The sequence below is a fragment of the Leclercia sp. LSNIH3 genome, from assembly GCF_002935105.1.
Taxonomy (GTDB): Bacteria; Pseudomonadota; Gammaproteobacteria; order Enterobacterales; family Enterobacteriaceae; genus Enterobacter; species Enterobacter adecarboxylatus.
In genome coordinates this window covers 1318535-1374514 of sequence record NZ_CP026387.1, presented here as the reverse complement: position 1 = coordinate 1374514, position 55980 = coordinate 1318535, and the positions used below count along the sequence as shown (strand labels likewise).

Annotated in this window: 55 protein-coding genes and 1 other RNA gene (1 of these 56 running past the window's edge); 31 read left to right on the top strand and 25 right to left on the bottom strand. The window is 55.2% G+C overall.

Features of this window, described 5'->3' with window-relative positions:
* Nucleotides 1-95 precede the first annotated feature (95 nt).
* The gene (locus tag C3F35_RS06690; RefSeq protein WP_032616811.1) at nt 96-635 is read right to left on the bottom strand and encodes a DUF3251 domain-containing protein; all 540 of its coding nucleotides are present in this window, start codon (nt 633-635) and stop codon (nt 96-98) included.
* 153 nt (nt 636-788) lie between these two features.
* Here C3F35_RS06690 and nrdR point away from each other — a divergent pair, with 153 nt between their 5' ends.
* From nrdR to thiL, 5 genes are all read left to right on the top strand, one after another.
* Nucleotides 789-1238 (top strand): transcriptional regulator NrdR, encoded by a 450-nt coding sequence (gene nrdR, locus C3F35_RS06685; RefSeq protein ID WP_032616812.1) that lies wholly within the window; start codon nt 789-791, stop codon nt 1236-1238.
* A 4-nt stretch (nt 1239-1242) separates the two neighbouring features.
* Nucleotides 1243-2346 carry a bifunctional diaminohydroxyphosphoribosylaminopyrimidine deaminase/5-amino-6-(5-phosphoribosylamino)uracil reductase RibD gene (gene ribD, locus C3F35_RS06680; RefSeq protein WP_103791830.1) on the top strand — a complete coding sequence of 368 codons (1104 nt, stop codon included), beginning with the start codon at nt 1243-1245 and terminating at the stop codon, nt 2344-2346.
* A 90-nt stretch (nt 2347-2436) separates the two neighbouring features.
* Nucleotides 2437-2907 (top strand): 6,7-dimethyl-8-ribityllumazine synthase, encoded by a 471-nt coding sequence (gene ribH, locus C3F35_RS06675; protein WP_014882758.1) that lies wholly within the window; start codon nt 2437-2439, stop codon nt 2905-2907.
* A 21-nt stretch (nt 2908-2928) separates the two neighbouring features.
* Nucleotides 2929-3348: a transcription antitermination factor NusB gene (gene nusB, locus C3F35_RS06670; protein ID WP_032616814.1), complete on the top strand. Its 420-nt coding sequence runs from the start codon at nt 2929-2931 to the stop codon at nt 3346-3348.
* 78 nt (nt 3349-3426) lie between these two features.
* Nucleotides 3427-4398, top strand: a complete 972-nt coding sequence (gene thiL / locus C3F35_RS06665) for a thiamine-phosphate kinase (protein WP_032616815.1) — start codon at nt 3427-3429, stop codon at nt 4396-4398.
* Between the two features lie 96 nt (nt 4399-4494).
* Here thiL and C3F35_RS06660 read toward each other — a convergent pair whose 3' ends face one another.
* The 4 genes from C3F35_RS06660 to xseB form a co-directional block, all read right to left on the bottom strand.
* On the bottom strand, nt 4495-5469 hold the full coding sequence (locus C3F35_RS06660; RefSeq protein WP_032616816.1) for an aldo/keto reductase: 975 nt from the start codon (nt 5467-5469) through the stop codon (nt 4495-4497).
* Between the two features lie 65 nt (nt 5470-5534).
* Nucleotides 5535-7397, bottom strand: coding sequence for a 1-deoxy-D-xylulose-5-phosphate synthase (gene dxs / locus C3F35_RS06655; RefSeq protein WP_077226999.1), 1863 nt, complete (start codon nt 7395-7397; stop codon nt 5535-5537).
* 24 nt (nt 7398-7421) lie between these two features.
* Nucleotides 7422-8321: a (2E,6E)-farnesyl diphosphate synthase gene (gene ispA, locus C3F35_RS06650; RefSeq protein ID WP_103791831.1), complete on the bottom strand. Its 900-nt coding sequence runs from the start codon at nt 8319-8321 to the stop codon at nt 7422-7424.
* A complete protein-coding gene (gene xseB, locus C3F35_RS06645; protein ID WP_032616819.1) occupies nt 8322-8564 on the bottom strand; it encodes an exodeoxyribonuclease VII small subunit in 243 nt (80 codons plus the stop codon).
* Between the two features lie 192 nt (nt 8565-8756).
* Here xseB and thiI point away from each other — a divergent pair, with 192 nt between their 5' ends.
* Complete coding sequence (thiI, locus tag C3F35_RS06640) at nt 8757-10205, top strand: tRNA uracil 4-sulfurtransferase ThiI (RefSeq protein WP_032616820.1); 1449 nt, start codon at nt 8757-8759, stop codon at nt 10203-10205.
* 132 nt (nt 10206-10337) lie between these two features.
* Here thiI and yajL read toward each other — a convergent pair whose 3' ends face one another.
* Nucleotides 10338-10931: a protein deglycase YajL gene (gene yajL / locus C3F35_RS06635; RefSeq protein ID WP_032616821.1), complete on the bottom strand. Its 594-nt coding sequence runs from the start codon at nt 10929-10931 to the stop codon at nt 10338-10340.
* Nucleotides 10894-11805 carry a 2-dehydropantoate 2-reductase gene (panE, locus tag C3F35_RS06630; protein WP_059308614.1) on the bottom strand — a complete coding sequence of 304 codons (912 nt, stop codon included), beginning with the start codon at nt 11803-11805 and terminating at the stop codon, nt 10894-10896. The genes yajL and panE overlap by 38 nt, the downstream gene beginning before the upstream one ends.
* Nucleotides 11806-11933: 128 nt before the next feature.
* Here panE and C3F35_RS06625 point away from each other — a divergent pair, with 128 nt between their 5' ends.
* On the top strand, nt 11934-12425 hold the full coding sequence (locus tag C3F35_RS06625) for a YajQ family cyclic di-GMP-binding protein (RefSeq protein ID WP_032616823.1): 492 nt from the start codon (nt 11934-11936) through the stop codon (nt 12423-12425).
* 233 nt (nt 12426-12658) lie between these two features.
* Here the strand turns inward: C3F35_RS06625 and C3F35_RS06620 are convergent, their stop codons facing one another.
* The 8 genes from C3F35_RS06620 to C3F35_RS06585 all read right to left on the bottom strand — a co-directional run bounded on the left by C3F35_RS06620 (nt 12659) and on the right by C3F35_RS06585 (nt 21542).
* The gene (locus tag C3F35_RS06620; protein ID WP_032616824.1) at nt 12659-14032 is read right to left on the bottom strand and encodes an MFS transporter; all 1374 of its coding nucleotides are present in this window, start codon (nt 14030-14032) and stop codon (nt 12659-12661) included.
* Nucleotides 14033-14180: 148 nt separating this feature from the next.
* Nucleotides 14181-15068, bottom strand: coding sequence for a heme o synthase (gene cyoE / locus C3F35_RS06615; protein WP_032616825.1), 888 nt, complete (start codon nt 15066-15068; stop codon nt 14181-14183).
* An 11-nt stretch (nt 15069-15079) separates the two neighbouring features.
* Nucleotides 15080-15406: a cytochrome o ubiquinol oxidase subunit IV gene (locus C3F35_RS06610; protein WP_032616827.1), complete on the bottom strand. Its 327-nt coding sequence runs from the start codon at nt 15404-15406 to the stop codon at nt 15080-15082.
* A complete protein-coding gene (locus C3F35_RS06605; protein WP_032616828.1) occupies nt 15406-16020 on the bottom strand; it encodes a cytochrome o ubiquinol oxidase subunit III in 615 nt (204 codons plus the stop codon). The genes C3F35_RS06610 and C3F35_RS06605 overlap by 1 nt, the downstream gene beginning before the upstream one ends.
* Entirely contained in the window at nt 16010-18001 is a 1992-nt protein-coding gene (cyoB, locus tag C3F35_RS06600) for a cytochrome o ubiquinol oxidase subunit I (protein WP_032616829.1), read from the bottom strand. Before cyoB ends, C3F35_RS06605 begins: the two co-directional genes overlap by 11 nt.
* A 16-nt stretch (nt 18002-18017) precedes the next feature.
* The gene (gene cyoA / locus C3F35_RS06595) at nt 18018-18965 is read right to left on the bottom strand and encodes a cytochrome o ubiquinol oxidase subunit II (protein ID WP_032616830.1); all 948 of its coding nucleotides are present in this window, start codon (nt 18963-18965) and stop codon (nt 18018-18020) included.
* Nucleotides 18966-19442: 477 nt separating this feature from the next.
* A complete protein-coding gene (ampG, locus tag C3F35_RS06590) occupies nt 19443-20918 on the bottom strand; it encodes a muropeptide MFS transporter AmpG (RefSeq protein ID WP_059308612.1) in 1476 nt (491 codons plus the stop codon).
* Nucleotides 20919-20963: 45 nt separating this feature from the next.
* The gene (locus C3F35_RS06585; RefSeq protein ID WP_032616832.1) at nt 20964-21542 is read right to left on the bottom strand and encodes a lipoprotein; all 579 of its coding nucleotides are present in this window, start codon (nt 21540-21542) and stop codon (nt 20964-20966) included.
* Nucleotides 21543-21846: 304 nt separating this feature from the next.
* Between C3F35_RS06585 and bolA the strand changes: the two genes are divergently transcribed.
* From bolA to C3F35_RS06540, 9 genes are all read left to right on the top strand, one after another.
* Nucleotides 21847-22164 (top strand): transcriptional regulator BolA, encoded by a 318-nt coding sequence (gene bolA, locus C3F35_RS06580; protein WP_032616833.1) that lies wholly within the window; start codon nt 21847-21849, stop codon nt 22162-22164.
* A gap of 331 nt (nt 22165-22495) precedes the next feature.
* Nucleotides 22496-23794: a trigger factor gene (tig, locus tag C3F35_RS06575; RefSeq protein ID WP_032616834.1), complete on the top strand. Its 1299-nt coding sequence runs from the start codon at nt 22496-22498 to the stop codon at nt 23792-23794.
* Between the two features lie 262 nt (nt 23795-24056).
* Nucleotides 24057-24680, top strand: coding sequence for an ATP-dependent Clp endopeptidase proteolytic subunit ClpP (gene clpP / locus C3F35_RS06570; protein WP_032616835.1), 624 nt, complete (start codon nt 24057-24059; stop codon nt 24678-24680).
* A 127-nt stretch (nt 24681-24807) separates the two neighbouring features.
* The gene (gene clpX, locus C3F35_RS06565) at nt 24808-26082 is read left to right on the top strand and encodes an ATP-dependent protease ATP-binding subunit ClpX (protein WP_032616836.1); all 1275 of its coding nucleotides are present in this window, start codon (nt 24808-24810) and stop codon (nt 26080-26082) included.
* Nucleotides 26083-26266: 184 nt separating this feature from the next.
* Nucleotides 26267-28621: an endopeptidase La gene (lon, locus tag C3F35_RS06560; RefSeq protein ID WP_059308611.1), complete on the top strand. Its 2355-nt coding sequence runs from the start codon at nt 26267-26269 to the stop codon at nt 28619-28621.
* A 210-nt stretch (nt 28622-28831) separates the two neighbouring features.
* Complete coding sequence (gene hupB / locus C3F35_RS06555) at nt 28832-29104, top strand: nucleoid-associated protein HU-beta (RefSeq protein WP_002444653.1); 273 nt, start codon at nt 28832-28834, stop codon at nt 29102-29104.
* Nucleotides 29105-29315: 211 nt separating this feature from the next.
* Nucleotides 29316-31187 (top strand): peptidylprolyl isomerase, encoded by a 1872-nt coding sequence (ppiD, locus tag C3F35_RS06550; protein ID WP_103791832.1) that lies wholly within the window; start codon nt 29316-29318, stop codon nt 31185-31187.
* A 148-nt stretch (nt 31188-31335) separates the two neighbouring features.
* Complete coding sequence (locus tag C3F35_RS06545) at nt 31336-31704, top strand: helix-hairpin-helix domain-containing protein (RefSeq protein ID WP_059308609.1); 369 nt, start codon at nt 31336-31338, stop codon at nt 31702-31704.
* A gap of 96 nt (nt 31705-31800) precedes the next feature.
* Nucleotides 31801-32199, top strand: coding sequence for a YbgC/FadM family acyl-CoA thioesterase (locus tag C3F35_RS06540; RefSeq protein ID WP_032616841.1), 399 nt, complete (start codon nt 31801-31803; stop codon nt 32197-32199).
* Between the two features lie 53 nt (nt 32200-32252).
* On the opposite strand, the gene queC is transcribed toward C3F35_RS06540, so the two are convergent.
* Nucleotides 32253-32948, bottom strand: a complete 696-nt coding sequence (gene queC / locus C3F35_RS06535) for a 7-cyano-7-deazaguanine synthase QueC (RefSeq protein WP_103791833.1) — start codon at nt 32946-32948, stop codon at nt 32253-32255.
* Nucleotides 32949-33014: 66 nt separating this feature from the next.
* Nucleotides 33015-34715 carry an SgrR family transcriptional regulator gene (locus C3F35_RS06530; RefSeq protein ID WP_103791834.1) on the bottom strand — a complete coding sequence of 567 codons (1701 nt, stop codon included), beginning with the start codon at nt 34713-34715 and terminating at the stop codon, nt 33015-33017.
* Between the two features lie 101 nt (nt 34716-34816).
* Between C3F35_RS06530 and cof the strand changes: the two genes are divergently transcribed.
* On the top strand, nt 34817-35635 hold the full coding sequence (gene cof, locus C3F35_RS06525; protein WP_103791835.1) for an HMP-PP phosphatase: 819 nt from the start codon (nt 34817-34819) through the stop codon (nt 35633-35635).
* Between the two features lie 40 nt (nt 35636-35675).
* Here the strand turns inward: cof and C3F35_RS06520 are convergent, their stop codons facing one another.
* Nucleotides 35676-36725 carry a PLP-dependent cysteine synthase family protein gene (locus tag C3F35_RS06520; protein ID WP_220123977.1) on the bottom strand — a complete coding sequence of 350 codons (1050 nt, stop codon included), beginning with the start codon at nt 36723-36725 and terminating at the stop codon, nt 35676-35678.
* A 113-nt stretch (nt 36726-36838) separates the two neighbouring features.
* Here C3F35_RS06520 and C3F35_RS06510 point away from each other — a divergent pair, with 113 nt between their 5' ends.
* The 5 genes from C3F35_RS06510 to amtB all read left to right on the top strand — a co-directional run bounded on the left by C3F35_RS06510 (nt 36839) and on the right by amtB (nt 42738).
* A complete protein-coding gene (locus C3F35_RS06510; protein ID WP_032616846.1) occupies nt 36839-37297 on the top strand; it encodes an Lrp/AsnC family transcriptional regulator in 459 nt (152 codons plus the stop codon).
* A 42-nt stretch (nt 37298-37339) separates the two neighbouring features.
* Nucleotides 37340-39112 carry a SmdA family multidrug ABC transporter permease/ATP-binding protein gene (locus C3F35_RS06505; RefSeq protein WP_103791836.1) on the top strand — a complete coding sequence of 591 codons (1773 nt, stop codon included), beginning with the start codon at nt 37340-37342 and terminating at the stop codon, nt 39110-39112.
* Nucleotides 39105-40883, top strand: coding sequence for a SmdB family multidrug efflux ABC transporter permease/ATP-binding protein (locus tag C3F35_RS06500; protein ID WP_032616848.1), 1779 nt, complete (start codon nt 39105-39107; stop codon nt 40881-40883). Before C3F35_RS06505 ends, C3F35_RS06500 begins: the two co-directional genes overlap by 8 nt.
* Before the next feature lie 196 nt (nt 40884-41079).
* On the top strand, nt 41080-41418 hold the full coding sequence (gene glnK / locus C3F35_RS06495) for a P-II family nitrogen regulator (protein WP_032616849.1): 339 nt from the start codon (nt 41080-41082) through the stop codon (nt 41416-41418).
* Between the two features lie 33 nt (nt 41419-41451).
* Complete coding sequence (amtB, locus tag C3F35_RS06490) at nt 41452-42738, top strand: ammonium transporter AmtB (protein WP_032616850.1); 1287 nt, start codon at nt 41452-41454, stop codon at nt 42736-42738.
* A gap of 88 nt (nt 42739-42826) precedes the next feature.
* Here the strand turns inward: amtB and tesB are convergent, their stop codons facing one another.
* Nucleotides 42827-43687, bottom strand: a complete 861-nt coding sequence (gene tesB / locus C3F35_RS06485) for an acyl-CoA thioesterase II (RefSeq protein WP_032616851.1) — start codon at nt 43685-43687, stop codon at nt 42827-42829.
* 208 nt (nt 43688-43895) lie between these two features.
* On the opposite strand from tesB, the gene C3F35_RS06480 reads away from it, so the two are divergent.
* On the top strand, nt 43896-44465 hold the full coding sequence (locus C3F35_RS06480; RefSeq protein ID WP_032616852.1) for a YbaY family lipoprotein: 570 nt from the start codon (nt 43896-43898) through the stop codon (nt 44463-44465).
* Between the two features lie 33 nt (nt 44466-44498).
* Here the strand turns inward: C3F35_RS06480 and C3F35_RS06475 are convergent, their stop codons facing one another.
* Nucleotides 44499-44810, bottom strand: coding sequence for an MGMT family protein (locus tag C3F35_RS06475; protein WP_032616853.1), 312 nt, complete (start codon nt 44808-44810; stop codon nt 44499-44501).
* Nucleotides 44811-44989: 179 nt separating this feature from the next.
* Here C3F35_RS06475 and ffs point away from each other — a divergent pair.
* From ffs to C3F35_RS06460, 3 genes are all read left to right on the top strand, one after another.
* Nucleotides 44990-45086: signal recognition particle sRNA small type (gene ffs, locus C3F35_RS06470), an RNA gene on the top strand.
* A 302-nt stretch (nt 45087-45388) separates the two neighbouring features.
* Nucleotides 45389-45640: a hypothetical protein gene (locus C3F35_RS06465; protein ID WP_032616854.1), complete on the top strand. Its 252-nt coding sequence runs from the start codon at nt 45389-45391 to the stop codon at nt 45638-45640.
* The gene (locus tag C3F35_RS06460) at nt 45637-45855 is read left to right on the top strand and encodes a hypothetical protein (RefSeq protein WP_032616855.1); all 219 of its coding nucleotides are present in this window, start codon (nt 45637-45639) and stop codon (nt 45853-45855) included. Before C3F35_RS06465 ends, C3F35_RS06460 begins: the two co-directional genes overlap by 4 nt.
* A gap of 127 nt (nt 45856-45982) precedes the next feature.
* Here the strand turns inward: C3F35_RS06460 and yczR are convergent, their stop codons facing one another.
* Nucleotides 45983-47404 carry a MocR-like transcription factor YczR gene (gene yczR / locus C3F35_RS06455; protein WP_103791837.1) on the bottom strand — a complete coding sequence of 474 codons (1422 nt, stop codon included), beginning with the start codon at nt 47402-47404 and terminating at the stop codon, nt 45983-45985.
* A gap of 84 nt (nt 47405-47488) precedes the next feature.
* Between yczR and yczE the strand changes: the two genes are divergently transcribed.
* The 4 genes from yczE (at nt 47489) to C3F35_RS06435 (ending at nt 52853) form a co-directional block, all read left to right on the top strand.
* Complete coding sequence (gene yczE, locus C3F35_RS06450; RefSeq protein ID WP_032616857.1) at nt 47489-48097, top strand: membrane protein YczE; 609 nt, start codon at nt 47489-47491, stop codon at nt 48095-48097.
* A 76-nt stretch (nt 48098-48173) separates the two neighbouring features.
* Nucleotides 48174-49247 (top strand): LacI family DNA-binding transcriptional regulator, encoded by a 1074-nt coding sequence (locus C3F35_RS06445; RefSeq protein ID WP_103791838.1) that lies wholly within the window; start codon nt 48174-48176, stop codon nt 49245-49247.
* 106 nt (nt 49248-49353) lie between these two features.
* The gene (locus C3F35_RS06440; RefSeq protein WP_103791839.1) at nt 49354-52440 is read left to right on the top strand and encodes a beta-galactosidase; all 3087 of its coding nucleotides are present in this window, start codon (nt 49354-49356) and stop codon (nt 52438-52440) included.
* A 59-nt stretch (nt 52441-52499) separates the two neighbouring features.
* Nucleotides 52500-52853, top strand: a complete 354-nt coding sequence (locus tag C3F35_RS06435) for a DUF1428 domain-containing protein (RefSeq protein WP_059308601.1) — start codon at nt 52500-52502, stop codon at nt 52851-52853.
* A 32-nt stretch (nt 52854-52885) separates the two neighbouring features.
* Here C3F35_RS06435 and C3F35_RS06430 read toward each other — a convergent pair whose 3' ends face one another.
* Nucleotides 52886-54454: an EAL domain-containing protein gene (locus C3F35_RS06430; protein WP_103791840.1), complete on the bottom strand. Its 1569-nt coding sequence runs from the start codon at nt 54452-54454 to the stop codon at nt 52886-52888.
* Nucleotides 54455-54719: 265 nt separating this feature from the next.
* Here C3F35_RS06430 and ykgO point away from each other — a divergent pair, with 265 nt between their 5' ends.
* A complete protein-coding gene (ykgO, locus tag C3F35_RS06425) occupies nt 54720-54860 on the top strand; it encodes a type B 50S ribosomal protein L36 (RefSeq protein ID WP_103791841.1) in 141 nt (46 codons plus the stop codon).
* Between the two features lie 59 nt (nt 54861-54919).
* Here the strand turns inward: ykgO and C3F35_RS06420 are convergent, their stop codons facing one another.
* The 3 genes from C3F35_RS06420 to tomB form a co-directional block, all read right to left on the bottom strand.
* The gene (locus C3F35_RS06420) at nt 54920-55384 is read right to left on the bottom strand and encodes a YlaC family protein (RefSeq protein WP_032616863.1); all 465 of its coding nucleotides are present in this window, start codon (nt 55382-55384) and stop codon (nt 54920-54922) included.
* 271 nt (nt 55385-55655) lie between these two features.
* Entirely contained in the window at nt 55656-55874 is a 219-nt protein-coding gene (locus tag C3F35_RS06415; protein ID WP_032616864.1) for an HHA domain-containing protein, read from the bottom strand.
* Nucleotides 55875-55882: 8 nt separating this feature from the next.
* Nucleotides 55883-55980: the 3' portion of an Hha toxicity modulator TomB gene (gene tomB, locus C3F35_RS06410; protein WP_032616865.1), read on the bottom strand. The gene runs 295 nt beyond the window's last position; the window shows 98 of its 393 coding nt (coding positions 296-393); its start codon lies off the right edge, out of view; its stop codon occupies nt 55883-55885.

The following is a 55980-nucleotide window of genomic DNA, read 5'->3' as shown; positions in this document are numbered from 1 at the left end:
TTTTAAACGGAGCGGATTGTAATAGCAAACATTTCTGTTGCCAATGTTTGTAACCAAAGAGGGGGGCGGAACGTGATCCACGTTCCGCCGGGGGATTATTGCGCGACGGGCTGGATATCGTGGATGCGGATAAAACCGAGTTGATCGGGCGTCAGGCCATTAAGCTGCAACGGAATGTCGACATCGCTGGGTGCCAGAATGCTGGCCGGTGCATTAATCAGCTGGGTCTGGACGTTCAGCTCCTGGAAGCTATCGGTAGTGCCCTGGATCTGGCCCCACTCAACGGTGGCGCTGAATGCCGGCAGGGGATCGTTTGATTCCCCCTGAATGCGCAGCGTGGCACGGGTGCCATCGGCGTTTGGCGCGACGTTCACCAGCGACATGCGTAGTGTGCCGATCTGGCTGTTCAGCCTGGCTGGCGTATTCGATCCCGGCAGCAGATAGACGCCGCTGGTCGATTTCGCGTTCAGCGCATTCTGCTGGGTGATCTTGACGGTTTCCTGGTTAAGCTTATTCATGGTCGTATTCAATGAACTGATGCTTTGGTTCATCTGGCGCACTTCGCTTTGCTGCGCACAGGCGCTGAGGCTAAAAAGGCTTCCCAGCAGCAGAACATGTAGGTAACGTCTTGTCATGGCAATTATTTCCCTGAAATAACGGATTCTGCTAAGGGTAGTCAACGACGCGGCCCTGCGTATAGATCCTTTATCTCAAAAACGCTCCTTCTTTGTTGTCAGCCCAGTTCGGGGTAAAATGGAGTTCAGTCAACCCGATAGCCAGGACACCGTATGCATTGCCCATTCTGTCTCGCCGTGGATACTAAAGTAATCGACTCCCGTCTCGTGGGAGAAGGCTCATCCGTACGCCGCCGCCGTCAGTGCCTGGTATGTAACGAACGCTTCACCACTTTTGAAGTGGCGGAGCTGGTGATGCCGCGCGTCGTCAAAAGTAACGACGTTCGCGAACCCTTCAATGAAGAGAAGCTGCGCAGTGGAATGCTAAAAGCGCTGGAGAAGCGGCCAGTGAGCGCAGATGACGTCGAAATGGCGCTTAACCATATCAAAACTCAGCTGCGCGCCACCGGCGAGCGCGAGGTGCCGAGCAAAATGATCGGCAATCTGGTCATGGAACAGCTCAAGAAGCTCGATAAAGTCGCCTATATCCGTTTTGCCTCTGTTTACCGCAGTTTTGAAGATATCAAAGAGTTCGGTGAAGAGATCGCCCGCCTACAGGACTAAGCACATGCAGGATGAGATTTACATGGCGCGAGCGCTGAAGCTGGCGCAACGCGGGCGGTTTACCACCCACCCCAATCCGAACGTGGGTTGCGTTATCGTGAAAGATGGCGAGATCGTCGGGGAAGGTTTTCACTATCGTGCCGGTGAGCCGCATGCCGAAGTGCATGCTTTGCGCATGGCCGGCGAGAAGGCGCGCGGTGCGACGGCCTACGTGACGCTGGAACCTTGCAGCCATCACGGTCGCACGCCGCCGTGCTGCGATGCCCTTATTGCTGCGGGCGTTTCACGGGTCGTCGCGGCGATGCAGGATCCTAATCCTCAGGTTGCTGGTCGCGGCCTGTATCGCCTGCAGCAGGCGGGCATTGAAGTCAGTCATGGCCTAATGATGAGTGAGGCCGAACGCCTGAACAAAGGCTTCCTCAAGCGGATGCGAACCGGTTTTCCCTATATCCAACTGAAGCTGGGTGCCTCGCTGGATGGCCGCACGGCAATGGCCAGCGGCGAAAGCCAGTGGATAACCTCCCCGCAAGCAAGGCGCGATGTGCAACGTCTGCGCGCGCAAAGCCATGCTATCCTCACCAGCCATGCCACCGTTTTGGCCGACGATCCTGCTTTGACGGTGCGCTGGGATGAGCTGAATGCCGACACGCAGACGCTGTATCCGCAACAAAATTTACGCCAGCCGCTGCGCATCGTGGTTGACCGGCAGAACAGCGTGACGCCTGAGCACCGCATTGTGCAGCAGCCGGGCGAAACCTGGTTTGCCCGTACGCAGGAAGATGAGCGCAGCTGGCCGGAAGGCGTTCGCAGCATCCTGGTGCCGGAGCATAACGGGCACGTGGATTTAGTGGTGCTGATGATGTTGCTGGGTAAACAGCAGATCAACAGTATCTGGGTAGAAGCCGGTCCGACGCTGGCCGGTGCGCTGTTGCAGGCCGGGCTGGTAGACGAGCTGATCGTCTATCTGGCGCCTAAACTGTTAGGCAGCGACGCGCGTGGTCTGTGCGTGTTACCTGGGCTGGAAAAACTGGCGGATGCTCCGGCATTTAAATTTAGCGAGATACGCCCGGTTGGGCCGGATCTGTGTCTCCACCTGACCACCGCGTAAGGCTTGCCTAAATAGGGAAGCAGTGCGCAAAATATTATGATAAAATCCGCCCCCCTGCGGGGCCACCAAATGAACCCGTTAAGGAAGAGTATGAACATTATTGAAGCAGCCGTTGCTACCCCGGACGCTCGCGTCGCCATCACCATTGCGCGTTTCAACAACTTCATCAACGACAGCCTGCTGGAGGGTGCCATTGACGCCCTGAAACGTATCGGCCAGGTGAAAGACGAAAACATTACCGTTGTCTGGGTTCCGGGTGCTTACGAACTGCCACTGGCAGCGGGCGCACTGGCGAAAACCGGTAAGTATGATGCAGTTATCGCACTGGGTACGGTAATTCGTGGCGGCACCGCGCATTTTGAATATGTTGCGGGTGGCGCAAGCAACGGTCTGGCGCACGTGGCACAGGATGCAGAAATTCCTGTCGCTTTCGGCGTACTCACCACTGAAAGTATTGAACAAGCCATCGAACGTGCTGGCACCAAAGCCGGTAACAAAGGTGCAGAAGCTGCACTGACCGCGCTTGAAATGATCAATGTATTGAAAGCCATCAAGGCCTGATTTTTTTGTAAGGGGAATTCCGTGAAACCTGCTGCTCGTCGCCGCGCCCGTGAATGTGCCGTTCAGGCACTTTACTCCTGGCAGTTGTCCCAGAACGACATCGCTGATGTTGAATACCAGTTCCTGGCGGAACAAGACGTCAAAGACGTTGACGTCGTGTACTTCCGTGAACTGCTGTCGGGAGTGGCGACTAATAGCGCGTATCTCGACGGTCTGATGAAGCCGTACCTGTCCCGTCTGCTCGAAGAGCTGGGCCAGGTTGAAAAAGCTGTGCTGCGTATCGCACTGTTTGAGCTGTCGAAGCGTGATGATGTGCCGTACAAAGTGGCCATCAACGAAGCGATCGAACTGGCGAAAACCTTCGGTGCTGAAGACAGCCACAAATTTGTGAATGGCGTGCTGGATAAAGCCGCACCTGCGATCCGTCCCCGTAAAAAGTGATCCGCAAGCCGGAGTATCGTGTCGCCTTTGGGCGGTGCGTGCTCCGGTTTTTTTATTTTCTTTGCTGAGGCATAACGTATGGCATGTGGCGAATTTTCCCTGATTGCCCGTTATTTTGACCGAGTCAGAAGCTCGCGTCTCGATGTGGAAACCGGCATCGGCGACGACTGTGCACTTCTCAATATCCCCGAAAAACAGACGCTGGCCATCAGCACCGACACCTTAGTGTGTGGTCATCATTTTCTGCCGGATATCGATCCTGCCGATCTGGCGTATAAAGCGCTGGCGGTGAACGTGAGCGATTTGGCGGCGATGGGGGCCGATCCGGCGTGGTTAACCCTGGCGCTGACCCTGCCTGAAGTTGATGAAAGCTGGCTTGAGGCCTTTAGCGACGCGCTGTTTGAACAGCTTAACTATTACGATATGCAGCTGATTGGCGGCGATACTACCGCCGGTCCGCTGTCGATGACCCTGGCGATCCACGGCTATGTGCCGGCTGGGCGGGCGTTAAAACGTTCTGGAGCGAAACCGGGCGACTGGATTTACGTCACCGGCACGCCGGGTGACAGCGCGGCAGGGCTGGCCATATTGCAGAAGCAGTTAACCGTGCCGGACGCGAATGATGAGGCGTACTTTGTGCGACGCCATCTGCGCCCGACGCCGCGCATTCTGCACGGCCAGGCGCTGCGGGATCGCGCCAGCTCTGCTATCGATCTCTCGGATGGCCTGATCTCCGATCTGGGTCATATTCTGAAAGCCAGCGGCGTAGGCGCGCGGATCGACCTGGATCTGTTCCCGCTCTCTGAGGCGATGCGCAGGCACGTGGAGCCAGATCAGGCGTTGCGCTGGGCGCTCTCCGGCGGCGAAGATTATGAGCTGTGCTTTACCGTTCCTGAGCTGAACCGCGGCACGCTGGATGTGGCGTTAGCTAATCTGGGGGCTGGGTTTACCTGTATCGGCCAGATTATGCCGGAAAGCGAAGGATTGCAGTTTGTGCAGAACGGTTCGCCGGTAACGCTCGACTGGAAAGGGTACGATCACTTCGCATAGTTCTGTGCGGCGTGTATTGCCGGGTGGCAGCTTCGCCTTACCCGGCTTACAGATACTTTGAAAAGCCCGGTACGCGTGAAGCGCCACCGGGCTTTTTTATTTGAACCCTACGACCGGATGCTGCTTGTACGGCGTCTCCAGCTCAGCGATCTGTTCCGGGGTCAGGGTGATATCTACGGCATTGATCAGCTCGTCCAACTGCTCTTCGCGCGATGCGCCGATAATGGGCGCTGCCACTCCCCGCTTACTCAACACCCATGCCAGTGCCACCTGGGCGCGCGTTACGCCGAGATCCTCGGCAACCCTTGTTAAACGTTCGGCTATCTGCGCGTTATTGGCTTCGGTTTCGTCATACAGCGTTTTGCCAAACTCATCCGATACCGAGCGGGCAGTGGTTTCACCCCACGGACGGGTTAACCGCCCGCGCGCCAGCGGACTCCACGGGATCACCGCCACGCCGTGCTGATAGCACAGGGGCAACATCTCGCGCTCTTCTTCGCGGTAGATCAGGTTATAGTGATCCTGCATGGTGACAAAGGGCGCCCAGCCGTGCTGTTCCTGAAGTGCCAGCGCCTGGGCAAACTGGGCGGCGTGCATCGACGAGGCGCCGATATAGCGCGCTTTTCCCGCCCTGACCACGTCATTCAGCGCCTCGAGCGTCTCTTCAATCGGGGTATTATAATCCCAGCGGTGGATCTGCAGCAGATCGACATATTCCATGTTCAGGCGTCGCAGGCTGTCATCAATGGAGCGAAGGATCTGCGCCCGGGAGAGGCCTTCTGCCAGATCACCCACCTGATGGTACACTTTGGTGGCGACCACCACTTCCTCGCGGCGAGCGAAGTCGCGCAGCGCCTGGCCGACGATCTCTTCGCTGCTGCCATCGGAGTAGCTGTTGGCGGTATCAAAGAAGTTAATGCCGCCCTCGAGAGCGTGTTTGATGATCGGACGGCTGCTCTCTTCCGGCAGCGTCCAGGCGTGCTTACCCCGGTCCGGCTCGCCAAACGTCATGCAGCCCAGACAAAGACGAGAAACCTTAAGATCTGTTTTTCCTAATATATTGTATTGCATGGTTCCACTCCTGCTGATTACTTAAAACGTAACGTTAAGCATAGCAGGAGCGGAAAGGGGAGGGATTATGCCAGCCAGGCGTTGATGCGGGCTTCGATACCCGCGGCATCCAGACCAATGTCGGCGCGCGCTTCGTCCTGCGTACCCTGGGGGATAAAGTGATCCGGCAGACCCAGGTTCAGCACGGGTACAGGTTTACGATTCGCCATCAGCACTTCGTTCACGCCGCTGCCAGCTCCCCCCATAATCGCATTCTCTTCCAGGGTGACCAGCGCCTCGTGACGTGATGCCATGTCCAGAATCAGGGCCTCATCGAGCGGCTTCACAAAGCGCATGTCGACCAGAGTCGCGTTAAGGGACTCTGCCACTTTTGCCGCTTCTGGCATCAACGTACCAAAGTTCAGGATCGCCAGCTTTTCACCGCGACGTTTAACGACACCTTTGCCGATTGGCAGTTTTGCCAGCGGCTCCAGGGTGACGCCCACGGCGTTACCGCGCGGATAACGCACGGCCGTTGGGCCATCCTGGTAGTGATAGCCGGTGAACAGCATCTGGCGACATTCGTTTTCGTCGCTTGGGGTCATCACCACCATATCCGGGATACAGCGTAAAAAAGAGAGATCGAACGCGCCCTGGTGCGTCTGGCCGTCGGCCCCGACAATGCCTGCGCGGTCAATGGCGAACAGCACGGGCAGCTTCTGGATCGCGACATCGTGGATCACCTGGTCATAGGCGCGCTGCAGGAAGGTGGAGTAGATCGCCACGACCGGTTTGTAACCGCCTATCGCCAGACCTGCGGCAAAGGTCACGGCATGTTGCTCGGCGATGGCGACATCAAAATATTGCGTCGGGTATTTGCGGGAAAACTCGACCATCCCGGAACCTTCGCGCATTGCCGGGGTAACGGCCATCAGCTTGCTGTCTTTGGCGGCGGTTTCGCACAGCCAGTCACCGAAAATTTTAGAATAGCTCGGCATCCCACCGCTGCTTTTCGGCAGGCAGCCGCTGGTGTGGTCGAACTTGGGTACCGCGTGGAAGGTGATCGGATCTTTTTCCGCCGGTTCGTAGCCCCGACCTTTTTTGGTCATGATGTGCAGGAACTGCGGGCCTTTCAGGTCACGCATGTTTTTCAGCGTGGAGACCAGCCCCAGCACGTCGTGTCCATCCACAGGACCAATGTAGTTAAAGCCCAGCTCTTCAAACAGCGTGCCAGGCACGACCATGCCTTTGATGTGCTCTTCGGTGCGTTTCAGCAGCTCTTTGATCGGGGGTACGCCAGAGAAGACTTTTTTGCCGCCTTCGCGCAGGCTGGAGTAGAGCTTACCGGAGAGCAGGTTCGCCAGGTGGTTGTTCAGCGCCCCGACGTTTTCGGAAATCGACATCTCGTTGTCATTGAGCACCACCAGCATGTCTGGTTTGATATCGCCCGCATGATTCATCGCCTCAAAGGCCATCCCGGCGGTAATCGCGCCATCGCCAATGACGCAGACGGTGCGGCGCTGTTTGTTCTCTTTGGCAGCCGCGACGGCTACCCCGATCCCGGCTGAAATAGAGGTGGAAGAGTGACCGACGCTCAGCACGTCGTATTCGCTCTCGCCACGCCATGGGAACGGATGCAGGCCGCCTTTCTGGCGAATGGTGCCAATTTTATCGCGACGGCCAGTAAGAATTTTGTGCGGATAAGCCTGATGACCCACGTCCCAGATCAGCTGATCGAATGGCGTGTTATAGACATAATGCAGCGCCACGGTGAGTTCCACCGTGCCAAGCCCGGAGGCGAAATGACCGCTGGAGCGGCTGACGCTGTCGAGCAGGTAGCGACGCAGCTCGTCGCACAGCTTCGGCAGGCTCTCTTTCGGCAACAGACGTAACTCCTGGGTGGAGTCAACCAACGCCAGTGTCGGGTATTTGGCAATATCAAAACTCATCAGAGACTCATCGTGGTGTTTTCGTTATTTATCACGCTGGATTATATAGTCCGCTAGCGCTTCCAGTGCCGAGGTATCCAGTGACTGCGCGGCCAGTTGTTCAAGCGACTGGCGGGCATCTGCAATCAGGTCCCGGGCTTTTTGTTGGGCTTGCTCAAGGCCCAGAAGGGCGGGATAGGTACTTTTGCCAAGCTGCTGATCGGCACCCTGACGTTTACCTAATGTTGCAGTATCGCCCACGACATCCAGAATGTCATCCTGAACCTGGAACGCTAAACCGATACTTTCTGCGTAGCGATCCAGAACAGGCAGGGCGTTGCGACCTTGCTCACCCGCGCTCAATGCGCCCAGACGAACGGCTGCACGAATCAATGCGCCGGTCTTGTGGCGATGAATACGTTCCAGCTGTTCCAGATTAACCTGACGTCCTTCTGCTTCGAGATCCAGCGCCTGACCGCCGCACATACCGGCTACGCCGCTGGCCGTTGCCAGCTCGGAGACCATCGCCAGACGGTCGCGATCCGCCACTTCCACCATTGGGGCATCGCTCAGAATTGAGAATGCCAGGGTTTGCAGGGCATCGCCTGCCAGAATGGCGTTCGCTTCACCAAATTTAATGTGGCAGGTCGGCTGGCCGCGGCGCAGGTCGTCGTCGTCCATCGCCGGCAGATCGTCGTGAATCAGCGAGTAAGCGTGAATACACTCCACCGCGGCGGCAGGCGCATCCAGCGTATCGGCACTGATCCCGAACATTCCGCCGGTGGCATACACCAGAAAAGGACGCAGGCGTTTACCGCCTAACAGTGCGCCATAATGCATGGCCTCAACCAGTGGAGTGTTCTGAAAAGGCTGGGGAGCGATAAAACGGCGCAATGCGTCGTCAGCACGTCCGACGCAAGCCTGAAGCTGGTTCGAAAAGTCCATCTACTCGGCATCCGGTGTGAAGGGGGTCGTGGCAGCATCTTCGTTATCGGAGAGCAAGATCTGCACGCGTTGTTCCGCCTGTTGCAGTTTAACCTGGCCCTGGCGCGCCAGCTGCACGCCGCGTTCGAATTCATTAAGCGCCTCTTCCAACGGCAGGTCGCCGCTTTCCAGACGGGTAACGATTTGCTCCAGTTCACTCAGCGCAGTTTCGAAACTGGCGGGTGCATCGTTTTTCTTCGGCATAGTGAATGTCTGACTCTCAGTTTTTTATCCCTGATATGGTATCGGACTCAGGGTAATTATCAAATAACGCGCAATGTGCACAGGAGCCACGTGATGGTGGTATACTTCTGCGCCTGGATGCAGCCCTGGAAATGTGGGCTGCTGTACTTTTCCATTACAAGCTTAACTGCTTGCCTAAGAAACATTGCCGCCATGAAGTTTATCATTAAATTGTTCCCGGAAATCACCATCAAAAGCCAATCTGTGCGTTTGCGCTTTATTAAAATTTTAACCGGGAACATTCGTAACGTTCTGAAGCATTACGACGAGACGCTGGCCGTCGTGCGTCACTGGGATCATGTCGAAGTCCGCGCTAAAGATGAAAACAAGCGCCTGGACATTCGAGAAGCCTTAACCCGTATTCCGGGGATCCACCATATTCTGGAAGTGGAAGATGTTCCATTCACTTCCCTGCACGACATCTTCGAAAAAGCGCTGGCGCAGTATCGCGATCAGATCGAAGGCAAAACCTTCTGCGTGCGCGCCAAGCGTCGCGGCAAACATGAGTTTAGCTCCATTGAAGTCGAACGCTATGTGGGCGGCGGATTGAATCAGCACGTTGAATCTGCGCGTGTGCGTCTGACCAACCCGGAAGTGACCGTTAATCTGGAAATTGAGAACGACCGCCTGCTGCTGGTAAAAGGCCGCTACGAAGGTATTGGCGGCTTCCCAATCGGTACTCAGGAAGATGTGCTGTCGCTGATTTCCGGCGGTTTCGACTCCGGTGTTTCCAGCTATATGCTGATGCGCCGCGGCTGCCGTGTGCACTACTGCTTCTTTAACCTCGGCGGCGCGGCGCATGAAATTGGCGTACGTCAGGTGGCCCATTATCTGTGGAACCGCTTCGGCAGCTCTCACCGCGTGCGTTTTGTGGCGATCAACTTTGAACCGGTGGTGGGCGAAATCCTCGAGAAAGTGGACGACGGCCAGATGGGCGTGGTGCTGAAGCGCATGATGGTGCGTGCGGCCTCGAAAGTGGCTGAGCGTTATGGCGTGCAGGCGCTGGTGACCGGCGAAGCGCTGGGCCAGGTCTCCAGCCAGACCCTGACCAACCTGCGTCTGATCGACAACGTGTCGGATACCCTGATCCTGCGTCCGCTGATTTCACACGACAAAGAACACATCATCGATCTGGCGCGTGAGATCGGTACTGAAGACTTCGCCCGTACCATGCCGGAATACTGCGGTGTGATCTCAAAAAGCCCGACCGTGAAAGCGGTAAAAGCGAAGATCGAAGCGGAAGAAGAAAACTTCGATTTCAGCATCCTTGAGAAAGTGGTGGCCGAAGCCTCTAACATTGATATTCGCGAAATCGCCCAGCAGACCGAGCAGGACGTGGTGGAAGTTGAGACCGTGAACGGTTTCGGTCCTGACGACGTGCTGCTGGATATCCGCTCTGTGGACGAGCAGGATGCGAAGCCGTTTGAGCCGGAAGGTGTGGAAGTGGCCTCGCTGCCGTTCTACAAGCTGAGCACCAAATTTGGCGATCTGGATAAGAGCAAAACCTATCTGCTGTGGTGCGAGCGCGGGGTGATGAGCCGTCTGCAGGCGCTCTATCTGCGCGAGCAGGGCTTTACGAATGTGAAGGTGTATCGCCCGTAGTTCATTGCAGGAGAGTGCGGCCTGATGCCCTCACCCCGACCCTCTCCCACGAGGAGAGGGCGCAAACATAAAAAACGGCAACCTTTGGTTGCCGTTTTGCTTTTACCTCGCGCCACCCGGCTTTTTTATGCATTACGCTTCGTAATAGTTATAAATTCCCGCCGCCATCACTAACGATGATGCCACTTCATACGCTTTTGCGCGCCCGACCAGCAGCTCGATAATCTTCAGCGCAAAATCAATCGAGGTACCCGGCCCCTGGCTGGTTAACAGGTTTACGCGCGGATCCCAGACCATACGCTTATCCACCCACTGCTCTTCGGGTATTTTATCCTTCAGCGTCGGGAAGCCGGTCATATTGCCAATCGGGAAGATATTGTGCGGCACCAGCACCGTGGCCGCAGCTGCGCAGATGGCGGCGACGATGCGCCCGGAATGGTGGAACTGCCTGACCGTCTCAACCAGCAGCGGGCTGTCGCGGAAACATTCCGCGCCTTTAATACCACCCGGCAGCACGATGACGTCGTAATCACCGTCGGCGACCTCTACCAGTGGGGCATCAGCCACAAGCTTGACCCCACGCGAGCAGGTGATGATCAGATTGCCATCGCTGGCGACGCTCGCGGTCGTGACCTTAATCCCGGCGCGAACCAGCAGGTCGATAGTGGTGACCGCTTCGGTCTCTTCGCTACCAGGGGCGAGGCATACCAGTGCCGACGCGCTCATACTCACTCTCCTTACGTTTAACCTGTTCATACAGACGGATATTTTCCGGCACGCTGATACCGTGCGCGCGGGCGCGTTTTAACAGGTAACCGGTAATGTAGTCAATTTCGGTATGACGTAACCCACGGATATCTTGCAACATCGAAGAGATGTTCTGGGCGGTACTCTCGATGACCTGTTCAACGTAATAGCGAATATCATCAACCGAGGTGTGAATGCCCTCGCGCTCCACGACGGCTGCGACCTCAGCGCATAAGGTTGCTACTTCCTGCGGGTGATTTTTAAGCTCACCATTCGGGCAATCCAGCAGGGCGGTCAGGGGATTAATCACGCAGTTCACCGCCAGCTTGCGCCACATCTGCGGGCGAATGTTATTGTGCCAGGCGACATCCGGTAGCACCTGCTGGAAGCGATCCGCCAGATAACTGTAATCTCCCTCCTGCGCTCTGGCTGGGCCGATGTGGGTCATCCCGCTGGCGACATGAACAATCACGTTGCCGTCGCGGCGGGCCGCATGGGTGGTGATGGCCATTAACAGCGGCTGGGGAACGCTTTTCAGCTCTTCAATGGTCCCCATCCCGTTATGGAGCAACATAATCGGGGAAGTAGGGGGAAGCGTGGACGCCAGTGAGCGTACAGCATCAGAGACCTGCCAGGCTTTCAGGGTGACCAGTAACAGCTCGCTTTGCGCCAGGAAATCAGGGTCGTTGGCGATAAGAGATTCGTTAAAGATACTCCCGTCTTCTTCAATCAGGTTTACACTGCAATAGGGTTGTGGCACGCGCATCCAGCCCTGGACTTCATGTCCCTGTTTGCAAAGCGCGGCGAGCCAGAGTTGTCCCAGTGCCCCGCATCCGAGCACGGTAATTTTCATTGTTCCTCCTCACCTGCAACTGGCCAGGTGTTACAACATGTAGTATAGCGTCGACAACTAAGCTTCTGTTGAGTTATGCCTCGTTGCGGGTATTATGCAACGCAACAAAAGTGAAGGGAGAAGAAAAGATGCCATCTTTCGATATTGTTTCTGAAGTTGATATCCAGGAAGTACGTAACGGCGTGGACAACGCCAGCCGCGAAGTTGAGTCACGCTTCGATTTTCGTGGCGTTGAGGCCAGTTTTGAGCTGAACGACGCGAATAAGACCATTAAGGTACTGAGCGAGTCGGATTTCCAGGTCACACAGTTGCTGGACATTCTGCGCGCCAAGCTGTTGAAGCGCGGCATTGAAGGGACCTCCCTCGACGTGCCGGAAACCTTCGTTCACAGCGGTAAAACCTGGTTTGTTGAAGCCAAACTGAAACAGGGCATTGAGAGCGCGACGCAGAAAAAGATCGTTAAGCTCATCAAAGACAGCAAGCTGAAGGTACAGGCGCAAATCCAGGGCGAAGAGATTCGTGTTACCGGCAAATCCCGCGACGATCTGCAGGGTGTGATGGCGCTGGTGCGTGGCGGCGATCTGGGTCAACCTTTCCAGTTTAAAAACTTCCGCGATTAATCATGTCGGATAAATAAAAAAGAGCCGTGCAAAACGGCTCTTTTTTTTAATTTGCGCTCATCATCTTTAAGCGATCAAAAATACATTAGCCTGTTTGTTATTTGCGTCCAGATTTAAATTAAGCCGCTGATGTCTCTGTCTTTTTAGAGGGTATGAGGGGGTCGTTAAATACCGTAATGGTATGAATATGCACGGTATTTAATAAAGCCCCTAAGAAGGGGCTCAAGAAAAAATTAGCACGCCGGCGATTCGCGCAGCGCCTGCTCGACTTCAAAACGGTTAGTCACTTTGCTGTCAATTTTGACGTAAGCACTGCGTTCGTCCGGGACAATCAATACTTCACTTACCCCTTTCGTTGTTTGCAGGCGCGCTTTTAATACGTCATTAATCTCGACATCTTCTGGAATTTCTACCCGCAAGCTGCTGACGTAGCGCGGTTCTTTCATGGTACTGGCAACCAGGAGCCAGACCATCGCTAATAACGCCCCCGCCAGGAAAACAGTTTGGGAGTCGAATAAACCGTCCACCCAGCCGCCGAGCGCGCCGCCGATCGCCACACCGAGAAACTGGCTGGTGGAGTAAATGCCCATCGCAGTGCCTTTGTATCCCGCCGGGGACTCTTTACTGATCAGCGACGGCAGCAGGGCTTCCATCAGGTTGAACGCCAGGAAGAAAAGCTGTACACCGGCGATCAGCTCCCAGAAATGCGGGCCAGACCCCCACAGCACAATTTCGGCAATCAGCAGTAACGCCACGCAACCCACGAAGACGCGTTTCATCTTGCGCTTCACTTCGGCATAAATAATAAAAGGCACCACAGAAACAAAGGAGATCAGCATGGTCACCAGATAAATTTTCCAGTGCTCAGCAGCAGGAAAGCCCGATGCGGCAAGCTGCCCGGGCAGGGCGACAAAGGTCGACATCAGCAAAATGTGCAGACACATAATGCCGAAGTTCAGTTTTAACAGGCGCGGCTCAACGAGAACTTTGCTGAAGCAGCCTTTTACCATCCCGGATTCACGGTTCAGAACGTGATGTTTACTGTCGGGTACGACCCATAGCGTGAGCGCGATTCCGATGGTCGCCAGCACGGCAATCATCCAGAACAGGGCGTGCAGGCCGAGCGAATGGGTAATGATCGGGCCAAGCACCATGGCGATAGCAAAGGTTACGCCAAAGCTGACGCCGATAAACGCCATCGCTTTGGTACGGTTCTGTTCGCGAGTGAGATCTGACAGCAAAGCCATGACGGCGGCGGCAATTGCACCCGAACCCTGTAGGGCACGGCCAAGAATAATTCCCCAGATGGAGTGGGAGAGGGCGGCGATAACACTGCCAAGGACAAAGATCAGCAGCCCGCCGACAATCAGGGGCTTGCGGCCTACACGGTCCGAAAGCAGGCCAAACGGAATCTGAAAGATCGCCTGCGCTAAGCCATAAATACCAATTGCAAGGCCAATCAGCGCCTCGCTGGCTCCTTGCAGCGCCATACCGTACGTGGTCAGAACAGGCAGGACCATAAACATGCCAAGCATCCGCAGCGAGAAAACAGTCCCTAAGCCCCAGGTGGCGCGTAACTCACCTGGCGTCATTTTATAATCGTTCATTACCACCTCAATTCAAAAGCAGGCCATAGTGTAGTGCGGGGAAGGGGCGGGGTAAACAAGGGGTTATTTAACAAATGCTACAGACTTAATTAATAGATTTGGGGAATAAAAAAGGGTGCCGAAGCACCCCTTTATTTACCGGTGTGAATTACCACACGTAAGTCAGCAGGCTTTGTGAGTCCGGCACCATAAAGTCGACGGACATCATTACGCTCAGCGCGGTAATGGCGATGATGGAGAAGCCGAACAGCTTGCGCGCCCAGACTTTGTCATCTTCGACTTTATAACCGCGTAGCGCCATTCCCAACCACCAGACGCTCACTGCGGCCGCCACGACCAGATATTTATATCCGGCATAGCCGCCCAGGGAGAGCATCAGCGTAGCAATGGCAAAGGCAATGATGTACAGCGTGATATGGTTCTTCGCCACTGAAATGCCTTTCACCACCGGCAGAACCGGAATGTTCGCTGCCTGATAATCCTTAAAGCGGAAAATCGCAATGGCGTAGGAGTGCGGCATCTGCCACAGGCTAAAGATAGCCAGCAGGATGAACGCACCACTGTCGAACTCGTTGGTGACAGCACAGTAGCCAATCACCGGCGGCGCAGCGCCGGAGAGAGAACCAATCAGCGTACCGTAGACGGAGTGACGTTTCATATACAGGCTGTAGACGCCTACATACACCACGAAACCCATCACCCCCAGCCAGCAGGCCAGAGGGTTAGCGCCGAACCACAGCAGCATAAAGCCAGCAATACCCAGCAAGGTGGCGTACACCAGCGAGACGGCAGGAGACATCAGGCCTTTTACCAGCACCCGATTTTTAGTCCTTTCCATCTTCCTGTCGATATCCATGTCGATGTAGTTATTAAATACACAACCGGACGCGACAACCAGTGACACCCCAACCAGCGTGTAGATAAAGAGGGTGTAGTCGATGCTGCCTTTCGAGGCCAGCAGGAACCCTCCGATCACCGAGATCAGGTTGCCAAAGATGATGCCAGGTTTTGTGACTTGCAGGTATTGCTTAAACATACTCGCCGCTCTTAGTGAACCATCATGTTGTAGTTGAGGTTCCACATGATCCAGATGGAGCCGACTACCAGGATTGCGATGATAATCACGGTAAAGATGAATGCCGTCATGTTCCAGCCTTCATCAGATTTGGTGTTCATGTGCAGGAAGCAAACCAGATGCACCAGAATCTGCACTACCGCGGTAACCAGGACGGTGCCCAGGATTGCCGCGTGAGAAGCAGTACCGCTCATCACCATCCAGAACGGGATCACCGTCAGGATGATCGACAGGATAAAACCTGTCATGTAGGTTTTTACGCTACCGTGGGAAGCGCCATGATCGTTTGAATGACTCATTACATCGCCCCCATCAGATACACAACAGAGAACACACAGATCCACACCACATCCAGGAAGTGCCAGAACAGGCTCAGGCACATGATACGGGTGCGGTTAGTGCTGGTCAGGCCGCGACGGGATACCTGGAACATCAGTACCGCCATCCAGATCAGACCGGAGGTCACGTGCAGACCGTGGGTACCAACCAGCGCGAAGAACGCTGACAGGAAACCACTGCGATCCGGGCCGAAGCCTTCAGCAATCAGGTGATGGAATTCATAGATTTCCATCCCGATAAAGCCAGCACCAAACAGCCAGGTCAACGCCAGCCAGGAGACAACCTGGCTTTTGTTGTTCTTATACATGGCAATTGCGGCCATGCCGTAGGTGATGGAGCTGAATAACAGCAGTGCGGTTTCAACCAGAACGAACGGCAGCTCGAAAATGTCCTTACCGGTCGGGCCGCCCGCTGTGCCGTTCACCAGAACGGCATAGGTTGCGAACAGACAGCAGAACAGAATGCAGTCGCTCATCAGGTAGATCCAGAAACCGAAGACTTTCATCGGCCCTGTATCATGGTGCCCGTGTTCATGCGCATGGGCAGTCGCGTGGGTTAAAGTATCAGTTGCCATTTTTCAGCCCCGCTTTAGCAATCTCGTCGAAATGCTGTTTTTCCAGGATTTCAACTTCACGGACTGGTACGTAGTAGTCCACGTCCTCATCAAAGCTCTTCACAATCCAGCTGATCACGATGCCAGCAAAGCCGACAATCGCAAGCCACCAGATGTGCCAGATCATGGCGAAACCAAATACCGTAGCGAAGGCGGCGATAACCATACCCGCAGCGCTGTTTTTCGGCATGTGGATCTCTTCGTAATGCGCTGGCTGTTTGTACGCTTCGCCTTTCTCTTTCATTTCCCAGAATGCGTCACGCTCATGAATGTGCGGCACAACGGCAAAGTTATAGAACGGCGGTGGAGAAGAGGTTGCCCACTCCAGCGTACGGCCACCCCATGGGTCACCGGTCAGGTCACGGTTCTGCTCACGGTCACGAATAGAGACGTAGAACATAATCAGCTGAGACGCGATACCACAGGCAATCAGCGCTGCACCGACAGCTGCAACAACCAGCATTGGGTGGAACTGCGGATCGATCTGCTGGCTCAGACGACGGGTCATACCCATGAAGCCCAGCACGTACAGCGGCATAAATGCTACGAAGAAGCCGATGATCCAGAACCAGAACGCGCGTTTACCCCATTTTTCATTCAGCGTGAAGCCGAACGCTTTTGGCCACCAGTAGGTTACGCCAGCGAAGCAGCCGAAGACGACGCCGCCGATGATAACGTTATGGAAGTGCGCAATCAGGAACAGGCTGTTGTGCAGAACGAAGTCAGCACCCGGTACGGCCAGCAGTACACCGGTCATCCCACCAACGGAGAAGGTGACGATGAAGCCGATAGTCCACAGCATTGCTGAGTGGAACTGGATACGGCCCTGGTACATGGTGAACAGCCAGTTGAAGATCTTAACCCCGGTTGGGATCGCGATAATCATGGTGGTAATACCGAAGAAGGCGTTTACGTTCGCGCCCGCACCCATGGTGAAGAAGTGGTGCAGCCAAACGATGAACGACAGAACGGTAATACATACGGTTGCCCACACCAGCGAGGTGTAACCAAACAGACGCTTACGTGAGAAGGTCGCTGCGATTTCGGAGAAAACACCGAAGACCGGCAGAACCAGGATATACACTTCAGGGTGACCCCATGCCCAAATCAGGTTGATGTACATCATCATGTTGCCGCCCATATCATTGGTAAAGAAATGGGTGCCCAGATAGCGATCCAGGGTCAGCAGCGCGACGGTAACAGTCAGAATTGGGAAGGAAGCGATAATCAGGATGTTGGCGCACAGAGATGCCCAGGTAAATACTGGCATCTTGAACATCGTCATACCTGGTGCACGCATCTTCAGGATGGTCACGAAGAAGTTAATACCGGTCAGGGTAGTACCGACACCGGAGAGCTGCAGCGCCCAAATCCAGTAATCAACACCTACGCCTGGACTGTATTCAATCCCTGACAGCGGCGGATAAGCCAGCCAACCGGTCTGCGCGAACTCACCTACGCCCAGAGAAAGGTTAACCAGAATCACACCGACAACCGTGAACCAGAAGCTCAGGTTGTTCAGGAACGGGAACGCAACGTCGCGCGCGCCGATTTGCAGCGGCACAACCACGTTCATCAGACCGATAACCAGCGGCATGGCCACGAAGAAGATCATAATCACGCCGTGCGCGGTAAAGATCTGGTCGTAGTGGTGCGGTGGCAGGAAGCCTGCTTCACCCGCAGACGCAAGAGCCTGCTGGCTACGCATCATGATTGCATCGGCAAAGCCACGAATTAACATGACGATACCGACGACGCAGTACATGATACCGAGTTTTTTGTGGTCAACCGAAGTCAGCCACTCATTCCACAAGTAGCTCCACTTACCGAAGTAAGTGATCAAGCCCAGTAAGGCTGCGCCACCGATGACAATGGCAGCAATCGTAACCATGATAATCGGCTCATGGTACGGCACTGCATCCAGTGTTAATTTTCCGAACATTTTCTTCCTCGGCCCCTTAGTGAGAGGTTTCCGCGTGGCTCATGTCCATGCCTTCCATCCCTTCGTGCTTGCTATGCTCGCCTTCAGGTTGGGTCAGGTCCATGCTCTTGCCGTGGTCCATAAATTTGCCAATAACGTCTTTGAACAAATTCGGTTTCACGTTAGAGAAGTACTCCACCTTGTTGTATTCGCTAGGTGTTGCCACTTTGTCGAACGTAGCCATGTCAGACATGGTGTTCGGAGACTGTTTCGCTTTAGCAACCCACTGGTCGAAAGCGGCACGGTCCGGCGTGGCAATGGCTTTGAACTTCATACCAGAGAAGCCCGGGCCACTGTAGCTGGCGGAGATACCATCATAGGTGCCTGCTTCATTCGCGATCAGGTGCAGGTTGGTCTGCATACCGGCCATCGCGTAAATCTGGCTACCCAGACGCGGAATAAAGAAGGAGTTCATCACGGAGTTAGACGTTACTTTGAACTGCACCGGGACATTCGCCGGGAAGGCGATTTCATTCACGGTAGCAATGCCCTGTTCCGGGTAGATGAAGAACCATTTCCAGTCCATGGAGACGACTTCGATCGTAATCGGTTTCTCATCGTGAACCAGCGGTTTTGCAGGTTCGAGCGCGTGAGTGGTTTTCCAGGTGAGTACGGCAAGGAACAGGATGATCAGAATTGGCACCGTCCAGACCACAGCTTCCACTTTATTGGAGTGTGACCAGTTAGGGCTATACTTCGCATCTTTGTTGCTCGCACGATACTTCCAGGCGAAACCAACAGCCATCAAGATGGCGGGAATCACGACGATCATCATCAGGCCGAAAGCCGTCAGAATGAGCGAACGTTGCTCCAGTCCAATCTGTCCTTTGGGGTCTAGCAGCGCAGAATCACAGCCACTGAGTAAAACAGTGCCTGCAAATAACGACAACCATCCCAAACATTTATTGTATTTCCTAAGTGTCATTTAACGACCTCAATTCCACGGGGACCTGGTGGCGTTTAAAGTGTGCGGGCATTTTACGGGAAGGTTACATTACTGTAAACATCATTAGACCTGTGTCAGGAACGTGTTACCGGGTTCTGCCAGGGAAGTCACAGTTGTTACAAATTATAGCGGTTTTCCAGACGCAAGCACCGTCAGCCGGGCTTTATAACGAAACAGACTCTGCGGGAGGGGTAAAAAGGGCAATTGGTATAACCATTGCTAAAAACATACAAATAATTAACAAATAATCATCAATAAAGAGACAAATAAAAAACGTAAAATTAATGTTTCGTTTGCTGAATCGGTTAACGGAAAATATCCTTTATTCCCCGTTCCAGTAATTTCCAGAATTCTAAGAGGCACGAAACAACAAATATAATTTTGGATTGAGCAAACTTATTCGGCGTTATAATTTACCAGGGTGATTACAACAGGAAATAACATTTTGTGAGGGTTTTACGCATTTTGGGTTCCACGCATTGCCAGGTAGTCCAGAAGCGCCCCGGTCAGGATCCCGGTTACCGCCAATAGCGCGCCAATGTCCAGCAGAAGCAGGCTAAACGGCAGTGCAAGGGCGGTGGTGGCATTAACGATCGCCACGATGAGCCACAGAGCCAGGGTCAAACATCCCACCAGCAATATTCCTGACGCGAAGCGATAGGCCGCCGGGAAACGCGTCCTGACCATAAAGTGTTCTGTCTGCTGAGTATATTCCAGCGAGCGACGGCATATTAACAGCAACAGTAGCCCAGGAATGGCCGCAAAGACGGAGAAGAGATAAAACTCCGCCCAACCGTGCGCTTCCACAAACCAGCCCGCAATAGGACCGACGTAGACCCGCCCTACGGCAGAGAGCGCAGAGAGCAGGGCGAACTGGGTCGCGGAGAAGGATTTATTGCATAGCGTCATCAGCAGGGCGACGAAGGCTGCCGTTCCCATCCCGCCGCACAGGTTTTCAAAGAACACCGCCGTCGCCATGCTGAGCATATGCTTATCGGTGATGGCGAGCAGCCAGTAACCGGCATTCGACAACCCCTGCAGGATGCCGAAAATCATCAGGGCACGGAACAGGCTTAAGCGCTGCATCAGGACGCCGCCATACAGCGCGCCGATGATAGTGGCAATCAGCCCCAGCGTCTTATTCACCACGCCCACTTCCCCCGCATCGAAGCCCACGCCGCGGATCAAAAAGGTGGTCGTCAGGCTCATGGCGAACGCATCACCGAGCTTATACAACACAATCAGCAGCAGAATGAGCCAGGCATTGTTGCGGCCAAAGAAGTCGCGCAGCGGTTCGGCAACGGCCTGCTCAAGTGAGCGAGGAACGGGAATAACATCGCTTGGTTCAGGCGCGAGGAAGGTGGCAATCATGCAGGGGATCAGCAGGACGGCCATCAGCCAGTACATACCCTGCCAGCCGAGATAGCGGTCTGCCAGCCATAAGGCCAGCCCACCGGAAACCAGCATCCCCAGACGATAACCCAGAACGCTGATTGCAGCCCCGGCGCCACGCTCTTCGGCCGAGAGCACGTCGGTTTTCCAGGCATCGAAAACGATATCCTGGGACGCAGAACAAAAGGCAATCACTACCGCCAGCGCGGCCATCCAGCGAAGCTGCGACGTGGGTTCAAGGAAGCCCATCGCGGCGATCGCCAGCAGCAGCATCGCCTGAGTCATTAATAACCAGCCACGACGCCTGCCGAGGAAAGGCGGGGTGTAGCGGTCCATCATCGGCGACCACAAAAACTTAAAGACATAGGCCTGGCCGACCAGTGAGAAGAAGCCGATGGTTTTAAGATCGATATCTTCTACGGTCATCCAGGCCTGTAACGTGCCCGATGTCAGTGCAAGGGGTAAACCCGAGGCGAAACCGAGGATCAGCAGGATAGCTGATTTGGGCTGCTGGAAAATACGTAAGTATTGACTGGACATGAGCAGGCAAACTGACCCGACCGGGTGTCGGGTCAGCAGGCAGTATTAACGTGCGTTCTGCTTGATGAATTCGTGAATGCTGGTGTCCTGCGCCATATCGGCGATGGTGTCGGTCAGCACGCTGTTCACGGCATTAGCGATATTGGTGTTGGTAGCCTGGAAGGCGCCTTCAACAGAATAGCTTGCACGGTAGTTCTTGTTCATCTTGTTGCCGTTTTTGGCGGTGGCGATGATGGCGATATCGGCTTTGGTCGCAATGTTGTAGCGCACGTTGCCCTGAGAGACGTCAGCGTACAGGTTGTTAACGATGATCTGCAGATCAACTGCACCGCTTGGGCCAACCATGTAGCCGCGTGACGTCATTTGCTTCTCGAGCACTTCCTGCAGCAGGAAACGCAGATCGCGGGAGGCGGTAAGCGTCACCAGCTGGTTATCACGGGTTACTTTCGCCAGCGCCTGGTCTTTACGCTGATCCGCGCCGTTGATGCTGACAGTGACGCCCATCAGGCTTGGATCCTGCTGCGGCAGCGTGATCTTCGGAGAAACATCAATGGTAGTCGGTGGGGTTGCACAGCCGGCCAGCATAAACAGGGCGACCATCGGGAAAAGAAGTTTTTTTAACATGTTCTGGCTCTCAACGAATCGTAGACATATATAGAAAAAAATTGCCGCCATCATAACATCGCCAACGGCAAGGGGAAGTGGTCAACGCATGTAAATTCATCGCCTTGTCTGAAAACTGACCACCTGAAACGCTTTTCCGTTATCTGAGCGACAAAACGACTCTCCCCTTATATGACTTCATACGGTTGAATGAGAAAATCAGATGAAAGCTAAATTTTTGTTGTCTTCTTGTTATGCAAGCGGTAAAAGCGGCTAATATTTAAAGGGATGGGTGACATCTCAGCGTTGTCGGAGGAGTAATTTCATGATGATACGTGAACAGATTGAAGATAAGTTAAGGGCGGCCTTTGAACCTGTGTTCCTTGAAGTCGTCGACGAAAGCTATCGTCATAACGTACCGGCAGGCTCTGAGAGCCACTTCAAAGTGGTGCTGGTCAGCGATCGTTTCACTGGTGAGCGTTTTCTCAATCGTCACCGTATGATTTACGGAACCCTGACGGAAGAGCTTTCGACCACGGTCCATGCGCTGGCGTTGCACACTTACACGATCAAAGAGTGGAAAGGTCTGCAGGATACGATTTTTGCATCGCCACCGTGCCGGGGAGCCGGGACGATCGCCTAAGAAATCCAGTTTGCAACAGCGGGAGCTTTTCCAGTATGTTGCATAAAGATTACGTCAAAACGGCCTGCGGGCCGTTTTGTTTTGTCCGGGTTTAGGGCTGGTGGCGCGATTTTAAGGCCGAAAATAGCCTGAAATTGTGAAAAAAGCCGCAGCAACATGCGCCAACCGTTCTCGACTCACTAAAGTGATGCCGCTATAATGCCGCGTCTTAATATGAATGTCTTCGGGATGATTCTGGCGACAGGGAATGTGAATCTGCTAAGAGAGCATCCCGGTATTGCGAGGCAAATTCAGAGTTGACCGAGCACTGTGATTTTTTTGAGGTATAAAGATGCAAGTTTCAGTTGAAACCACTCAAGGCCTTGGCCGCCGTGTAACGATTACAATCGCTGCTGACAGCATCGAAAACGCTGTAAAAAGCGAGCTGGTCAACGTAGCAAAGAAAGTCCGTATTGACGGCTTCCGCAAGGGCAAAGTACCGATGAATGTTGTTGCTCAGCGTTATGGCGCTTCTGTTCGCCAGGACGTGCTGGGTGACCTGATGAGCCGCAACTTCGTTGACGCGATCATCAAAGAAAAAATCAACCCAGCCGGTTCCCCGACCTATGTTCCGGGCGAATACAAAATGGGCGAAGACTTCACCTACGCAGTAGAGTTCGAAGTTTACCCGGAAGTTGAGCTGAAAGGTCTGGACGCGATCGAAGTTGAAAAACCAATCGTTGAAGTCACTGAAGCCGACGTTGACGGCATGCTGGACACCCTGCGTAAGCAGCAGGCGACCTGGAAAGACAAAGACGGCGCTGCTGATGCAGAAGACCGCGTCACCATCGACTTCTCCGGCTCTGTAGACGGCGAAGAGTTCGAAGGCGGCAAAGCGTCTGACTTCGTACTGGCAATGGGCCAGGGTCGTATGATCCCAGGCTTCGAAGACGGTATCAAAGGCCACAGCGCAGGTGAAGAGTTCACTATCGACGTGACCTTCCCGGAAGAGTACCACGCTGAAAACCTGAAAGGTAAAGCCGCGAAGTTCGCGATTACCCTGAAGAAAGTTGAAGACCGCGAACTGCCAGAACTGACTGCAGATTTCATCAAACGTTTCGGCGTTGAAGATGGTTCTGTTGAAGGCCTGCGTGCAGAAGTGCGTAAAAACATGGAACGCGAGCTGAAAGGCGCTGTGCGTAACCGCGTTAAGTCTCAGGCGATCGAAGGTCTGGTTAAAGCTAACGAAATCGAGATCCCATCTGCTCTGATCGACAGCGAAATCGACGTTCTGCGTCGCCAGGCTGCACAGCGTTTCGGTGGCAATGAGAAGCAAGCTCTGGAACTGCCTCGTGAGCTGTTCGAAGAGCAGGCTAAACGCCGCGTTGTTGTTGGCCTGCTGCTGGGCGAAGTCATTCGTACCCACGAGCTGAAAGCTGACGAAGAGCGTGTTAAAGGTCTGATCGAAGAGATGGCTTCTGCCTATGAAGATCCATCAGAAGTGGTTGCTTTCTACGGCAGCAACAAAGAGCTGATGGAAAACATGCGCAACGTTGCACTGGAAGAGCAGGCTGTTGAAGCCGTTCTGGCCAAAGCAAAAGTGTCTGAAAAAGCCACCTCTTTCAACGAACTGATGAACCAACAGGCTTAATCCTGCCTGCTTCGTTTAAAGTTTGAGCAAAAAACCCGTTGCCTTCCGGCGGCGGGTTTTTTTTATCACACTTATAAAACACGAAGCGTGATAAAACGCCTTTTCAGTGTTAGCGTTAAAACAAAAGATTGTTATGCTTGAATTAGGGCTGAGCCGTCCCCATTAGTGGGAAAGGTAGTATTAAAGAGACTGGCTGATAATCCGTCCACAAGGTTACAATCAGTACAGCAGGTATTTTCATTTTTTTATCCAGGAGACGGAAATGTCATACAGTGGCGAACGAGATAACTTTGCACCCCATATGGCGCTGGTGCCAATGGTTATTGAACAAACCTCTCGAGGTGAACGTTCTTTTGATATCTACTCCCGTCTGCTTAAAGAACGCGTTATCTTCATGACCGGCCAGGTGGAAGACCACATGGCGAACCTGATCGTAGCGCAGATGCTGTTTCTGGAAGCGGAAAACCCGGAAAAAGACATTTACCTGTACATCAACTCCCCAGGCGGCGTGATCACTGCCGGGATGTCCATTTACGATACCATGCAGTTCATCAAGCCTGATGTGAGCACCATTTGTATGGGCCAGGCGGCATCGATGGGCGCATTCCTGCTGACTGCAGGGGCAAAAGGCAAGCGCTTCTGCCTGCCGAATTCGCGCGTAATGATTCACCAGCCGCTGGGCGGGTACCAGGGCCAGGCGACAGATATTGAAATTCATGCCCGTGAAATCCTGAAAGTTAAAGGGCGCATGAATGAACTTATGGCTCATCATACGGGTCAATCATTAGAGCAGATCGAGCGCGATACCGAGCGCGATCGCTTCCTGTCCGCACCAGAGGCAGTAGAGTACGGCTTAGTCGACTCCATTTTGACCCACCGTAATTGATGCCCACGGCGCGGGTGTGCCGCTATACTATGGTAGGGCGGCACCTTGCTTACGAGCAGCCTGCGTCTGAGAATGGCATTTGCGTCGTCATGTGCGGCACAAAGAACTTAAAAAGAGGTTTTGACTCATGACAGATAAACGCAAAGATGGATCGGGCAAACTGCTTTATTGCTCTTTTTGCGGCAAAAGCCAGCATGAAGTGCGCAAACTGATTGCCGGGCCATCCGTGTATATCTGCGACGAATGTGTCGACTTATGTAACGACATCATCCGCGAAGAGATTAAAGAAGTCGCACCACACCGTGAGCGCAGCGCGTTACCTACACCGCATGAGATCCGTCATCATCTTGATGATTATGTCATCGGCCAGGAACAGGCTAAAAAAGTGCTGGCAGTGGCGGTGTACAACCACTACAAACGTCTGCGTAACGGGGATAACAGCAACGGCGTTGAGCTGGGCAAAAGTAACATTTTGCTGATCGGTCCAACCGGTTCCGGTAAAACCCTGCTGGCAGAGACCCTGGCACGTCTGCTGGATGTTCCGTTTACCATGGCGGATGCCACCACCCTGACCGAAGCCGGTTATGTGGGTGAAGATGTGGAAAACATCATCCAGAAACTGCTGCAGAAGTGCGATTACGATGTACAGAAAGCCCAGCGCGGGATCGTGTATATCGATGAGATCGACAAAATCTCGCGTAAATCCGATAACCCGTCCATCACCCGTGATGTATCCGGTGAAGGCGTCCAGCAGGCTCTGCTGAAACTGATCGAAGGCACGGTTGCTGCTGTTCCGCCGCAGGGAGGCCGTAAGCATCCTCAGCAGGAGTTCCTGCAGGTTGATACGTCTAAAATCCTGTTTATCTGTGGCGGTGCATTTGCTGGCCTGGATAAAGTCATTGCTAACCGTGTTGAAACCGGCTCGGGTATTGGTTTTGGCGCAACGGTGAAGGCGAAGTCTGAAAAAGCAAAAGAGGGCGAACTGCTGACCCAGGTGGAGCCAGAAGATCTGATCAAGTTTGGTCTGATCCCTGAATTCATCGGCCGTCTGCCGGTTGTCGCCACGCTGACAGAGCTGAGTGAAGATGCGCTGATTCAGATCCTGAAAGAACCGAAAAACGCCCTTACCAAACAGTATCAGGCGTTGTTCAATCTGGAAGGCGTTGAGCTGGAGTTCCGCGACGAAGCGCTGGATGCGATCGCTAAAAAAGCGATGGCGCGTAAAACCGGTGCACGTGGTCTGCGTTCGATCGTTGAAGCAGCCCTGCTCGATACCATGTACGATCTTCCTTCAATGGAAGAAGTTGAGAAAGTGGTTATCGACGAGTCCGTCATCGCCGGCCAAAGCAAGCCGCTGCTGATTTACGGTACCCCGGAAGCCCAGCAGGCCTCTGGCGAATAATTCACCAGGGCATACAAGCAGTTAATCAAAAAGGGGGGATTTTATCCCCCCTTTTATTTTTCCGTAAACATGGCGTTGAATGTGTGGGAATCATCCCCATATACTGGATTACATGTTTATGGTTGCATGAAGCACAGTCCTGCAACCTGATTACCTGGCGGACACTAAACTAAGAGAGAGCTCTATGAATCCTGAGCGTTCTGAACGCATTGAAATCCCCGTATTGCCGTTGCGCGATGTGGTGGTTTATCCGCACATGGTCATACCCTTATTTGTAGGGCGGGAAAAATCTATCCGTTGCCTTGAAGCCGCCATGGATCATGATAAAAAAATCATGCTGGTTGCGCAGAAAGAAGCATCAACGGATGAGCCGGGTGTAAACGATCTGTTCACCGTCGGAACCGTGGCCTCTATTTTACAAATGCTGAAGTTGCCTGATGGCACCGTGAAGGTGCTGGTCGAGGGGCTGCAGCGTGCGCGTATTACCACGCTATCTGATGATGGCGAACACTTCGCAGCAAAAGCCGAATACCTGGACTCGCCTCAGCTTGATGAGCGTGAGCAGGAGGTGCTGGTACGCACCGCCATCAGTCAGTTTGAAGGCTATATCAAGCTGAACAAAAAAATTCCACCAGAAGTGCTGACGTCGCTGAACAGCATCGACGATCCTGCACGTCTGGCTGACACCATCGCTGCGCACATGCCGCTGAAGCTGGCTGACAAACAGTCCGTGCTGGAGATGTCCGACGTTAACGAGCGTCTGGAATATCTGATGGCGATGATGGAATCTGAAATCGATCTGCTGCAGGTTGAGAAACGCATTCGCAACCGCGTTAAAAAGCAGATGGAGAAATCTCAGCGCGAGTACTATCTGAATGAGCAGATGAAGGCCATTCAGAAAGAACTGGGTGAGATGGATGACGCACCTGACGAAAACGAAGCGCTGAAGCGTAAAATCGACGCGGCGAAAATGCCGAAAGAGGCAAAAGAGAAGGCCGAAGCAGAACTGCAGAAGCTGAAAATGATGTCTCCAATGTCAGCGGAAGCCACGGTTGTTCGCGGCTATATCGAGTGGATGGTTCAGGTTCCTTGGAACGCCCGCAGCAAGGTCAAAAAAGACCTGCGCCAAGCGCAGGAGATCCTGGATACCGACCACTACGGTCTGGAGCGCGTCAAAGACCGCATCCTTGAGTATCTCGCGGTTCAAAGCCGTGTTAACAAGCTCAAAGGCCCAATTCTGTGTCTGGTAGGGCCGCCAGGGGTGGGTAAAACCTCTCTGGGTCAGTCTATTGCTAAAGCGACCGGACGTAAGTACATCCGTATGGCGCTGGGCGGCGTGCGTGACGAAGCGGAAATCCGCGGTCACCGTCGGACCTATATCGGTTCGATGCCAGGCAAACTTATCCAGAAAATGGCAAAAGTAGGGGTTAAAAACCCGCTGTTCCTGCTGGATGAGATCGACAAAATGTCTTCCGACATGCGCGGCGATCCGGCTTCAGCCCTGCTTGAAGTGCTGGATCCAGAGCAGAACGTGGCGTTCAGCGATCACTACCTGGAAGTGGACTACGACCTCAGCGATGTGATGTTCGTGGCGACCTCCAACTCCATGAACATCCCGGCACCGCTGCTGGATCGTATGGAAGTGATCCGTCTTTCTGGCTACACCGAAGACGAAAAACTGAACATTGCCCGTCGTCACTTGCTGTCGAAGCAAATTGAACGTAACGCACTGAAAGAAAGCGAATTGACCGTTGAAGACAGCGCGATCATCGGCATCATTCGCTATTACACCCGTGAAGCGGGCGTGCGTAGCCTGGAGCGTGAAATCTCCAAGCTGTGTCGTAAGGCGGTGAAACAGCTGCTGCTCGATAAGAGCCTGAAGCACATCGTTATTAACGGCGACAACCTGCACGAATACCTTGGTGTTCAGCGTTACGACTATGGTCGTGCTGACAGCGAGAACCGTGTAGGCCAGGTAACGGGTCTGGCGTGGACGGAAGTGGGCGGCGATCTGCTGACCATTGAAACCGCCTGCGTACCGGGTAAAGGCAAGCTGACCTACACCGGCTCGCTGGGTGAAGTCATGCAGGAGTCCATTCAGGCTGCGCTGACCGTGGTGCGTGCGCGTGCGGAAAAACTGGGTATCAACACGGATTTCTACGAAAAACGCGACATCCACGTTCACGTGCCGGAAGGGGCAACCCCGAAAGATGGCCCAAGCGCGGGTATCGCGATGTGTACTGCGTTGGTTTCCTGCCTGACCGGCAACCCGGTGCGTGCCGACGTGGCGATGACCGGTGAAATCACCCTGCGTGGCCAGGTTCTGCCAATTGGCGGTTTGAAAGAAAAACTGCTGGCAGCCCACCGTGGTGGCATTAAAACGGTCCTCATCCCGTATGAGAACAAGCGCGATCTGGAAGAAATCCCGGATAACGTTATCGCCGATCTGGAAATCCATCCGGTGAAACGCATTGAGGAAGTTCTGACCCTTGCACTGCAGAATGAGCCTTCCGGTATGCAGGTTGTAACCGCAAAATAGTGACCTCGCGCAAAGAGCGTCAATAAAAACAAGGCTGGTAAGCTAATTCGGGCTTGCCAGCCTTTTTTTGTATAGCTAATTTAGATTGCTGATTAGGCCAACCATCAACAACGGGTGTTGTAAGGTCATGGCAGGCCTGATATAACTGCTGCGCGGTCGCGTTTTGAAGGACTCAGGCGCGATATAAATTATAAAGAGAGGAAGAGAAGAGTGAATAAATCTCAACTGATTGACAAAATTGCTGCGGGTGCTGACATCTCCAAAGCTGCGGCTGGACGTGCGTTAGATGCTTTGATTGCTTCTGTTACCGAATCTCTGCAGGCTGGGGACGACGTGGCGCTGGTAGGTTTTGGTACTTTTGCTGTTAAAGAGCGTGCTGCCCGTACTGGCCGCAACCCTCAGACCGGCAAAGAGATCACCATCGCTGCTGCTAAAGTTCCGGGCTTCCGCGCCGGCAAAGCGCTGAAAGACGCAGTAAACTGATCGCTTTCTTACGTCAGGGAAGTTGAAAAGTACAAGGGCGCATCATTTGATGTGCCTTTTTTGTTTGTCCAGACCTGATTTATGTGAGTTTATGCGAGTTGTGGGCTGACAATCGCCCCGGTTTCTTGTCACAATACGTCTTTACGCGCTGCGGTCAGGATTTCCGCCAGCGTCAGGTCACCAGTCACCTACAGCGGAGTGTGGTTACACCATGATGGACAGCTTACGCACGGCTGCTAACAGTCTCGTGCTCAAGATTATTTTTGGTATCATTATCGTGTCGTTCATTTTGACCGGCGTGAGCGGATACCTGATTGGCGGTAGTGCAAACTACGCCGCAAAAGTGAACGACCAGGAAATCAGCCGTGGGCAGTTTGAGAATGCTTTTGCGGGTGAACGTAACCGCATGCAGCAACAGCTGGGCGATCAGTTCTCTGAACTGGCGGCGAATGAAGGGTACATGAAAAACCTGCGCCAGCAGACGCTGAACCGTCTCATCGACGAAGCACTGCTGGATCAGTATGCCCGTGAAATCGGTCTGAGCATCAGCGACGATCAGGTTAAGAAAGCCATTTTCTCCACCCCGGCTTTCCAGAATAACGGCAAATTCGATAACACCCGCTATAACGCTATCGTGAACCAGATGGGGATGACGCCGGATCAATATGCTCAGGCGCTGCGTAACCAGCTGACCACTCAGCAACTGATCAACGCCGTAGTGGGCACCGACTTCATGCTGAAAGGCGAAGCGGATGAACTGGCGACGCTGGTTTCTCAGCAGCGCGTGGTGCGGGAAGCTACCTTCGACGTCAACGCTCTTGCGGCTAAACAGCAGGCAAGCGACGAAGAAGTGAAAAGCTACTACGAGCAGAACAAGAACAACTTCACTTCTCTGGAGCAGTTCCGCGTAAGCTACATCAAGCTGGATGCGGCTGCGATGCAGGAAAACGCTACCGATGCGGAGATCCAGACTTACTACGATCAGCATCAGGACCAGTTCACTCAGCCACAGCGTAACCGTTACAGCGTCATTCAGACCAAAACTGAAGCCGATGCCAAAGCGGCCCTGGACGAGCTGAACAAAGGCACCGACTTCGCGACGGTCGCGAAAGAGAAATCCACCGATATCATCTCTGCGAAAAACGGTGGTGACATGGGCTGGCTGGAAGAGGGCACCACCCCGGACGAGCTGAAAAACGCGGGTCTGAAAGAGAAAGGTCAACTTTCTGGTGTGATCAAATCCTCCGTCGGTTTCCTGGTGGTGCGTCTGGATGACATCACCCCTGCGACTACCAAACCGCTGGCTGACGTCCGTGATGATATCGCGGCGAAAGTGAAGCAAGAGAAAGCGCTGGATGGCTTCTATGCGTTGCAGCAGAAAGTGAGCGACGCGGCCAGCAATGACAACGAATCGCTGGCGGGCGCTGAGCAGGCTGCAGGTGCGAAAGCGGTAACCACCGGTTGGTTCAGTCATGACAACCTGCCGGAAGAGCTGAACTTCAAGCCGGTTGCGGATGCGATCTTTGGTGGCGGTCTGGTGGGCGAAAACGGTACCCCGGGCAGCAACTCTGACATCATCACCGTCGATGGCGATCGCGCCTTTGTTCTGCGCGTGAGCGATCACAAGCCAGAAGCGATCAAGCCACTGGACGAAGTGAAAGATCAGATTACTGCGCTGGTGAAACATAACAAAGCCGTGCAACAGGCCAAGCTGGACGCTGAAAAGCTGCTGGCTGAGCTGAAAGCCGGTAAAGGTGACGAGGCGCTGAAAGCGGCTGGCCTGAGCTTTGGCGAGGCGAAGACGCTGAGCCGTACCGGTCAGGATCCGATCAGCCAGGCGGCGTTTGGTCTGAGCCTGCCGGCAAAAGACAAGCCGAGCTTCGGTATCGCCAACGACATGCAGGGCAACGTAGTGGTTCTGGCGCTGGACGAAGTGAAAGCGGGCACCATGCCGGAAGCGCAGAAGAAAGCGATGGTTCAGGGTATCACCCAGAACAACGCGCAAATCACCTTCGAAGCCCTGATGAGCAACCTGCGTAAAGACGCCAAAATCAAGCTGGGCGATATTATGACCCAGCAGTAATTACGTCGCTGCTCGCAAATCTGAGCAACGTAATGCAACAACTAAAGGCCGCTTTCGCGGCCTTTTCCATTTCTGCAATCTGCTGTTTGTCCCGGTGAAGCGGCCCGTTTATGGTGAGTGGGCTGTCAACAAACAAGGAGAAAACAGCATGAAACATGGAATTAAAGCCCTTTTTATTACGCTTGCCCTTGCTTCTGCCGGGATGAGTCATAGCGTGCTGGCGGCGACACCAGCCGCCAAAACACAGGCTGTGCAGGGCAAATCCGATGCGCAACCCCTCGCCGCCTCACCCCAGCCGTCGAAAGCGGCGGAAACGGAGAAAGAGCGGATCAGCATTAATTCCGCTCCGGCGGAGGAGCTGGCACGGGTGATGAACGGTGTGGGGCTGAAGAAAGCCCAGGCGATTGTCAGTTACCGGGAAGAGTACGGCCCGTTTAAAACGCTTGATGACCTGAAACAGGTGCCTGGAATGGGCGCGGCGCTGGTGGAGCGTAATCTTGCTAATCTGACGCTGTAATAACTTGCACAGTGGCTAAAATTTGCCAGGATAAAGAGGTCATACCAGTTATGACCTCTGAATCTTATAAATAATAACTCTGAAGGCTATTGCGCTATGCAGACCCAAATAAAAGTACGCGGTTATCACCTTGATGTTTATCAACACGTTAATAACGCTCGTTATCTCGAGTTTCTCGAAGAGGCGCGCTGGGAAGGGCTGGAAAACAGCGACAGCTTTCAATGGATGACCGAGCGTCGTATCGCCTTTGTGGTGGCGAATATCAACATTAACTATCGTCGCCCCGCGGTACTCAGCGACCTGCTCACCATCACCAGTCAGCTTCAGCAGTTGAACGGTAAAAGCGGGGTGCTAAGTCAGGTGGTGACGCTGGAGCCGGAAGGACAGGTGGTGGCAGATGCGTTAATTACCTTTGTCTGCATCGATCTGAAAACGCAGAAAGCGTTGCCGCTGGAAGGGGAACTCCGTGAGAAGCTGGAGCTGTTAATCAAATAACCCCGCTGTGCATGCCGGGCGAAGCGGATCCTTCACCCGGCAGACTGGCCCGCTTAGCTAAGACCGGTTTTCTTTTTCAGGGCCGCCATCACCCCGGCTTTATCGGCAAGATAGTGATTCAGGCCGTTAGCGCGCAGATTACAGGCGGCGCAATGGCCGCAGCCATCACCCTGAATGCCGTTATAGCAGGTCAGCGTTTCGTTACGCACCAGATCCAGTTTGCCCCAGTAGTCAGCCAGCGCCCAGGTTTCGGCTTTATCGAGCCACATTAGCGGCGTTTCGAAGCGGATATCTTTAGCCATGCCAAGATTTACGGCATGGTTTAGGGCTTTCACGAACTCGTCGCGGCAGTCCGGGTAGCCGGAGAAGTCGGTTTCACACACGCCGGTAATAACAGCCTCGGCTTTCACCTGGTAGGCATAGATGGCGGTCAGGGTCAGGAAAAGAATATTACGTCCCGGCACAAAGGTATTCGGGATCCCCTCGGCATCCGGTTCGTAGTCCGGCACCGGAATACTGTCGCGGGTGAGGCTGCTCACCGCCAGTTCGTTGAGCAGGGTGACGTCCAGAACCTTATGCGCCCGTGCGCCGAGTTTCACAGCCAGTTTCTGCGCGACCTCAATCTCTTCGCTATGGCGCTGACCATAGTCAAAAGTCACACAATGGACTTCATCATATTGCTGCAGAGCCTGAGCCAGACAGGTGGTAGAGTCCTGGCCTCCACTGAACACGACAACGGCACGTTTCATTAGTCTTCCCAACTTTGACGATTAAAGACCTATGTTAACGTCTGCCCGTGGCGGCGACCAGCTTCTTCACGCTTTCGGGGCTGGCAGCCAGGCCTCGGTAAAATCAAACCAGCCACGCGGATTCAGACGGATGCCATTTACCCCCGGCGGGGCACTGATTTGATATTGATAGTTGAACAGCGGCGTCAGGACAGCGCGTTCCATCAACCGGGTGAATACCTCTTTCAATGCCAGATGGCGCGCTGCCGCGTCGGGCAGAACCTGAACTGCATCCAGGGTCGCCATCAGGTGCGCAAATTGCGGGGCACTGAGCAGATGCGGCCAAAGGGTATCGCAGCGTAACCACTGCTCCAGGGTGTATTCCGGCGCTTCGCCAATCAGCCTGTCGCCCATCATGATATCGGCATCAGCCAGAGCCGCGCAGCCATCCCAGGTTTTCGCGTCGTGAAAAATCACTGTCAGCTGACACCCTTCCTGCGCCAGGTAGCGTTTAAGCTGCTCTGCCATGGTGTGGAGTTCTACCGGCAGGTGGTAAACCAACGTAAGGAATTGTGGCAGAACAGTGTTCTCCTCCTGCGCCCACTGTGGAATGGACCACCCCGGCAGTAACGCCTGGGTCGGGGTGATGAGATCCTCGTCCAACGGCAGCGTATGCAGAAGGGCGGTGTGATGAATAATGTCGATCACCTTGCGGGCCTGCGCCTCGCTTAACCGGCCGCTCTGTTTCAGGGTGAGATAGCAAAAGCCGAGGCTGATACTGTTGCTGACCAGCCGCAGACGGGCAAGTTCCTCCGGCTCGCCAATGGCGATTTGTACTGGATGACGGCAGCTGGTGCCTAAATCCTGGTCAAAAAGCTGGGGTGTGATCCAGTATTCAATCGCTTTCAGAAGCGGATGCCCCAGATGGTACTGCTCGTGGCTTTCCAGCCGGACCAGATCCGCGTCGAAGATCGCCAGCCGAAACGGCCCGCTCCCCGTCAGGGGGTGTTCAGGGTGAGCAATACGACTGCAATAGCTTGCCAAACGGTGTGCCAGCCAGTAATCCGGCTGATGCAGCACAAAGGTCAGGCACTGCGGGTGGGTCACCTCAATCAGCTTCACACTGTTAAACAGTTTGCGCAGCGCGGGCAGGGTGAGTAACTGCGTCAGTTGGCTCTGTAGCTGGGCCGCCTCGACCTTATCACCGTTATGCCAGTGAAGCGTGGAGCGAAGATAAAAATGCCAGCGTAACCCGTCAGCAGTAATCTCCCAGTGATGGGCCAGATCGCCTCCAGGCTCGCTGCTGGTGTCGTTGAACCGCGTCAGGCCGGAAAAGATCTGCCCGACCAGATGCTGCTCGGCGCGGCCGGGTAAAAAACCGGGATGAAGCGGATCGAGTGGCCGGTAATAGGGAATGCGCAGCGTCGGAGTATTGTTCTGCCACTGCCCACCCAGAAAAGGATGCAGCAGCGCGCGCAGCGCCTGGGGAGCCAACTGAGCCAGCTCCAGAGCGTTGTGCTGCTGGCCGTTTTTTAGCGCCTGCTCCATCATCGTGTTGCGCAGCGATTCGGGGGTGACATGAAAGCGCAGCTCACCGCGTTTACCCCGCCCGGATTGCGCCTGCCAGCTTAACCAGCCCGCCTCCTGGGCCTGACGCAAAAGTGTACGCACGTGCCTTTCGCTGCAAAAACAGCGGCTGGCCAGTTCGGCCACGCTCACCTGCTGCGGCGCACCGGCGGAGGGTTGCCACAGCCGCTGGTACTGATTAAGTCGATTGAGCTGGCGCATAATAAACCCGGAACAATAATTTCCATCTATTCAGTATTACTTCCGTATATATCACGCAATACTGAAGCACAAGTTAACCCCCTCACACTTTCGGAGATCCTATGGCACGGCTTGCTGCATTTGATATGGATGGCACCTTGTTAACGCCGGACCACCGTTTAGGCGACAAAACGCTAAGTGTGCTCAAGCGACTGCGTAAGCGCGACATTACGCTTACCTTCGCCACCGGTCGACATGTGCTGGAGATGCGTCACCTGATGGGTACGCTGGCCCTTGATGCCTTTTTGATCACCGGCAACGGCACGCGCATTCACTCCCTGGAGGGGGACGTGCTCTATCGTCAGGATCTCGCCCCGGATGTGGCGGAGCAGGTGCTGCATACTACCTGGGATACCCAGGCCAGCATTCATGTGTTTAACGACACCGGCTGGCTGACTGGAAAAGCGATCCCGGCGCTGCTGGAAGCGCACGTCTACAGCGGCTTCCAGTACCAGCTGACCGATCTACGCCGTATTCCGGCGCATGCGGTAACCAAAATTTGTTTTTGCGGCGACCACGACGATCTGTGCCGTCTGCGCATCCAGCTCAATGAAGCCTTAGGCAGCCGCGCGCATCTTACGTTTTCGGCAATAGATTGCCTGGAAGTGCTGCCGGTCGGGTGCAACAAAGGTTCTGCCCTGGCGGTACTGAGTGAGCATCTGGGCCTGAGTTTGCAGGAGTGTATGGCGTTTGGCGATGCGATGAACGATCGCGAGATGCTGGGCAGCGTGGGGCGCGGCCTGATCATGGGCAATGCGATGCCGCAACTGATCGCTGAGCTTTCGCATTTACCGGTTATTGGACACTGCCGTAACGAGGCCGTGTCCCATTTTTTAACCCATTGGCTGGATACACTTGATCTTCCTTATTCCCCCGAATAGTGAGACCCTTCCAGCAAGCCAGACGATAGTCTGGCTTTTTTTATTTTACCAGCCGGGCAATCTCTGCCAGCCACGGGGTCACATCGCCAATGTTGGCTTTCACCCATCCGGCGTTGTAGTAGGTGTCCAGGTAACGCTCGCCGCTGTCGCACAGAAGGGTAACGATGGAGCCGGTTTGCCCGGCCTCCCGCATCCGCGCGGCCAGCTGTAACGCGCCCCACATGTTGGTCCCGGTCGACGCCCCGACCTTACGGCCCAGCTGCGTTTCCAGCCAGTGGGCGGTGGCGACGCTGGCGGCATCCGGCACGCGGAGCATCTCGTCCACAACGTCAGGAATAAACGACGGCTCTACCCGCGGGCGGCCAATCCCTTCGATTTTGCTGCCCACCGGGCTGCGCAGGGCGGGATCGCGCTGCTGCCAGTAATCCAGGAACACCGAGTTTTGCGGATCCACCACCATCAGACGGGTATCGTACCCCTGGCAGCGAATATAGCGGCCAATGGTGGCCGAGGTCCCACCGGTTCCGGCGCTCATCACGATATGGGCGGGCACGGGATGAGGTTCATTTTGCATCTGGCGGAAAATACTGTCGGCAATGTTGTTATTGCCGCGCCAGTCCGTTGCCCGCTCCGCATACGTAAACTGATCCATATAATGACCGTTCAGCTCCCGGGCCAGCATCTCTGACGCGGCATAAATTTCACAGGCGCTTTCCACAAAGTGGCAACGGCCACCATAGAATTCGATCTGTTCGATTTTGCGTTTCGCCGTACAGGCGGGCATAACGGCGATAAAGGGCAGGCCGAGCAGGCGGGCAAAATAGGCCTCAGAAACGGCGGTGGAGCCGGAAGAGGATTCAATGATGGTGGTACCTTCATTGATCCAGCCATTACACAGTCCGTACAGGAATAGCGAACGCGCCAGCCGGTGCTTCAGGCTGCCGGTCGGGTGGGTACTTTCGTCTTTCAGATAGAGCTGAATACCGGCAAAGCCTGGCAGGGTCAGGCGAATAAGGTGTGTATCTGCCGAGCGCTGATAATCGGCATTAATTTCACTGATGGCGTTTTTAACCCAGGAGCTATTCATCACAGTTATCCGTTTGTCATTTTGTGCCCAGCATAGCGAAAAGCACAGAAAAAATTGTTGCTATCTGGCCTTTAAAATAGAATGTAAGGAGAAAAATTTTCTCTGTGGGGGTGGGTATGCTAGATAAAATTGACCGTAAGCTGCTGTCCTTACTGCAAAGCGACTGCACCCTCTCTTTGCAGGCGCTGGCGGATGCCGTTAATCTGACCACCACGCCCTGCTGGAAACGCCTTAAGCGACTCGAAGACGAAGGCATTCTGCTGGGACGCGTGGCGCTGCTGGATCCTGAAAAACTGGGGCTTGGGCTGACCGCGTTTGTTTTGATAAAAACGCAGCACCACAGCAGTGACTGGTACTGTAGGTTCGTCAGCGTGGTATCGGAGATGCCGGAAGTGCTGGGCTTCTGGCGCATGGCGGGCGAATACGACTACCTGATGCGCGTTCAGGTGGCAGACATGAAGCGCTATGATGATTTCTATAAACGGCTGGTTAACAGCGTGCCAGGTTTGTCGAATGTCACCTCCAGTTTTGCGATGGAACAGATTAAATACACCACCGCCTTACCCATTGAATAACTTCCCGGCCTCGCCGGAAAACGATCCTCAGGAAAAAACCGCGTGCGATTATTTGCTCAGTTAAGCTGGTATTTTCGCCGGGAGTGGCAACGCTATCTCGGCGCAGTCGCCCTGCTTATTATCATTGCCGTTCTGCAGCTCATCCCGCCGAAAGTGGTGGGCTATGTCGTGGATGGCGTAACGGAACAACATTACACCAACGCACGGGTGATGATGTGGATCGGCACGCTGGTGCTGACGGCGGTGGTCGTCTATCTGCTGCGCTATGTCTGGCGCGTACTGCTGTTTGGCGCGTCCTATCAGCTGGCCGTGGAACTGCGGGAAGATTTTTACCGCCAGCTTAGCCGTCAGCACCCGGAATTTTATCTGCGCCACCGCACCGGGGACCTGATCGCCCGCGCCACTAACGATGTGGATCGCGTGGTCTTTGCCGCCGGGGAAGGGGTGCTGACCCTGGTGGATTCGCTGGTGATGGGCTGCGCGGTGCTGATTGTGATGTCCACGCAGATCAGCTGGCAGCTGACGCTGCTGGCTCTGTTGCCGATGCCGATTATGGCGCTGGCGATCAAACGCTACGGCGACCAGCTGCACCAGCGCTTCAAGCTGGCGCAGGCAGCCTTCTCCTCCCTTAACGACCGCACTCAGGAGAGTCTGACCAGTATCCGTATGATCAAAGCCTTCGGCCTGGAAGATCGCCAGTCGGCGCTGTTTGCTGCCGATGCCGCCGATACCGGGGCCAAAAACCTGCGCGTTGCCCGCATCGACGCCCGCTTTGATCCCACTATTTATATCGCCATTGGTACCGCCAACCTGCTGGCCATTGGCGGCGGCAGCTGGATGGTGATCAACGGTTCGCTGACGCTCGGGCAGCTGACCAGCTTTGCCATGTATCTGGGGCTGATGATCTGGCCGATGCTGGCGCTGGCCTGGATGTTCAATATCGTCGAGCGCGGTAGCGCGGCCTACAGCCGGATCCGCGACATGCTTGCTGAAGCGCCGGTCGTCAATGACGGCAGCGAGCCGGTGCCGACCGGGCGCGGTGAGCTGAATGTTGCTGTTCGCGTCTTTACCTATCCACAAACGGAGCAGGTGACGCTCGAAAACGTCAACTTCCGGTTGCAACCCGGACAGATGCTGGGCATTTGTGGCCCTACGGGGGCCGGAAAGAGCACCATCCTGTCGCTGATCCAGCGCCACTTTGATATTGACCAGGGCGAGATCCGCTTCCATGACATCCCCCTGACGCAGCTGCAGCTGGATAGCTGGCGCAGCCGGCTGGCGGTGGTAAGCCAGACGCCGTTCCTCTTCTCCGATACCGTCGCCAACAATATTGCGCTGGGGTGTCCACAAGCGACCCGGGAAGCGATCGAGCACGTCGCCCGTCTCGCCAGCGTACATGACGATATCCTGCGCCTGCCCCAGGGTTATGAAACCGAAGTGGGGGAGCGCGGCGTGATGCTCTCGGGCGGGCAGAAGCAACGTATTTCCATCGCCCGCGCGCTGCTGCTTAATGCCGAGATCCTGATCCTCGACGATGCCCTGTCTGCGGTAGATGGCCGTACCGAACACCAGATCCTGCATAACCTGCGCCAGTGGGGAGAAGGGCGCACGGTGATCATTAGCGCCCATCGTCTGTCGGCTCTGACCGAGGCGAGTGAAATTCTGGTGATGCAGCACGGGCATATTGCCCAGCGCGGGCAGCATGAACAGCTGGCAGACCAGCCGGGATGGTATCGCGATATGTATCGCTATCAACAACTGGAAGCGGCGCTGGATGACGTGCCGGACATAAACGAGGAGGCCACCGATGCGTAGTTTTTCCCAGCTGTGGCCCACCCTTAAACGCCTGCTGGCCTATGGCTCGCCATGGCGTAAACCGCTGTCGCTGGCAGTGGTGTTGCTGTGGATTGCGGCCATCGCCGAAGTCACCGGCCCGCTGCTGATCAGCTATTTCATCGACAACATGGTGGCAAAAAATTATCTCCCGCTCGGTCTGGTGACCGGCCTGGCGGTGGCCTATGTGGGCCTGCAGTTGCTGGCGGCCGGGCTGCACTACGCCCAGTCGCTGCTGTTTAACCAGGCCGCCGTTGGGGTGGTACAGCAGTTGCGTACCGACGTGATGGACGCCGCCCTGCGCCAGCCGCTGAGCGCGTTCGATACCCAGCCCGTCGGGCAGATCATCTCGCGCGTGACTAACGATACCGAAGTGATCCGCGATCTTTATGTCACGGTGGTCGCCACGGTGCTGCGCAGCGCCGCGCTGGTCGGTGCCATGCTGGTGGCGATGTTCAGCCTGGAGTGGCGAATGGCGCTGGTGGCGATGGCCATTTTCCCGGCGGTGATGATTGTGATGATCATCTACCAGCGCTACAGCACGCCCATTGTCCGTCGCGTGCGGACCTATCTGGCGGATATCAATGATGGTTTCAACGAAGTCATCAACGGCATGAGTGTTATCCAGCAGTTCCGTCAGCAGGCGCGCTTTGGCGAGCGGATGGGTGAGGCCAGCCGTTCACACTATATGGCCCGCATGCAGACGCTGCGGTTGGACGGCTTTCTCCTGCGCCCGCTGCTCAGCCTGTTTTCGGCCCTGGTGCTGTGCGGATTGTTGATGCAGTTTGGTTTTGCCGCACGCGGCACCATTGAGGTCGGGGTACTGTATGCCTTTATCAGCTACCTGGGCCGTCTTAACGAGCCGCTGATTGAGTTGACCACGCAGCAGTCGATGCTGCAGCAGGCGGTGGTTGCTGGCGAACGCGTCTTTGAACTGATGGACCGCCCGCGGCAGGCATATGGCGATGACGATCGTGACCTGCAAAGCGGCACCATTGAATTCGATAAGGTCTCCTTCGCCTATCGCGAGGATCGGCTGGTGTTGCAGGATATCGATCTGAAGGTGCCTTCCCGAAGCTTTGTCGCGCTGGTGGGCCATACCGGCAGCGGTAAAAGTACCCTCGCCAGCCTGCTGATGGGTTACTACCCGCTTACCGAAGGGGAAATTCGCCTCGACGGGCGTCCGCTCTCGACCCTGAGTCACGCCGTGCTGCGTAAAGGGGTGGCAATGGTGCAGCAGGATCCGGTGGTGCTGGCCGATACTTTCTACGCCAACGTGACGCTCGGGCGGCCGTTTAGCGAGGAGCAGGTGTGGGACGTGCTGGAGAAAGTCCAGTTGGCGGAGCTGGCGCGCGGCCTGCACGAGGGGATCCACACCCGGCTGGGCGAGCAGGGGAACAACCTATCCGTGGGGCAAAAACAACTCCTGGCTCTGGCCCGGGTGCTGATTGATACGCCTCAGGTGCTGATCCTTGATGAAGCTACAGCAAGCATCGATTCTGGCACTGAACAGGCGATTCAGCAGGCGCTGGCCGCGGTGCGGGACCAGACCACGCTGGTGGTTATCGCCCACCGCCTCTCGACCATTGTCGAGGCAGATACCATTCTGGTGCTTCATCGCGGCCAGGCCGTTGAGCGCGGCACCCATAAGCAACTGCTTGAGGCAAAAGGGCGTTACTGGCAAATGTATCAATTGCAGTTGGCCGGTGAAGAGCTGGCCGCCAGCACCCGCGAAGAGTCGCTAAGCGCCTGATGCACTAAAATTAAGCAAGTTACCAGCCGCTGAATCGGTTGGTGCAAAAATGAAACGCACCATGCACTGTCATGGTGCGTTTTTTTTCATATTCTCTCCGCCACGCCTCATCTTTCCTCTCTTTTCAATTCTGGCACACCCCTTGCAATACCTAATCAGTTCGCGAGCCATTACCGAATTCTGACTGGAGAGATATATGAAGCTGGTTACCGTGGTCATCAAACCATTCAAGCTCGAAGACGTGCGTGAAGCACTCTCTTCAATGGGTATTCAGGGACTGACCGTCACCGAGGTGAAAGGCTTTGGGCGACAGAAAGGTCATGCAGAGCTGTACCGTGGCGCCGAATACAGCGTCAACTTCCTGCCAAAAGTGAAGATTGACGTTGCGATCGCCGACGATCAGCTGGATGAAGTCATCGATGTGATTAGCAAAGCAGCCTATACCGGCAAAATTGGCGACGGCAAAATTTTCGTTGCTGAGCTGCAACGCGTTATTCGCATTCGTACAGGCGAAGCCGACGAAGCGGCACTGTAAAAAATCAGGCACACAGTGATAGGGATCGAGAAAATGAACACAACAACACTCAAAGCAGGTCTGGGGTCTCTGGCACTGCTGCCGGGGCTGGCAATGGCTGCACCGGCGGTGGCAGACAAAGCCGATAACGCCTTTATGATGATTTGCACCGCGCTGGTGCTATTTATGACCATTCCGGGGATTGCGCTGTTTTACGGCGGCCTGATCCGCGGTAAAAACGTCCTCTCCATGCTTACCCAGGTAACAGTGACCTTCGCTCTGGTGTGCGTCCTGTGGGTCGTCTACGGCTACTCGCTGGCCTTTGGTGAAGGCAACGCCTTCTTCGGCAGCTTTAACTGGGCGATGCTGAAAAATATCGAGCTGACCGCGGTGATGGGCAGCTTCTATCAGTACATTCACGTGGCATTCCAGGGCTCATTTGCCTGTATCACCGTCGGCCTGATTGTGGGGGCGCTGGCGGAACGTATTCGCTTCTCCGCGGTGTTGATCTTCGTGGTGGTGTGGCTGACTCTCTCCTATGTGCCGGTGGCGCATATGGTCTGGGGCGGTGGTCTGCTGGCCTCCCATGGCGCGCTGGACTTTGCGGGCGGTACCGTTGTGCACATCAACGCCGCGGTAGCGGGCCTGGTAGGCGCATACCTGATTGGCAAACGCGTCGGTTTTGGCAAAGAGGCCTTCAAACCGCACAACCTGCCGATGGTCTTTACCGGTACCGCGATCCTCTACTTCGGCTGGTTTGGCTTTAACGCCGGTTCCGCCAGTGCAGCAAACGAAATCGCGGCGCTGGCCTTCGTGAACACCGTGGTGGCAACGGCGGGCGCTATCCTCTCGTGGATCTTCGGCGAGTGGGCGGTACGCGGCAAGCCTTCCCTGCTGGGTGCCTGTTCCGGTGCAATTGCCGGTCTGGTGGGTATCACGCCGGCCTGTGGCTTTGTCGGTGTGGGCGGCGCGCTCATCATCGGTATCGTCGCGGGTCTGGCCGGTCTGTGGGGCGTCACTGCGCTGAAACGTGTTCTGCGTGTGGACGATCCTTGTGATGTGTTTGGCGTGCACGGCGTGTGCGGCATCATCGGCTGCATCATGACCGGCTTCTTTGCCTCTACCTCCCTGGGCGGCGTCGGCTACGCAGAAGGCGTGACCATGGGCCATCAGGTTCTGGTGCAGCTGGAAAGTATCGCTATTACGGTGGTCTGGTCTGGCGTAGTGGCCTTCATCGGCTACAAGCTGGCGGACATGACGGTGGGTCTGCGCGTACCAGAAGAGCAGGAGCGCGAAGGTCTGGACGTCAACAGCCACGGCGAGAATGCGTATAACGCTTAAGTAAAAGCAAACGGCAACCGAGAGGTTGCCGTTTTTGTATTTGCCCCCTCTCCCTGAGGGAGAGGGGCAGGGCATCAGCCCGCAGCTGTTATCCCCGGTTGCGCATTACCCCTTCCTGCACCGTAGAAGCGACCAGCACGCCATCCTGAGTATAAAACTCACCGCGAACAAACCCGCGAGCGCTCGACGCAGAGGTACTCTCCACGCTGTACAGCAGCCAGTCGTTCATATCAAACGGACGGTGGAACCACATCGAATGGTCGATGGTGGCAACCTGCATCCCTTTCTCAAGGAAGCCCACGCCATGAGGCTGTAGGGCAACTGGCAGGAAGTTGAAATCAGAGGCATAACCCAGCAGATACTGATGCACGCGGAAATCTTCCGGCACCGTTCCATTGGCGCGTATCCAGACCTGACGTGCCGGCTCGGCGGTATGGCCCTTCATCGGGTTATGGAACTCAACCGGGCGGATCTCCAGCGGCTTGTCGCAAAGAAACTTCTCTTTAACCTGCGGCGGCAGCAGATGTGCCAGCGCGCGGGCAATGTCCGTTTCAGAACGTAACGTATCCGGTGCCGGGGCAGGGGGCATCACTTTCTGATGCTCATACCCTGGCTCCGGTGCCTGGAATGACGCGGTCATATAGAAGATCGGCTTACCATTCTGCACAGCCGCCACGCGGCGGGCGCTGAAGCTGTTGCCGTCACGCAGGACTTCCACGTCATAGACGATCGGTTTCTGGCTATCGCCCGGGCGCAAAAAGTAGCTGTGAAAGGAGTGCACAAAGCGTTCTGCAGGTACTGTCTCTTTCGCTGCATAAAGGGCTTGCCCCACAACCTGACCGCCGAATACCTGGCGTAAGCCCAGATCTTCGCTTTGTCCCCGAAAGAGTCCTTCTTCAATTTTTTCCAGGTTTAATAATGTCAGCAGATTGCCTAGTGCCTGACTCATAGTCGTCCTCAATTAAAACGCCGTGGCGAAAGATAGAGAGAGTATAACGCAGAAAAGGAAGTGGTCCGATGGGTGCAATAATCTGAATAACAGGGAGATTCCAGGCATAAATAAGTGATGTGTGCCACACTTACTCTCGTTATGTTTATGTTAACCACTCATCTGGCGGTATCGATCCCGCTGGTGCATTGATGATAAGGAGAACTCAATGAAACTCGTGCACGTGTTAAGTGGTTTAGCGGTAGCGGTTGCTCTTTCTGCCTGCGCAGATAAAAGTGCAGATATACAGACGCCAGCGCCAAACCCAAACACTGCTGGTGTGGCAACTCAGCCGACTATTCAGCAGCCTAATGTATCCGGGACCATCTGGATCCGTCAGAAAGTAGCTTTGCCGCCGGATGCGGTATTAACCGTCACCCTGTCTGATGCTTCGCTGGCCGATTCACCATCAAAAGTGCTGGCGCAGCAGGCGACCCGTACTGAAGGTAAACAGGCCCCGTTCAAGTTTGAATTGCCGTTTAACCCGGCGGATGTGCAGCCAAACGCACGTATCCTGCTGAGCGCGGCGATCACCATTAACGATAAGGTTGTACTGATGACCGATATCGTCAAGCCGGTCATTAATCAGGGCGGTACAAAAGCCGATCTGGTGCTGGTGCCAGTACAGCAGACCTCGTTGCCGCTGCAGCCTGGCGGCGGTGCGCCAACAACTGTACCTTCCACCTCGCCAACTCAGGTTAGCCCGTCTACGGCTACCCCGGCACCTACCCAGCTTTAATGTTGCCAGCCCCTCTCGCCTGAGAGGGGCTTTTTAATACCGCCAGCGGTATTGTTGCAAATCGATCTGCCCACTGCCTGAAACCTGCACCCCTTCGCTGAGCAAGGCCTGACGCTGCCGCTGCAAATCGGGGCCGGTTAAAGAGATTGCCCCATGGCGGTTCACCACCCGATGCCAGGGCAGGGTACTCCCTTCCGGCAACCGTTTGAGAACGCCACCCACCTGCCGTGCTGCACGCGGGGAACCTGCCAGTCGTGCTACCTCACCATAAGTCGTGACGCTCCCTTCGGGAATCGAGGCCACTATCTGCCAGACCCGTTGGGGAAAAGTGTCGTGTTCGTCCATTTTTTTACTCCTGTGTTGAGAGCATGATAAAGATTCACCGCCAGGACAAGAAGAAAACGTGCACTCTGTAAACGCTTTGCGCAATAAAGCACCACCCGGACGCGGTTAACTTGCAATTGCGATCGGGTACAGTGATAATGCGCCAGCGCGTTGGTTATCAACGCTCTCAATGGAGGCTCTGTTGGTTCTCCCGCAACGCTACTCTGTTCACCAGGTCAGGTCCGGAAGGAAGCAGCCAGGGCAGACGACGTGTGTGCCGGGATGTAGCTGGCAGGGCCTCCACCCATTTCTGCCTCTGAAAACCTTTCAATTATCTTTATCCTTCACTCTTTTCATCTCTTACGCTCCGTATCGGTCCAATATCCATGGCAACAGTAAGTACATTATATATTTCTGAGTTGTCCTGTTTATTTCCTTAATTGTCATCATACTGAAATGTGGTTGTCATTATTCTGTCATAAATGTTGTGCAGGTTAAGTGTGACATTTTTATGATATATAAGCTGGCAATATATATCTGGATAATAATGATAACTTCGTGTATTAATTTAACAAATTGATGTCAAGGATGTAGCCACTATGACCACTGCCGTGCTGAATGTAAAAATTGACGAAGCGCTAAAAGAGAAGCTTCGTCACTACGCAGAAGTGAATAATGAGAATCTCAGCGTTACCACAGAGAAACTGCTGCAAATGGCATTTTCTGTAGCAGACGAGGCGGGAGTAACGGAAGAGGATATCGATAATCAACATACGGAAGAAGAGAGCGTAGCACCTTTTACTCCTAAAGAAATCAAAGCATTAAGAAAAATTCTGAAGAAGAAAAAATGAAACAACATCAGCAATCAACCGCCAGCAGCTACTCGGAAGCCTGTACGCTTCTGCGCTCTGGCTATGTCAAACATGTCCGCCTGGGCTGGGATGTTGGCAGTGATGAGTTCTTTCGAATTGCGTCTGACTGGTGCGATACCGGGGCTAAAATAAAGAAAGAAGGCGATAGTTTTGTTATTTCCCTTAAAGGTTTCCCTATCCCTGCTCAGCACTGACTTCTTCCCTGCTGAAAATGTCTGACTGTAATGATTACAGTCAGACATTTTTGAATCTCCCCGTCGGGGGAATTATTTGTGCGCCCGCTCACTTTTTTACGGTAATAAATATTACCGTTGCAGAACGTTATACAAAGGGGCGTTTGAATGCTCGCCCACTTTTATTCAGCGCCAGCCACAGCGGCTTGATCCGCATCAGCGCACTTTCCAGCTCCGCTGTCTCCAGCGAAAAGGGCATCCGCAGATAGCGGTCAAAGGACCCGGAAAGCCCAAAGCGCGTCCCGGTCCCCAGATGGATCCCTGCCGCTTCGGCGCGGGTGGCCAGCTGGGTTGCCAACATATCCGGCAGCTCCACCCAATAGGAAAGCCCACCTTCCGGCATTTGAAAACGCCATTCCGGGAAATGTTCACGCAGTAACGCCGCACAGCGATCCCGCCGCTCGCGCAGCATCTCCCGTCGGGCGGGTAAAAATGTGTCGCCATTTTCAATCAACCACAGGGTGGCCAGCTGTTCAAGCAGCGGCGATCCCAGATCGAGCGTATCGCGGGTTTGCGCCAGCGCCGCGATAGTGCGCGCTGGTGCACGCACCCAGCCCAGACGCAGGCCTCCCCAGAAACTTTTTCCCGCTGAGCCCAGGGTAATGACATTGCCGTTTGGGCAGAAGGAGGCCAGCGGCGGGGGCGGGGGCGCATCGAACCAGAGATCAACCATGGTTTCATCCACCACCAGCGTGGTGCGGACATGGGCGGCAATGGCGGCAATGGCCTCACGGCTGGTCGCATCCATGCAGCGGCCGGTGGGATTATGAAAGTCCGGCATCAGGTACGCCAGGCGCGGCGCAGTCTGGGCGAGGGTGGCGGCAAAGCCATCAATATCCCAGCCGGTCTGCGGCAGCGACACGCCAACCGGACGGCAGGAGGCACCCTGAATAGCAGCGATAGCCAGCGGATAGGTAGGGTGATCCACCACCACCCGATCGCCTGGGCCGGTGAACATCCGCAGCACCAGCGCCAGCCCGCTGACGGCCCCGTTAACCACCATCACCTCTTCTGGCCGGGTAGGCAGACCCCGTGACGTATAGCGCGCAGCGATGGCATCGCGCAGCGCCAGCAAGCCCAGTTGGTCGTAACCGGTTTGCGTCAGATGCTGCGTAATGGCGGTCAGGGCGTGGGTGTAAGCCTGATGGATCTCCGGCCCGGCACCCAGTGCGGCGGTAGAGAGATCCAGCGCCGCACTGGCGTTAGCGCGGGTAGGGGGCGTGCGGCTGTCGGGCAGGATCACCCGCGACCCGCTGCCATGGCGGCTTTCGAGGTAGCCTTCATCACGCAGGTGCGCAAGCGCGCTGCTGACGGTGGTACGGCTTACCGCCAGGGTTAAGGCCAGCTCGCGCTCGCCTGGCAGGCGCGTATCCAGCGCCAGCCTGCCATCAAGGATCAGCAGGCGTAGTGCATCGGCAAGCTGACGCCAAAGCGGGGTACGGGAGGTGTCCTGCTGCCAGTGGCCTAACAGGCGAACTAATGACTGGCTTCCAAATCGACGCGATGACATAAGCAGTCCACTTTTTCAAAACTGGACATTAATCATAGTGCCATTTCAGGTGATGATGAAAGTCGAGATAACCGGAGAAAGATTATGCTGCGTCGATTACTTCAGCTTTACGTCGGATTAAGCCTGTATGGCCTGTCAACGGCGATGTTTATACGTTCGGATCTGGGTGCCGATCCGTGGAATGTCTTCCACCTTGGGGTGGCTAAACTGCTGGCAATGGATATTGGCACAGTCATTATTCTCACCGGCGTGCTGGTGCTACTGCTGTGGATCCCGCTGCGACAGCGCCCCGGCCTCGGCACCATCAGTAACGTGATTGCCATTGGTCTGGCCGCCGATGTCGCGCTAAGGTTCATTCCGGCTATCGACTCCCTGATGGTGCGCAGCCTGTTGCTGGTCAGCGCGGTGATCGTCAATGCGCTGGCGACCGGCATGTACATTGGCGCCGGGTTTGGTGCCGGGCCGCGCGACGGCCTGATGACCGGGATCAACGCCCGCACCGGCTGGTCGGTTCGCAGCGTGCGCACGGCGATTGAGGTGTCAGTCCTGCTGACAGGATGCGTGCTGGGGGGCACGTTTGGCGTGGGAACCGTGCTCTATGCCTTAAGCATCGGCCCGCTGATCCAGATCTGCCTGCCGTGGTTTCGTCAGAAGCCGCGTATGTTAGCCCCGCAGCCTGAGCGCGTTGTTTGATTTTGCGAAGCGCTCACATGCTTTGTGCGGTGGGTTATGACAAAATACGTGCATCACTCCTTGCAACGCGACGCGCATGAAAGCCATAACCCTTTACGACGTTGCCCGCCTGGCGGGCGTTTCCTATCAGACCGTCTCACGTGTCATTAATGATGCGGCGCATGTCTCTGCCCGGACCCGGGAGAAAGTACAGCAGGCAATGGCCGAACTGCACTATGTCCCCAACCGCGGGGCACAGCAGCTGGCCGGGAAACGCACCCGCACCCTGGGGCTGATCACCACCGATCTGGCCCTGCATGCCCCCTCGCAGATTGCTTCTGCGGTCAAGACCCGTGCAGGCGAGCGCGGGGCGAGCGTGTTGATCTCGATGGTCGAACATCCGCAGCAGTGCCTGGCGGCGGTCCAGGAGCTACTGGCGCAGCGCGTAGAGGGACTGCTGGTTAACGTGCCGCTGGAGGACGAACAGGCAGAAAGCCTCCAGGCGCAGGCCGTTCCGGTGCCGGTGCTCTTTCTTGATGTCTCGCCCACTGCCCGGGTGCACAGCCTGGTGTTTGATGCCGGACAGGGGGCAGCCCTTGGCGCGCAGCATCTGCTGGCGCTGGGCCATCAGCGGATCGCCCTGCTCGGTGGGCCGCAACGTTCTGTGTCGGCGCGTGCGCGCCTGGCGGGTTGGTTGTCGACGCTGGCGACGGCGGGGGTGGAACCCTGTGCCATCGCCGAGGGCGACTGGAGCGCCGCCTCGGGTTACGAGAAAGGCCATCAGCTGCTGGCGGGTGCCATGCTTCCGCAGGCGATCCTGGTGGCTAATGACCAGATGGCGCTCGGTGTAATGCGCGCCTGCGCCGATAAGGGCATTAGCGTTCCGGGCCAGCTCTCGGTAGTCGGGTTTGACGATACCACCGACAGCGCATGGTTTACCCCGCCGCTGACCACCATTCGTCAGGCCTTCCGCGAGGCGGGGTTGCGCAGCGTAGAGTGGCTGCTGGCGCAGCAGGGCATCGTCGGGCAGGCACCTGCGCAAACCCGTCTTCCGGTATCCCTGATCGAACGTCACTCCACCGCCCGGGAAGGGATCCCGCAGAGCAGTGAAGAGCTGGCCCAGCAGCTAAAATCGCTGGCTGTACTGGCTGAACAACTGGCGCGCCGATAACGCTTTTGTGATCCCCATCGCTTCATGACGCTCTCCCGCTTTACCCTGTTCCCCCGACAGGGCATTGTAGTTTGAAAATTGTGAGCGCTTCGCAAAAGAGGTAACTATGTCCCATTCTGATCCGCTGACTCTCAGCGCACTTCTCGCCCGCCGTGACTGGGAAAACCCCGGCGTCACGCAATGGAATCGCCTCCCTGCCCATGTGCCGCTCAGCGGCTGGCGTGACGAGCAGGCGGCGCGGGAGGAGGGTGATTCACCTGCCGTTCGCTCGCTGAACGGTGACTGGAAATTTAGCTTCTTTGCCGCGCCAGAGCGCGTTCCCGATAGCTGGACGCAGGAAGATTGTGCGGATGCGGTGATCATGCCCGTTCCCTCCAACTGGCAGATGCAGGGCTTCGATACCCCGATCTACACCAACGTGACCTATCCCATTGCGGTGAATCCGCCGTTTGTACCGGCAGAGAATCCAACCGGTTGTTACTCGCTCACATTCGATATGGATGCCAGCTGGCTGGAGAGCGGCATGACGCGGCTGGTATTTGAAGGCGTCAACTCGGCCTTTTACCTGTGGTGCAACGGACAGTGGGTCGGCTATTCCCAGGACAGCCGTCTGCCCGCGGAATTTGATATTTCCGCTTTCTTGCGCCCGGGCAGCAATCGACTGGCGGTGATGGTGCTTCGCTGGTGTGACGGCAGCTACCTTGAAGATCAGGATATGTGGCGCATGAGCGGCATCTTCCGCGATGTCACCCTGCTGCACAAACCCGACACCCATATTGCCGATTACCATGTGGTCACCGAACTGAACGCCGATTATGATCGCGCTCAACTCCAGCTTGGACTGACCCTCGGGGGAGCCGACTACGCGAACTGCAAGATCGACGTGAATCTGTGGCGGGCAGGGGAGTGTATCGCCAGCGCAACCGGTACGCCCGGCTCGGCCATTGTTGATGAGCGTGGTCACTGGCAGGAGAGAGTGAATGTCTCCCTCAGGGTGGATCAACCGGCCCTGTGGAGCGCTGAAATCCCCGCCCTTTACCGGTTAACCCTCGTGCTGCGCGACGAGAAGGGCCAGGTGCTGGACGTTGAAGCCTGCGATGTCGGTTTTCGTCGGGTCGAAATCAGCAACGGTCTGCTGAAGCTCAACGGTAAGCCGCTGCTGATCCGCGGTGTTAACCGCCACGAACATCACCCTGAGCACGGGCAGGTGATGGACGAAGCCACCATGCGCCGCGACATTGCGTTGATGAAGCAGCATAACTTTAACGCCGTGCGCTGTTCGCACTATCCTAACCACCCGCTATGGTATCGCCTGTGCGACCGCTACGGGCTGTACGTGGTGGATGAAGCCAATATCGAAACCCACGGCATGGTGCCGATGAGCCGTCTGGCCGACGATCCGCGCTGGCTGCCTGCCATGAGCGAGCGCGTTACCCGCATGGTGCAGCGCGATCGTAATCACCCGTCGATTATCATCTGGTCGCTGGGCAATGAGTCCGGTCACGGCGCTAACCACGATGCCCTTTACCGCTGGGTGAAGGCGACGGATCCGACCCGTCCGGTGCAATATGAGGGCGGCGGGGCCAACACCGCTGCAACTGACATTGTTTGCCCGATGTATGCCCGCGTCGATCAGGATCAGCCCTTCCCGGCGGTACCGAAATGGTCGCTTAAGAAGTGGATCGGCATGCCGGACGAGACACGTCCGCTGATCCTTTGCGAATACGCCCACGCGATGGGCAACAGCTTTGGCGGTTTCGCTAAATACTGGGAGGCTTTCCGCAAGCATCCTCGTCTGCAGGGCGGTTTCGTCTGGGACTGGGTGGACCAGGCGCTGACGAAGCATGACGAACAGGGCAACCCTTTCTGGGCCTACGGCGGCGACTTTGGCGATAAACCCAACGACCGCCAGTTCTGTATGAACGGGTTAGTCTTCCCCGATCGCACGCCGCATCCGGCTCTGTATGAGGCCCAGCGCGCCCAGCAATTCTTTACCTTTACCCTGGTGAGTCATTCCCCGCTGGTGGTGGAGGTACAGAGCGATTATCTCTTCCGCAATACCGACAACGAGCATCTGCGCTGGTCAGTGCTGCGTAATGGCGAGGTGCTGGCCTCTGAGGTGGTGGCGCTTAACATCCCGGCGCAAGGTACGCAACGACTGGAGATCGCGTTGCCGCAGGGCACACCGGCAGAGGGTGAACTGTGGCTGAATGTGGATGTGTTCCAGCCCGCGGCCACGCCGTGGTCTGCGGAAAATCATCTCTGTGCCTGGGATCAATGGCCGCTGCCGGTCCCGTTACTTGTCGCACCAACGAAAGCTGGTGGGGTGGCACCACAGCTCATGCGCGAAGATGACGCGCTGGTGGTAACCCATCAACAGCAGCGCTGGCAGTTTAACCGCGCCACCGGTGATCTGACCCAGTGGTGGCGGCAGGGGGAGACGACGCTGCTCGCGCCGCTGACCGACAACTTTACCCGCGCCCCGCTGGATAACGATATCGGCGTCAGTGAAGCGACCCGTATCGATCCCAATGCCTGGGTGGAACGCTGGAAGGCGGCGGGGATGTACAGTCTGACGCCGCGTCTTTTGCAGTGCGACGGCGAGCAGCTGGCGCAGGCGGTGGCGATCACCACCCTGCATGCCTGGGAGCATGACAACCAGGTGCTATTCCTGAGCCGCAAATGCTGGCGCATCGACAGCCAGGGTGTACTGTATGGCGATATTGAGGTGCAGGTGGCGAGCGACATACCGGAGCCGGCGCGTATCGGGCTGAGCTGTCAGCTGGCGCAGGTGCCACAGAGCGTGAACTGGTGTGGGCTTGGGCCTTATGAAAACTATCCGGATCGCAAACTTGCCGCCCGGCAGGGCCGCTGGGAGTTGCCGCTTGCGGCGCTGCATACGCCCTATATTTTCCCGACCGAAAACGGCCTGCGCTGCAATACCCGGCAACTGACGCTGGGGCAGCATCAGCTGGATGGCGATTTCCACTTTGGGGTGAGCCGTTACAGCCAGACGCAGCTGCGCGAGACCTCCCATCACCATCTGTTACGGGAAGAGCCTGGCTGCTGGCTGAACCTGGATGCGTTTCATATGGGCGTTGGGGGCGACGACTCCTGGAGCCCGAGCGTGTCGCCGGAATTTATCCTGCAGGAGAAAAAGGTACGTTACGCCTTTAGCTGGCAACAGAACTAAACTTAATCGCTGATGCGGTCACACCATGTGGCCGCACATTCACTTCGGAGGTTTATCTGATGAAGTATGTCGATGGTTTTGTGGTTGCCGTTCCCGCGAATAATAAGGAGGCTTATCGCGAGATGGCCGCGAAAGCCGCGCCGCTGTTTAAAGAATTTGGCGCGCTTCGCATCGTAGAGTGTTGGGCAGATGATGTCCCCGACGGCAAATTAACGGACTTTCGCCTGGCGGTGAAGGCGGAAGAGAACGAAGAAGTGGTCTTCAGCTGGATCGAATATCCTTCCAGAGAGGTTCGCGATGAAGCAAACCGGAAGATGATGAACGATCCCAGAATGAAAGCGTTTGGCGACGCAATGCCGTTCGACGGCAAGCGTATGATTTATGGCGGCTTCTCGCCGCTGCTGGATGAATAATTATAATGCCCGGCGGTACACTCCGCCGGGCGCTAGTTGTGTGATTCCGGATCGAGATTGTTGTCTGCCCACTGAATAAAGGCCTCTTTCGGCAGCGCTTTACTGAAAAACCAGCCCTGGCCGTACTGCACACCGTGGCGGCGAAGCCATGCCAGCTGGCCCTCGGTTTCAATCCCTTCCGCTACCATATCGAGATTCAGCGACCTGGCCATCTCAATGATATGTGACGTCACATTCTTGTATTCCAGCGCGTCCACGAAAGATTTATCGATTTTCAGGGTATCGACATCCAGATCCTGCAGGTAGCTGAGGCTGGAATAGCCAGTGCCAAAATCGTCGATATAGACAGCGTGCCCAGCACGGCGGAAGCTGGCGATGGCGGGTGCGCTGACGGTAGGATCGGCAAACCCCCGCTCGGTAAGCTCAAGCGCAATCTGAGACGGGTGGAGCTTCCATTGATTCAGAAGACGGCTCAGCAGCGGGAGTACGCTACCCGATATCAAATCGGCCGGGGCAAGGTTAATCGAGATATGGTGGCCAGGATGCTGGCGCAACCACTCGCCCATCTCTTCAAATACCTTTTCAATGATCAGAGTCGTTAGCGAGTTTGTCAGGCCAGTTTGCTCTGCCAGCGAAACAAAAATATCAGGTGACAGGTAACTGCCGTCCGGCTGTGGCCAGCGGGCAAGCGCTTCTGCACCGGTTAATCTGCCGCTGTTTAATGCAACAATTGGCTGGAAATGCACCTGAATCTCCCGGGCATTGATGGCATCCAGCAGGCGATGCCGGGGCGATTGCAGGCGGCGTAACACGCGCAATATAAACCAGGCCGTCAGCAAGCTGATCAAAATGCCAAAAGGCAGCCAAAAATAAAGCTGGTGATGCCAGCTCTCTTTTAACGGTTTCAGGGACGCCCACGTCACAATGGCAAAACCCAGGTCGGGCACATTGTGCACGTTATACATCGCACCGTTATGTTGAAAATGCATGCTGTTAGTCCGCTGCATTTCGTTGAACACCTGCATATCCAGGCTGTTGCTGCTGGCGAAAACGATATTGCGCCGGATCCCGACCAGGGCAACGTCGATCGGCCAGGAGCCAAAGGGGATCACGTCGATCAGCGAGCCCGGGTCGATCATTACGATATAATGCCCTGTGCCAATAGCGGCCATATAGCGATTAACATTTAAATCGTTGTGCGAAGTCACCCAGGCCCGATAGCCATCGGGGGTGATCCGCAGTGCGGGTGGAAAAGAGGGAGTCTGGCTCTCTTGTTCCAGCGAAGAGCAGCGTGGCTTGAGATCGTCAACGTAGAGCATTTCCTGAATATAACGCCAGGAGAATGCGGTGCGGCGCATCATCAGCGTATGTTCGCGACTACAGGGGATCCCTTTGAAGGACTGCATTTCGTTTAACGCAGATTTGGCCTGAGTAATCACTCGGTCGGTACGGATCTGGACGCGGGAAGCGTAGCTGTTCAGGTCCTCAACAAACTTATCTTCCGCATTACTGTGTGCCAGCCAGACGCTGAGGCAGACAGGAACAAGCACTGCAATAACGAGTACGCAGGTCACCACACTAACCAGGTGTCGGGTTGTCATGCTCCTGTTTCCTTTTTATTACGCCGGGCGAGGGGCGCACAAGTCGATGACATTAAAACGGAAAGCCACGCTGCATTGTAGTGTTATAGCACGCCCCTGCCATTGATTTCATTTAGCAACCGGGCGCACGAATAAAAATATTTTAGGCGAGATTAACGAAGGGCGAAGAGTTGAGGAGGCGCTTATCCGTCGTGGGTTGTTTTTGCACCTCCACTCGGATATGCTAATTGTTATGTTATAACAATTCACTTCGATAAGGGTAAATATGCAGGTCCTCAATTCATTGCGCAGTGCTAAAAAACGTCATAAAGATTGCCTGATCGTTAAACGCAAAGGTCGGCTGTATGTGATATGCAAATCCAATCCGCGGTTCAAGGCCGTGCAGGGACGTAAGAAGAAACGGTAGAGCAGGACAGCAGGCTTGCCGCTTACAGCGAGGCTATAGGCGGCAGGCCGGGACAGGCTTCAGGCAGATACGCGGGAAAGGGTAAAGACGTCGTAGAAAGAGAGTTCGCCTTTAGTGGCGATCATTTTTTGCAGTTTCTCTTTTTGTTGTGACTCAACCTGGGGGGAGTGCAGGATGCTCTCGATCAGCTGGTTGGGCACATAGCGCGTGTTGTACCACTCACCGTTGTAGCAGACGCGAAAATCGAGCACATCAATATCTTCGTAGCGGTAGCGCGGATTAACGTCAAAAAAGAAGAAGGCGTTAAAGACGACGAATAATACCACCAGTAGCCAGACGGAACCGATCAGCGTCTCCGATTGCAGCATCACCACCAGCGTTGCCAGCCAGGCGGCGTACATGGCGATAAACAGACCCGGGTGTTTGCGAATAAAGCTGATGCTAAAGCGCGGTCTGTTGTCACGCTTTTCTCGAACATTGAGGTCATCAATGGTTTCGGTAAGCAGGCGTTGTATCTCGGTCATCTTCTGCCCTTTCTCAAATCACTTAAAACGGGGATCTGTATATTTTAAGTGACCACAATGTTTGTGGATAGTAACAGTTAGGCTAAGAAAAAACATAACAGTTGCCAGAAAAGGGCGGGTTAGATAAAGCGGTTAGTCTGTTCAGTACGAGGCAGCGTCTCCGTTGGGCGATAACGGTCGCCCATACGGGTGAGGAACTCATGCTGGTGGTAGAAAGCAGTGTTTAAACGTCTAATGCAGTGTGATGCTCTTCGGCGTGTGAATCACCCAATCAGCGTACAAACTTCCACACGGCTGTCGGGATTTTATCATACAGCTTATTCATAGTGAGTTCAGCCAGACGATGATCGGCTGCAGAATAGAATACTGCTAACTCATTATCAGAAAGCTCGTATTTATTTTTCTCAATCACACGTTCAAGGGTGTCAATTGACTGACAGCGTCGCAAACGCATCAAATAATCTGTCTTGGTTAAGGGTTTATCAGACATAAAGTCACCTAATTGTTTGTAATAATTTTAACTGGCGAAGCTAACGGGTTAGCCTTGCTTGCATTGACAAAACAACGAAAAAGCCGATTGCCCGATTTACGCCATT

What these genes read in the sequence shown, in the direction of transcription:
- C3F35_RS06690 (WP_032616811.1), bottom strand. Translation starts at nt 635, where the DNA reads ATGACAAGACGTTACCTACATGTTCTGCTGCTGGGAAGCCTTTTTAGC.
- nrdR (WP_032616812.1), top strand. Translation starts at nt 789, where the DNA reads ATGCATTGCCCATTCTGTCTCGCCGTGGATACTAAAGTAATCGACTCC.
- ribD (WP_103791830.1), top strand. Translation starts at nt 1,243, where the DNA reads ATGCAGGATGAGATTTACATGGCGCGAGCGCTGAAGCTGGCGCAACGC.
- ribH (WP_014882758.1), top strand. Translation starts at nt 2,437, where the DNA reads ATGAACATTATTGAAGCAGCCGTTGCTACCCCGGACGCTCGCGTCGCC.
- thiL (WP_032616815.1), top strand. Translation starts at nt 3,427, where the DNA reads ATGGCATGTGGCGAATTTTCCCTGATTGCCCGTTATTTTGACCGAGTC.
- C3F35_RS06660 (WP_032616816.1), bottom strand. Translation starts at nt 5,469, where the DNA reads ATGCAATACAATATATTAGGAAAAACAGATCTTAAGGTTTCTCGTCTT.
- dxs (WP_077226999.1), bottom strand. Translation starts at nt 7,397, where the DNA reads ATGAGTTTTGATATTGCCAAATACCCGACACTGGCGTTGGTTGACTCC.
- ispA (WP_103791831.1), bottom strand. Translation starts at nt 8,321, where the DNA reads ATGGACTTTTCGAACCAGCTTCAGGCTTGCGTCGGACGTGCTGACGAC.
- xseB (WP_032616819.1), bottom strand. Translation starts at nt 8,564, where the DNA reads ATGCCGAAGAAAAACGATGCACCCGCCAGTTTCGAAACTGCGCTGAGT.
- thiI (WP_032616820.1), top strand. Translation starts at nt 8,757, where the DNA reads ATGAAGTTTATCATTAAATTGTTCCCGGAAATCACCATCAAAAGCCAA.
- yajL (WP_032616821.1), bottom strand. Translation starts at nt 10,931, where the DNA reads ATGAGCGCGTCGGCACTGGTATGCCTCGCCCCTGGTAGCGAAGAGACC.
- panE (WP_059308614.1), bottom strand. Translation starts at nt 11,805, where the DNA reads ATGAAAATTACCGTGCTCGGATGCGGGGCACTGGGACAACTCTGGCTC.
- C3F35_RS06625 (WP_032616823.1), top strand. Translation starts at nt 11,934, where the DNA reads ATGCCATCTTTCGATATTGTTTCTGAAGTTGATATCCAGGAAGTACGT.
- C3F35_RS06620 (WP_032616824.1), bottom strand. Translation starts at nt 14,032, where the DNA reads ATGAACGATTATAAAATGACGCCAGGTGAGTTACGCGCCACCTGGGGC.
- cyoE (WP_032616825.1), bottom strand. Translation starts at nt 15,068, where the DNA reads ATGTTTAAGCAATACCTGCAAGTCACAAAACCTGGCATCATCTTTGGC.
- C3F35_RS06610 (WP_032616827.1), bottom strand. Translation starts at nt 15,406, where the DNA reads ATGAGTCATTCAAACGATCATGGCGCTTCCCACGGTAGCGTAAAAACC.
- C3F35_RS06605 (WP_032616828.1), bottom strand. Translation starts at nt 16,020, where the DNA reads ATGGCAACTGATACTTTAACCCACGCGACTGCCCATGCGCATGAACAC.
- cyoB (WP_032616829.1), bottom strand. Translation starts at nt 18,001, where the DNA reads ATGTTCGGAAAATTAACACTGGATGCAGTGCCGTACCATGAGCCGATT.
- cyoA (WP_032616830.1), bottom strand. Translation starts at nt 18,965, where the DNA reads ATGACACTTAGGAAATACAATAAATGTTTGGGATGGTTGTCGTTATTT.
- ampG (WP_059308612.1), bottom strand. Translation starts at nt 20,918, where the DNA reads ATGTCCAGTCAATACTTACGTATTTTCCAGCAGCCCAAATCAGCTATC.
- C3F35_RS06585 (WP_032616832.1), bottom strand. Translation starts at nt 21,542, where the DNA reads ATGTTAAAAAAACTTCTTTTCCCGATGGTCGCCCTGTTTATGCTGGCC.
- bolA (WP_032616833.1), top strand. Translation starts at nt 21,847, where the DNA reads ATGATGATACGTGAACAGATTGAAGATAAGTTAAGGGCGGCCTTTGAA.
- tig (WP_032616834.1), top strand. Translation starts at nt 22,496, where the DNA reads ATGCAAGTTTCAGTTGAAACCACTCAAGGCCTTGGCCGCCGTGTAACG.
- clpP (WP_032616835.1), top strand. Translation starts at nt 24,057, where the DNA reads ATGTCATACAGTGGCGAACGAGATAACTTTGCACCCCATATGGCGCTG.
- clpX (WP_032616836.1), top strand. Translation starts at nt 24,808, where the DNA reads ATGACAGATAAACGCAAAGATGGATCGGGCAAACTGCTTTATTGCTCT.
- lon (WP_059308611.1), top strand. Translation starts at nt 26,267, where the DNA reads ATGAATCCTGAGCGTTCTGAACGCATTGAAATCCCCGTATTGCCGTTG.
- ppiD (WP_103791832.1), top strand. Translation starts at nt 29,316, where the DNA reads ATGATGGACAGCTTACGCACGGCTGCTAACAGTCTCGTGCTCAAGATT.
- C3F35_RS06545 (WP_059308609.1), top strand. Translation starts at nt 31,336, where the DNA reads ATGAAACATGGAATTAAAGCCCTTTTTATTACGCTTGCCCTTGCTTCT.
- C3F35_RS06540 (WP_032616841.1), top strand. Translation starts at nt 31,801, where the DNA reads ATGCAGACCCAAATAAAAGTACGCGGTTATCACCTTGATGTTTATCAA.
- queC (WP_103791833.1), bottom strand. Translation starts at nt 32,948, where the DNA reads ATGAAACGTGCCGTTGTCGTGTTCAGTGGAGGCCAGGACTCTACCACC.
- C3F35_RS06530 (WP_103791834.1), bottom strand. Translation starts at nt 34,715, where the DNA reads ATGCGCCAGCTCAATCGACTTAATCAGTACCAGCGGCTGTGGCAACCC.
- cof (WP_103791835.1), top strand. Translation starts at nt 34,817, where the DNA reads ATGGCACGGCTTGCTGCATTTGATATGGATGGCACCTTGTTAACGCCG.
- C3F35_RS06510 (WP_032616846.1), top strand. Translation starts at nt 36,839, where the DNA reads ATGCTAGATAAAATTGACCGTAAGCTGCTGTCCTTACTGCAAAGCGAC.
- C3F35_RS06500 (WP_032616848.1), top strand. Translation starts at nt 39,105, where the DNA reads ATGCGTAGTTTTTCCCAGCTGTGGCCCACCCTTAAACGCCTGCTGGCC.
- glnK (WP_032616849.1), top strand. Translation starts at nt 41,080, where the DNA reads ATGAAGCTGGTTACCGTGGTCATCAAACCATTCAAGCTCGAAGACGTG.
- amtB (WP_032616850.1), top strand. Translation starts at nt 41,452, where the DNA reads ATGAACACAACAACACTCAAAGCAGGTCTGGGGTCTCTGGCACTGCTG.
- tesB (WP_032616851.1), bottom strand. Translation starts at nt 43,687, where the DNA reads ATGAGTCAGGCACTAGGCAATCTGCTGACATTATTAAACCTGGAAAAA.
- C3F35_RS06480 (WP_032616852.1), top strand. Translation starts at nt 43,896, where the DNA reads ATGAAACTCGTGCACGTGTTAAGTGGTTTAGCGGTAGCGGTTGCTCTT.
- C3F35_RS06475 (WP_032616853.1), bottom strand. Translation starts at nt 44,810, where the DNA reads ATGGACGAACACGACACTTTTCCCCAACGGGTCTGGCAGATAGTGGCC.
- C3F35_RS06465 (WP_032616854.1), top strand. Translation starts at nt 45,389, where the DNA reads ATGACCACTGCCGTGCTGAATGTAAAAATTGACGAAGCGCTAAAAGAG.
- C3F35_RS06460 (WP_032616855.1), top strand. Translation starts at nt 45,637, where the DNA reads ATGAAACAACATCAGCAATCAACCGCCAGCAGCTACTCGGAAGCCTGT.
- yczR (WP_103791837.1), bottom strand. Translation starts at nt 47,404, where the DNA reads ATGTCATCGCGTCGATTTGGAAGCCAGTCATTAGTTCGCCTGTTAGGC.
- yczE (WP_032616857.1), top strand. Translation starts at nt 47,489, where the DNA reads ATGCTGCGTCGATTACTTCAGCTTTACGTCGGATTAAGCCTGTATGGC.
- C3F35_RS06445 (WP_103791838.1), top strand. Translation starts at nt 48,174, where the DNA reads ATGAAAGCCATAACCCTTTACGACGTTGCCCGCCTGGCGGGCGTTTCC.
- C3F35_RS06440 (WP_103791839.1), top strand. Translation starts at nt 49,354, where the DNA reads ATGTCCCATTCTGATCCGCTGACTCTCAGCGCACTTCTCGCCCGCCGT.
- C3F35_RS06435 (WP_059308601.1), top strand. Translation starts at nt 52,500, where the DNA reads ATGAAGTATGTCGATGGTTTTGTGGTTGCCGTTCCCGCGAATAATAAG.
- C3F35_RS06430 (WP_103791840.1), bottom strand. Translation starts at nt 54,454, where the DNA reads ATGACAACCCGACACCTGGTTAGTGTGGTGACCTGCGTACTCGTTATT.
- ykgO (WP_103791841.1), top strand. Translation starts at nt 54,720, where the DNA reads ATGCAGGTCCTCAATTCATTGCGCAGTGCTAAAAAACGTCATAAAGAT.
- C3F35_RS06420 (WP_032616863.1), bottom strand. Translation starts at nt 55,384, where the DNA reads ATGACCGAGATACAACGCCTGCTTACCGAAACCATTGATGACCTCAAT.
- C3F35_RS06415 (WP_032616864.1), bottom strand. Translation starts at nt 55,874, where the DNA reads ATGTCTGATAAACCCTTAACCAAGACAGATTATTTGATGCGTTTGCGA.